The following is a 57,671-nucleotide window of genomic DNA, read 5'->3' as shown; positions in this document are numbered from 1 at the left end:
TTTCTAAAAAAATTTCTATCCCCCTAGCAGTAATGCTTAGGTATATACCAACTATAAAAGAAGATTGGCTATATATAAAAGATTCAATGAGGTTTAGAGGAATTTCTCCATCCTTTTTTGGATTTATAAAAAACCCTTCTTTAACCGTAGAATGCATTTATTCTCCTATGATAATTATGGCAGCAAAAGCAGCAGATGAATTAACTATAGCTTCTATCACAAGAGGAATTGAATCACCAAATAAACGAACTTCAATTATAAGGATTAATTTTGGAATTTTAGATTATTTATCTCTAATAATTGGAGTAGTAATTACTGCATTTACAATATATTTGAGGTATTTTTATGATTAAGTTAAATGAAGTTTGTTTCAAATATAGAAACTCTAAGGATATTAGCCTAGATAATATAAATATAGAAATAAAAAAAGGAGAGTTTATTTTAATATGTGGTTCTTCTGGCTCTGGAAAAACCTCTATTACAAGGCTTATAAATAAGTTGATACCATATTATTATGAAGGAGATTTAAATGGTGATGTAAAAATAAATGATAAATCATTATCTGACTATCAAATGTTTGAACTTTCAAAAAATGTCGGCAGTGTTTTTCAAAATCCTAGAACCCAATTCTTTAATGTGGATACAAATAGTGAAATTGTATTCGGACTAGAAAACCAAGGAGTAGAAACAAAAATTTTAGAAGAGAAATTAGATGAAACCTGCAAGAAATTAGAAATAAATAAACTAAAAAATAGAAATATTTTTCATTTATCTGGAGGAGAGAAACAAAAAATTGCTTTTGCATCAGTTTATGCAACAAATCCAGATATTTATTTACTTGATGAGCCTTCTTCTAATTTGGACATACCGACAATAGATATATTAAAAAAACACTTATCCATGTTGAAAGAGAGTGGTAAAACAGTTATTATATCTGAACACAGAATCTATTATATAATGGATTTAGTTGATAGAATTATTTATATGAAGAATGGGAAAATTGATAAAATTTTTTCCAATAAAGATTTTTTAAGTTTATCTGAAGATGAAATTAAGACTATGGGTTTAAGAACAAGAAACAAACCTAGTTTAAATATAAAAGAAAAATCACCAATTATAGGTAAGTCTTATTTACAGGTAAATAATGTTTCAATTTATAGGAAAGATAAATGCCTTACAGATAGACTTAGTTTTTCTGCAAACAAGGGTGATATTATTGCTGTTTTAGGATCTAACGGCATAGGGAAAACTACTTTTTTAAGAACTCTTTGTGGACTTTATACTGATTATAAGGGTGAGTTTATTTTAAAATCTAAAGAAATTGATGAAAAAGCAAGAAAGCAAATATCTTATATGGTTATGCAAGACGTAAATTATCAATTATTTGCCGATAGTGTCTTTGCTGAATGTAAATTAGGAATAAAGAACGTAAAAGATGATTTAATTAATGAACTGCTAAATGATTTTGACTTATATAATTATAAAAATAGCCACCCTAACACTTTGTCTGGGGGACAAAAGCAAAGACTTGCCATAGTTTGTGGACTATTGTGTAACAAAGAAATTTTTATTTTAGACGAGCCTACAAGTGGGCTTGATTATAAAAATATGATTAAAACTGTAGAATTATTGAAGTCACATTCAAAAGATAAAATTATTTTTATAGCTACCCATGATTTTGAATTTGCAAGTTTAATTTGCAATCGTGTATTGGATTTAGAAAAAAATAAGATATACGTGTGATATACTAGAGAAAATTTTTATAAAAATATCTGAATTAATCAAAAAATATAGAAATAAGGATAAAATAATTTTTATAGTTTCTCATGATATTGAGTTTTTAAATGAAGTAGCAGATGAGATTTTTGAATTGTAAAATAGAGCATGAGAGAAATCTATAGAACTGGATGGTGGTTTGAAAAAATTGACAAATCAAGGTAATTACTATATTATATAAGCAACAGTACCCGACACGCCTCTTAAAGCGGTGTAAGTCGGGTCTTTTAATTTTAAGGAGTAATAACGTGAAAAAATCGCCATTTATACAAAACTTCAAAGAAAACTATTCAAGGAGAATAAATGAGAATAGATAGAATCAATACATATGATGACAATCGCTTCAGTCAAGAAGCACTATATCAGCACGGTTGCTACATTGTAGATGGCGATGTGCCTGTAGAAATTAAAATCATATCACAGACCGAGGCACTTATAAAAGGAGAAGAAGCATATTTTGACGAGGTCATTGAAGAGTTTCGATTTAATGCAGAGCACATCACAAATTTTTATGATGAAAGTGGTAAGCTTATTAAGAAATTCAAAGACTTGGAGGTTTTTAAGCTTGATCTAGATAAAATCCAGCCGATACAGTTCTTTATAGATAGTGATAAATTAGAGGCAGTTAAGAGCTTTGTTAATAGAGAAGAAGACGTGATTATCCCAGTTACAATATGCGAAGACACATACGCGTCCCTAGATGGACACACACGCCTCTACCTTGCATATAGCCTTGGATTCAAGTACGTATACGCCTATCTTAGTGAAACCTTCTGTGGATTTGACTATTTCTTTTATGAAGCAAGAAAAAGAAATATATTTACAGCAAAAGACTTGACCTTGCTCACACATGAATGATTTGAAAAGTTATATAAATTAAGAGGTGAATCTATGATAATAGATAGTTTTGATAATGAAACAGAGCCAGTTTTAAGTCTAAAAGACTTTTACGGAGAAAAGAAAAATATTGCAGAAAAATGTTTGATAATATATTCAAAAAGCATAATAGAATATTTGCTTGATAATTTTGAATGCGAAGAAATTGGAAATATAGGATCTGTAAATGGGTCAAGACCAGTATATAAAAGTAGATTTGAAGGTCAAGAATTTGTATTTTATCTTACTATGATGGGTTCGGCTCTTGCTTCAGGAGATTGTGTAGAAGTTAATTGGATTACAGGTGCAAATAAATTTATTATGTTTGGATCTTGTGGCAGTCTTGATAAAGAAAAAACTTTTGGAAAGTACATTATACCAACAGAGGCTTATAGAGGTGAAGGAGCATCTTATTATTATGCGGCGCCTTCTGATTATATTGCTATTAAAAACCATGATAAGCTTGAAGAATTTTTTATCAAGGAAAAAGCTCCCTACACTAAGGGAAAAGTCTGGACTACAGATGTTATGCTTCGTGAGACACGCGGACTCGTTTCAAAGAGAAAAGCAGAAGGATGTATAGCAGTAGAAATGGAGCTTGCAGGTGTTCAAGCAGCTTGTGATTTTTATGGATTTGAACTTTATAACTTTCTTGAAGCAGGAGATGTATTAGATGAGAGCTGTTATGAGGTCGAAGGACTCCATAATGCCAACCATGATCTTGGAAAATTGTATTTGGCATTAAAATTTTTAAAAGAAATATAAGATAAACAAATCTAGAGGTTAGTATTGAAATAAATGGTTTTTAGGATTTAATAGAAATCTTAAAAGCCGTTTTTTATTTAAAAAAAAGTAATATGAAGTTTGTTGTGGCAGTCGTAATCTATCGTCTACACCAGTTTGTTTTGCATAACATCTTAAATCAAAAGGAGAAAAAGTGGTATAATATAGGTGAGAACAGATATCAATAGGAGGAGGAAATGTTTAAGCGTTTTTTTGAAAATTTTAGAAAACCGAAAGACAATTTTGGCGGTAGATTTATGTTAAAAAGTATGAATAAAGGACATGAAAAATTGGCAAGTTGGGGAAGGTCTTACATAAACATTGAAAACGATTATATTGTCCTAGATTTGGGCTGCGGCGGGGGTCGTAACATAGAATATTTTTTAACTAAAGCAAAAAAAGTTTACGGAATTGACCACTCAGAAACAAGTGTAAAGATGGCTAGTGAGATAAATAAAGAAGCGATTGAGTCTGGAAGATGCGAGATTTCATTGGGAGACGTAAAAAGCCTTCCTTTTGAAGATGAATCCATAGATATCGTCACAGCGTTTGAAACTATTTATTTTTGGAATGATATAGAAGAATGTTTTAAAGAAATTTATCGTGTGCTTAAAAAAGGCGGACAATTTTTAATATGCAATGAAGTATCATCTATGAAAAGAAGAGATGTAAAAAAATTAGCGCATATGATAGAAATGGAAGTATACACACCCGACGACTTAACAAGAATGCTTGGGAAATTGGGATTTAATTTTGAATATCATTTAGATAGAAAACAACAAGTCGTATTTATCGCACGAAAATAGGAAAGACAAAGAAAGGCAAGGATAAAAATGAAATATCACAGTTTTTATTTCTATCAGTTTCAACATCCTATGAAAAAAGTTTTAGTGGAAAAATATGGAAGAAAGTATGCTAAGGATATCCTCAAAAAAAGCAAAAAAATTTATCGAAAACTAGTAGAAGAAGCAGATGATATCGGAGATGATAATCCAATGGCATACAATGAGATGTTCGCTCTTGTATTTGTTGCACCATATTTAGCAAGCGAAAAAGAAATTCCTCCAGAGACTATCCAGGAAATGATGCGTCGCTCTCTGTATTTTGTCAAATGGTTTTTTTCATTAACTAATCTAAATACTAAGAGAGGAAAAGAGGCTAATAAGAAAAATATAGTTAAGTATTATAATTGGTATACAGAAGAAAAAGAAAAACTCTATCCCACATCATTTAAGGTCGATTTTGAGGGAGAACCATATGAGGGCGCTTGTTATTACAGAATTACTCGTTGTCCTATTTGTACATACACTAAAAAGCTTGGGGTACATGAATTAATGCCGCTATTCTGTGAATTGGATGAGGTTATGATAAGTCTTCAACATGGAGTTTTACATAGAGAAGGCACGATAGCAAATGGAGCAGATTGTTGTGATTATTTTATTACAGGTGATAGAGAATGAACCAATGTTATATGAATAAGAAATTGGTAAAGTTTGTGATTAATTTATTATTATTGGAGTAGAATAAAATGAGCTTAACTTATAAAATTGCATCGACAATTGTAAGACTTATCGGAGTCAAAAAAATGTTTTTAAAGAACAAGGAAGAGATGCTTGAGTATGCAAAAGGTGAAAATGCAAAAATAGTATTTGATTTAGAAAAGGCAAAGGCAAGGGCTACGAGAAAGAATTATTATCTTTTTGATAGGGATGTTATGGGTTATAGACTGATTTCATATCAAAAAAATCAAACGCCCGCCGACGGTGCAGTTCTTTATCTATTTGGAGGAGGAATGATAACACAACCGAATAAACTGGATTTTAAATTATCGGAAAGAATAATGGAACAAACCGGAAAAGATGTTTGGTTTTTATTTTATCCTCTTTGTTCAGAAAATGTAAAGATAGATAAGACATATGAAGTATCATTTGAAGCCTATAGGCTGATGACCGAAAGTTACAAGGCAGAAAATATCAGCGTCCTTGGATTTTCATCAGGAGCTTGTCTATCACTAGGGATTTTTTTGCATAACAACGCCATAGGAAGACCACTTTCGATGCCAGGCAAGATTATTTCAGTTTCTCCTGGAGGAATTCCGGATGTAACTGTCGATGAAAACAAAGAAATTTGGGAGAAATTAAATGCACTTAACCACAAGGATGTAATGATTGAACCGACGTACATTAAAACTGCAAGAGAAATTGCAAAAGGAGATGAAGACATACCTGAATATATGTTAGATGGAACTGTAGGAGATTTTACAGACTTTCCGAAAACATATTTTTATTACGGCGAAAATGAATGCCTCTATGCCTTTGCGCAAACCTTTAAAAAAGCAATGGGAAAATACAACGTTCCATACGAAATTATTGTTGGAAAAGGAATGTGCCACTGCTATCCGTTGGCGAGATTTTTTAAAGAAGGAAGAGAAGCACAAGATGAAATTATTGAATTGTTAGGACAATAATTTAGGACATACAATGAAATCACAAGAATTTAAAATGCCTATATTCGGTGTCGGGCCAATATATGTAATAACATGTCTAATACTTACAATCGCTGGGATATGGCTTCATCTCAATGAATACATTTATCAAGGAAAAATGATTAAAGGCAAAATATTTTTTATTATAGCTGGGATATTCATGATTATTTTGGGAATATATTTATGGATACAAGCAGTAATAGTTCAGAAAATAAATAAAAAAGTTACAGAAAAAAAGTTGATAACAACAGGAGTATACAGCATAGTAAGAAATCCTGTTTATTCAGCATTTATATTTATATTCACAGGTCTACTTTTATTTACAGCAAACTATATTTTATTAATACTTCCATTTGTATTTTGGGCTTTTTTAACAGTACTAATGAAAAATACAGAAGAAAAATGGTTAAAAAATGAATTTGGAGAAGAATATGAAATATATTTAAAACAAGTAAATCGAGTAATACCACGGATCAGAAGAAAATAAGATTAATTCTATGCAAGCATCTACAGTTGTAGGTGCTTTTTTATGGATAATTATAGGAAGAGGTAGTAAATACAGAAAAATATAAATCTAGACCGTCAAATACTTGAATGAAAACACGCCGAATACTTGAATGAAAATTGGACAAATACTTGAATGAAAACTGAACAAATACTTGAACGAAAACTTGCCAAATACTTGAATGAAAAATGGACAAATACTTGAATAACTGATAAAATCTACTTAAGTAATAAGTATGGGAGGAAATTATGAAGGAGTATTTACCGAGAATTTCAGACAAATTGTTAGAAGAACGATTAGATGCAAAAGGAGCAGTTTTAATTGAAGGACCTAAATGGTGCGGAAAGACAACAACAGCGAAACAACAGGCTAAAAGTTTTATATCTATGGATCGTCCCGACATGACGAGACAATATCAACAAATGGCAGAGATTTCTCCTAATACTTTGCTTGAAGGAGAAACTCCAAGACTGATTGATGAGTGGCAAATAGCCCCTAATTTATGGAATACTGTGCGTTATGAAGTTGATAATAGAGATGAATTTGGTCAATTTATATTGACGGGTTCAGCAGTACCACATGAATTTGATGATTCTATGCACACAGGTACAGGAAGAATTTCTAGACTTTTGATGAGACCTATGAGTTTATTTGAGTCAAGGGATTCTAGTGGTGAAGTGTCTCTTAAAAATTTATTTGAAGGAGAAAACATCACAGCCGTTGATGAAACGTGTTTTGAAAAAATTGCTTTTCTAATTTGTAGAGGTGGATGGCCAAGATCAATTGGATTAAATGAAAAACCAGCTTTATTCCAAGCTATAGATTATTTTGATGCTGTTGTGTCTACTGATATTAGTAGAGTGGATTCTATAAAAAGAGACAAAGAAAAGGCGAAGAGACTACTTAAATCGTATGCAAGACATGTAGGAACGCAAAGTTCTTTAGAGACTATAAGGCAAGATATGCTAGCAAATCAATCAGATACATTTGATCAGGTAACACTTTATTCTTACCTGGATGCTTTAAGAAAAATATTTGTTATAGAAGATTCTCCGGCGTGGAATCCGAATTTAAGATCAAAAACAGCCATACGAACAACAGATACAAGATATTTTTCAGATCCATCTATTGCGACGGCATCATTAGGTATGGGACCTAATGATTTACTAATTGATTTAAACACCATGGGATTTTTATTTGAAAACTTATGCGTTCGAGACTTAAGAATTTATACAGATTATTTAGATGGAACAGTTTATCATTATAGAGATAAGTCTGGATTAGAATGTGATGCAGTAATTCATTTAAGAAATGGTGCTTATGGACTTGTTGAAATTAAACTCGGTGGGGATAAATTAATTGAAGAAGGCGCTGAGACTTTAAAAGATTTAGCATCCAAAATAGATACAAAAAACATGCCCAAACCATCATTTATGATGGTATTATGCGCGAAATCACCTTTTGCATATAAAAGAAATGATGGTGTTTACGTAGTACCTATTACATCATTAAGACCTTAATAGTTTTGAGAATTTATGGATATATTCTCGGATATAAGAATTTTGAGGAAAATTATATTTTATCCTTATTGACCGCTCAAGTAAAGAGGTGGAGTGATTTCGGTGGCAAGAGTTATTTATTTTAAATTATTTATTACATTTGAAAAGGAGATTAAATATGATTAAACTGATTGATTTAATAAAAACAGATGATATGGAAAGAACTAAAATTAAATTTCATAAAAATGAAGGCGATATAAATAGACAGGCATATGACATGCTTCTTGAGGAGCCAGATACATGGCTTAGGATGAATCAGTGGAGAGAAAATAATCGAAATCATAATCTCGATTCTTGTAAGTACTTGATAGCGATGGCTCAGTATTATCCTTATGGGAAAGATTATTATATATTCGGCGGATTATATAAAGTTTGTGAAGAACATTCCGAAAAATTCTCATGTGAAGGTTATAAATTGGAAAAAGTAGAAGAATATGAAGAATTCGAAAAAAGAGTGATAGTTCGTATAAATGATCCGAAAAAATTATCACTTTCATATTTAAGATGGTACACTAAAGCACAAGAAGCTTTGAATGTAGAGGTTTATGAATTGGCTTCTTCAACAAAAACTCTTAATTTTACAGGTTACCAAAATGTATCGTTATCGCACAAAGATCTTGTTAGAATTATTTCAAATGATGAACCGACATATAAGCAAGCTCTATCAAATGTAAAGGGAGTTTATGTAATAACGGATAAAAATACGGGGAAACTTTATATTGGATCAGCTTCTGGTAACAGCAAAGGTATATGGCAAAGATGGTCATGCTATGCAAATTACTTAGATCCAACAGGAGGTAATAAAAAATTGACTGAGATATTCGACAAGGATGAAAGTTATATCCAAAAAAATTTTAAATATTCAATTTTAGAAATATTTGACACTAAAACAAAAACAGAACAAATATTAGAAAGAGAAAATTATTGGAAAAAAGTATTAGAAACAAAAAGATTCGGATATAATAAAAATTAATCCTATGAGGTGTAAAAATCGAAAGTGAATCACTCGAATATAATTAAGGAATGTAATTGGAGCAAATAGATATTTTACAATGGGAAATGTTCTGGTAGTAGATTTGATTAAAGAAATTGGTGAAAAAATAGTAAAAATAGTAAACGCAAATATTTGTGAAGACAATCTGCGTTGAAAATATTGAGGAGCCATTGATGCAGGAGATTCGATACTTGGATAAGATGGTCGATGAACTAGCTAAGGGTAAGAAGATAGAGAAAATTTTACGATAAAAATTTCTAAATAGAGTGCACTAGGCGGTAGAAATATCTATCGTCTTTTTTATTCTAGTTTCCATTAAATTACTTGTCCACAATAATTATTTGATATAATGATAAAAAGAGAAAAAGCCAATTCTCAAGTTTATGATTATCATATATTAAAAAGAAAAATCACTAATTACTATGTGTTCATTATACAAGGAGGGAGCATGAAAGGTTCAGAATGTAGATTAATAGAGTATATGGAAGGTTCCAAAAAACGTTTCATAATTCCGGTTTATCAGCGTAATTATGACTGGAAGATAGAGAACTGCAAGCAGCTTTATGACGATCTTATTAAAATAATAAAAAATAAAAGAAAAAGTCATTTCTTTGGCAGCTTGGTTTCTGTTTATGAACCATCTGGAAGAAATACGGAGTTTCTTGTAATCGATGGACAACAAAGACTAACAACAGTTTCCTTATTGCTTCTAGCAATGTATAATCTTATCCAGTCTGATGTAGTAAAACCGATAGATAAATACTTGGACAAACAGATTTATGAGGATTTCTTGGTTGATAAGTATCAGCCAGAAGAGACTCGTATTAAGTTAAAGCCTGTAAAGAACGATCAGGAAGCATTTGGAAAGTTATTTAATGATGTCGATGAATATATTAGAGAGTCAAACCTTACAACTAACTACAATTATTTCTATGAAAGAATCCAAAAACAGGAAATAACGATTGATGAATTATTTGATGCAATCTGCAGGTTGGAGATCATTAACATTACACTTAACAATGAGGATAATCCTCAGTTAATATTTGAAAGCTTAAACTCTACAGGTCTTGATTTGAGTGAGGGTGATAAAATCAGAAACTTTATCTTGATGGGGCTTTCTTCAAAAGAACAAGATGAATACTATGATAAATATTGGAACAGGATTGAAGTGTGTACAAAATATGATGTTAGTTCATTTGTAAGGGATTATTTAAGTATCAAGCAGATGAAAATCCCATCACAAAAGAAGATTTATATTAGCTTCAAGGATTATGTATATAGTAAATCGATAGAGGTAGAAGATCTTCTGAAAGATTTGCTGGCATATGCTAAACGATATGAAATTTTACTAAGTGGTGGCACAAAAAATAAGGCTTTGGATGCGTGTATCTATAGGTTAAATAAATTAGAAACAGCGGTTACAAGGCCGTTTTTCCTTGAAGTATTAAGGCTTTGTGATGAAAACAAACTGGATATAACACAAGTAGCAGAAATATTTTTGATTACAGAAAATTATGTATTTAGAAGAACGATATGTGATTTACCGGCAAATGCATTGAGTAAAATATTTTATACACTTCATAGAGAAATCACGAGATATGAAGGAAATGATCAGGAATATGTTGAGAAATTTAAGTATGCACTTTTATCAAAAAAGGAAAGAGCACGTTTTCCTAATGACGATGAATTCTCTGAAAGATTCACTGAGAGACCTGTTTACCAAATGAATAGCAAGAATAAGGTTTATATTATGGAACGTCTGGAAAATTATTCTACCGCAGAAGACAAAGATGTATATGGCCATTGCGATGATGGTACTTATTCCATCGAGCATATTATGCCGCAACATCTGACTCCAGCGTGGATTAAGGCACTTGGTGATGACTATGAAAAAATTCATGAGACATGGCTTCATAGAATTGCAAATCTGACTTTGACTGCTTATAACTCAAAATATAGTAACAGTACATTCGAAGAAAAGAAATCAATGAAGAATGGATTTGAAGACAGTGGCATTCGAATGAATACTTATATCGCAAAGAAAGATAAATGGACTTTGGCTGAACTCGAAGAACGTAGCCAATATTTGATGGGAAGGGCTCTCGAAATTTGGACCGCTCCGACAAGCACATTTAAGCCTATAAAAAAACAGATGGATTCATTTACATTGGACGATGATGCTTCATTAAGCGGTAGATTAATTGCGCGCTTCAGTTATAAAAGTACAGAACAACCAGTTTCAAGTTGGGTAGAAATGTTCCAGAAAGTATTACAAATTCTATATGCAGAAGACAAGAGTATAATCATAAAACTTGCCGTTTCTACAGAGGATAATGTTGCAAGACATTTTACAACGAATGAAGCAGATTTCAAAAAGAGCGTTGAAATTGGAGATGGCATTTTCGTATGGACTAATTCAAGCACACAAAGCAAAATTTCCGTATTGAATAGAGTGTTTGAATTATATGATGCCGATCCAAGTGATTTGGTTTTTTATTTACGTGATGAAAATGAAAGTGTAGAGAAAGAAACGGGAACGCGATATGAATTACGAAGAAAGTACTGGGCATATGCTTTAGAAAAAATAAAAGAAGCTCATGAAGAGGGCAACTCTTTTGCTAACGTAAATCCATCAAAATCAAACTGGATTAGCGGTTTTTTTGGAATTAGCGGTTTTAAAATTAACTGCGTGGCTAACTTTGATTTCGCAATGGTTGAATTGTACTTAGGAAAAGTTAAGAAAGAAGAGAATAAAAAAGCTTTTGATATGCTTATAAGATATAAAGATGATATTGAAAAAGCACTTGGAGTATCCCTCGTTTGGAGTCGCGAAGACGATATGAAGACATCAAAAATTTCATATAAACTAAATAATGTAAGTATAAAAAACGAAACTGATTGGTTGCAGATGGCAAAGTTTCATGCAGAGTGGAGCAAAAAATTCTATGATGTTATAGTGCCATATCTGAGAAATTTTTAGGTAGATATAGTAATTGAGCGGATATTCTCTTTGGAGAAAATTCCATCCGAGATTTCTATGTTTACTTAATAAATAGCAAATAAGATTTTTTGAATTTTATAATATAATAATCCACAGGACGATAGAAATATCGTCTTTTTTATTTTGGTTTTCTGTAAAATGACTTATTAACAACAATTATTGGGTATAAATATATGAGGAGGAATTTATGGATATTTTTTTGGTAGCAACTAGGTTAATATTAGCAGCGATACTGGGAGCTGTGATTGGAATAGAAAGAGAAATCAAGAATAGGGCTGCGGGTTTTAGAACTCATATTATTGTCAGTGTTGGGGCGTGTTTGATTATGCTTATTGGAATTGATGGTATTGGTGAGTTTTCATCTGACACAGCTAGGGACACTGCGAGGATTGCGGGACAAGTTGTGAGTGGAATTGGGTTTTTGGGAGCAGGTACCATTCTTCAAAAAAAGAATGGTGTTTCAGGACTTACTACGGCTGCAACTTTGTGGCTTTCAGGAGCGATTGGGCTTGCTGTGGGAATTGGATATTATGAAGGGGCAATTATTGCAACTGTTATTTGTCTGATAACTTTGGTTTCACTTAAAGGAATCAGTGATTTAATCAACAAGAAAACTACAAAATCGTATATTATGGTTTTCGATACTAGTAATTTCAATCAAAAAAGCTTTTATGAATTTACTCAAGAAGAAGGCGTAGAAGTTAGAAAGATAGACATAATTGATGAGGATATGGATGATAAATCGATGATTGAATCCACGTTATCATTTCATAAGAATTATGATATTGGTAGATTTTTCAAGAAATTGAAATCAGATTTACATCTGAAATCGGTCAAATTGAGTGAAAAAGAGGATTAGATTTTATGAATAGAATTAAAAAGCTTTTGCCATATTTAATGGTTAATATAATCTGTTTTTATTTGTTGACATTGTTAATGAAAGATACGGGCAGTGCAATGTTTATTTTATTATTTGTAATTCCTGTTATAACTTTTGTGAATGCTATAATGTGTGGAAAGAAGAATTCTTTTGACATTCTTTACCCTCTTTTAGTTATGGTGATTTTCGTGCCTTACGTACTTATTTATATGAATGAAAGTGCCACAATTTATATATTTATTTACGGTGTGATTTCGTTGATGGGATGCTTTGTTGGTAGCAGATTGAGATAAGAGTGGAGAAAATTATGAACTGGATTAATAGTTTCGAGATTTTATGTTATTTTATCGTATTTATCTTGGTTGTCGATATTTTGAAAAGCAAAAACTACAGGGAGCTTGGTCTTTTATTTCGGGAGCTTTGGCTGGGTTTTGCTTGGAACTTTTGGCAGTGAGATTTACAGATATTTATCATTATAGCAATGATTTTTTCATAAGTATTGGTTTTTATCCGTATCAGTTTCCCTTTTTCGGAGGTCTGATGTGGGGAGGAATCAGCGTGTGTGCACTTAGAATCGCAAACAAGTTTTCAATCAGCAATATAATGAAGGCTTTGTTGAGTGGTTGGTTGATTGTAAGCATGGATTTGCTTTTGGATGTAGTGGCAATAAGGTTAAACGGAGGTTTCTGGGTGTGGGATGGGCGCCCAATCACTCTTGCTATCAATCATCATATGTTCATGAGCGTAATTTGGGTTAATTTTTTGGGATATATGTTTGAAGTGCCAGCAATTATTTTTATGACTTTGAAACAATGGGACAAATCTTTCGACAAATCAGATTTTAGTATTGCAAAATCACTGTTGATAGGAATTTGCGCAGTATTGTTCGTAGCGCTCGCAAGTGCAATTTCCCTCGTTCTAGATAAAATAACTGATGAATGGTTTTCGTGCATTGCATTTTTGTTGATTTGGATATTTATTTTTATAAAATTGATATCAATTTTAATTAGTCATCACAAATCAATTACGTTCAAGAACAAAAAAGATTGGCCGCTATTTGTTTTCTGGTTTAGCATATATGCTTATTGTATTGCTGCGCTTTTTAAGTTTAATATTATGAGTGCCAATTTTTTATACGCATTTTTTACATTTTTCATTATGATAATGACGTTGGTTTTGAGTTTGATAGATATTGAAAATAATCATTAGGCATCTACATTTGTAGGTGCTTTTATTGTGGCTAAAATTACCATTTGAAACACAAATTGGGTATAAATAATACAACGAAAGTATATAGGAGTTTATTATGAATAAATCGATATTATCTAGAACGATTAAAACTGCTTTGGCTTCACTTTTGGCGATAATTGTGTCGCAGGAACTTTCTCTTGAGTTTGCAGCTGCGGCGGGAATTATTGCGATATTAAATGTGTTTGATACGAGAAAAGCTACGATAGAAGGTGGCTTGAAGAGAACTTTGTCCGCAATAATTGCTCTTTTGATTGGAGGATTTTTATTTGAAAAATTAGGATACAAAACTTGGGTTTTCGGATTGTATTTGCTATTATTTGTGCCTGTGTCTTTTTTGTTAAGGATAGAGCTGGGGTTGGGACCTTCAAGTGTAATTGTGACACATTTGTTGGCCTTCGGAAGAATTGACTCAGCGATTATTTTGAATGAAATGGCACTAGTGTTTATAGGAACTGGATTTGCGATGCTAACCAATTTCTACGCACCTACAAGCCAAGATAGATTAAACAAGTTAATCGATAATATTGACGAAGATATGACGTTCATTTTGAATTTGTTCGGACAATCACTGATAACACATTTAGATGTGAAGTTATACAAAGACAAGATTTCAAAACTTGATGAAGACATCGACAAGGCGATTGAAATTGCGATAATTGAAAATGATAATTTAATTGAAAATAGCAGAGATATACTGGACAATTTGCGTTTGAGAAATAGGGAGATGGATTTATTAGAAGAGATGTATCATGATTTGAAGACGATTCCTGTTGAATATTCAGATGGAAAGTACATTTCAGATATTTTAATTGAAACTTCTGAAAATTTGACAAATGGTGAGGAAATCACGAAGGTGAAAAATAGAATTGATTTTCTGAAAAATCATTTCAATATGATGAAATTGCCAGAAACTCACGAAGAATTTGCTATTCGTTCTGCAATTTTTCAAGTGTTCAGAAGTCTGGATCAATTTGTGGACATAAGTAACTATATTAATAATAAACTTAATAAGGAAAAAGGTAAAAGGTGATTATATGTGTGAAGAAAAGAATGAAGAACTGATTTTCAAGGAAAAGTTAGAGGAAGCTGTGGAGAGTTTTGGCAAGGGTAGCCAAGAGGGAGCGAAGGTGTCAATCAGAAATTGCCAGGATTTTTTTGGGTGTGTGTCGATTAGTCACCAAAAACAAATCGCACAAGCTTTTGAAATTGACGAGAAATACATCAAGACGATTATAAAATTCATTCCATCTATCAAAGAATCCAAGGTTGAATACGAGATTGTATGCTGCTCGGGACCGAGATGTGCGAAGAATGGATCAATGGAAGTGTTGAAGACTGTGAAAAAAGAGCTTGGCATGGATTTTAATGAAACATCTGCTGATGGGAAAATTCGACTAAGAACGCAAAACTGTTTCAAGAAATGCAAAGATGGTCCCAATATTATGATTAATGGCAAATTCTATCACCACATGAATGCGGATAAAACAAAAGAAGTTCTGGGAAAAATCAAATAAATTCTAATTGGAGCTAGTTGATTTCTAGCTCTTTTTTTATGAAATCTGATAGAATATAGTTAAGAAAATCAAGCGAGGTATTTATGAATAAATTATGTTTTATTGGCGCTGGGAATATGGGGTCTGCGATGATTTCTGGTGTTGTGAAATCAAAGTTGATAGATAGAAATAAAATTTTTGTTTCAAATAAATCTGAGAAGAAATTAAACGATTTGAAAGAAGAATTGAAAGTGAACACGACTACTGACAACAAGAAAGCTTGTGAAAATTCTGATGTTGTAATACTTGCAGTGAAGCCACATATTATTCCAACAGTTTTAGAAGAAATCAAAGATGTTATTAATAAGGAAGCTATTGTGATTTCTGTTGCAGCAGGGGTTACTATTTCAGATATTGAAAAAATCACAGGAACTGACAGAAAAATTCTTCGTGTTATGCCGAACACGCCATGTCTTGTCGGTGAAGGAATATCTGCGATTTGTACGAATGAAAATATAAATGATGATGATTTGAAAATCGTGAAGGAAATTTTTAATTCGTTTGGAAAAAGCGAAGTAATCGACGAGAGTTTGATGGACTGTGTGATTGGAGTTAGCGGCTCATCTCCTGCATATGTGTTTATGTTTATGGAAGCGATGGCTGATGCAGCTGTACAAACGGGAATGAAACGAGATATGGCATACAAATTCGTGGCACAATCGGTGCTTGGCGCTTCTAAAATGTTAATGGAAACTCACAAACATCCAGGAGAATTGAAGGACATGGTGTGTTCGCCAGCAGGAACGACTATTAAGGCTGTGGAAGTTTTAGAAAAATACGGGCTTAGAAATGCTGTCATTCAAGCTCAGCTTGCCTGTGTGGAAAAATCACGTGAAATGAGTGAAAAATAATTTACAATGACTTTACAATAATGTAGTGTATGAAATTGTTTGTTATTTTTTAACATTTCATGGTGCAAATTATAGGTCTGTGTGATATAATATATTGTAAATTATTTTAGTGGGGGCAAAATGATGAGCGTTATTGATATTTCAATAAATTTCATAAAAAAGCTTTTTGATTTGAGATTTACAAATCACGATCTAAGCCTTATCAATAAATTGAGAGGCAAATTGATAGCTATTTTTGCGTCCAATAAAAAAGTGTATAATTGTCAAAAAATTTAGGAGAATTCTATCTAGAATTCTCTATTTTTTTATTTTAGGAGGGTATTATGGAAAAATTGTACGAAGGTAAAGCAAAGGAAGTTTATTTAACAGAAAAGGCTGATGAATATATCATCAGATACAAGGATGATGCAACAGCTGGTAACGGTGAAAAGAAAGCTACAATTGCTGGTAAGGGCGAACTAAACTTAGCAATCACTACAATGATTTTTGAAATGCTTGAAAAAAACGGCATCAAAACTCACTACATCGAAACAATAAACAATACTGATATGAGAGTTAAAAAAGTTACTATCATGCCACTTGAAGTTATCGTTAGAAACATCACTGCAGGTTCTTTTGCAAAAAGATACGGCGTGGAAGAAGGAAAAGTTTTAAATCAACCAACTTTCGAATTATCTTACAAAGATGATGATTTGGGAGATCCATTGATGTGTGAAGACCACGCAATTGCTCTTGGAGTTATCACAAAAGAAGAATATGACTATTTAAGAGAAGAAACTTTGAAAATCAACGAATTACTTAAAGAATTTTTCTTAAAAATCAACTTAAAATTAGTTGACTTCAAAATAGAATTCGGTAAAACTGATGACGGACAAATCTTATTAGCTGACGAAATCAGCCCAGATACTTGCAGATTGTGGGATAAAGACACTAACCAAAAATTAGACAAAGATATTTTCAGAAGAGATTTGGGAGATTTGACAGAAGGCTACAAAGAAGTTCTAAATAGAATGAGAGGCTAGGATGTGTGGAGTTATAGGGATATATTCTAAGTCCGAAGTTAATAAGAAATTATTTTTCGGACTTAACTCCTTACAACACAGAGGACAAGAATCCTGTGGTATCACCGTTAGTAACGGTGAAAACCTACATAGAGAAAAAGGCATGGGACTTGTTATCGATGTGTTTAAGGAAGAAAATTTGAATAATTTAGTTGGTAATGTAGGAATTGGACATGTAAGATATTCGACAGCTGGTGGCTCTCACGATTACAATACTCAGCCATTGATGGCTTTTGCAAAGGGGATTGAAATGAGCTTGGCGCACAATGGAAATCTTATCAATCACCAAATTTTAAGAACAAGACTTGAAGAAGACGGCGTTATGTTCCAAACAGCGATTGACAGTGAAGTTATTTTGTATTTGATTGCTAGATATTACAAAGGTGACATCGTTGAAGCTATCAAAAAAACAATGAAACTTATCAAAGGAGCTTACGCAGTTGTGTTGTGCTTGAAAGATAAGCTTGTAGCATTTCGTGATCCTTTGGGAATTAGACCTCTTGTTATGGGGAAAAATGATGAAGATGTTGTGTTTGCATCTGAAAATGCAGCAGTAGAAATCGTCGGAGCAACTGAAATCAGAGATGTTAAACCAGGAGAAATAATTGTCGTAGACAAAGAAGGTGCAAATTCTTCGATGTATACAACAGATGAAGCACCACGCCATTGTTTCTTTGAATATGTGTACTTCGCAAGAGAAGATGCCACTTTAGATGGAACAAACGCATATAATTTTAGAAGAAGATGCGGAGAATACTTGTCACAAGAATCTCCATGTGATGTTGATTTGGTAGTTCCGGTTCCAGATTCAGGTATTCCTTCAGCGATAGGTTACGCGCAAAAAACAGGAATTCCTTACGCACAAGGTTTGGTAAAAAACAGATACATGGGAAGAACTTTCATCAAACCAACTCAAAAAGAAAGAGAAATGGCTGTTAAGTTGAAACTAAATCCACTAAGACATGTATTAAAAGGAAAGAGAGTTGTACTTATAGATGATTCCATTGTAAGAGGAACTACAAGCGCTAATTTGATTCAAAGAATTAGAGAAGCTGGTGCGACAGAAGTTCACATGAGAATCACATCGCCACCTGTAAAATTCCCTTGCTATTACGGAATCGATACTCCTTCCAGAAAGCATTTGATTGCAGCGAACATGGATATCGAAGCTATTCGAGAAAAAATCGGGGCGGATAGCTTAGCATTTATTTCAATGGAAGGAATGATAAAATCGAGCAGCGACAAAATGGACAAATTCTGTAAGGCTTGTTTTGATGGAGATTATCCAGTAGATCCGATAGTTATATAGGTGATTAAATGAATATTGCAGTTTTTATTTCAGGTACTGGTACCAATTTGAAAGCTCTGTTAGATGCAAAAAAAGACAATTATTTCAAAAGCGATATTGTTGTTGTGGTTAGTAACAAAAACGCAGCTGGTCTTGGTTTTGCAAGAGATTTCAACGTGGATACTTTGGTTTCAAAAGATGACGAAGAAATCATCAATTGTTTAAAATCAAAAAACGTAGATTTGATCGTGTTGGCAGGTTTCTTGCCTAAAATTTCAAAGAGAATTATAAATGAGTTTACAATTGTAAATATCCATCCATCATTGCTTCCAAAATACGGTGGTAAGGGATGTTATGGAATCCATGTTCACGAAAAAGTTTTTGCTAATAAGGAAAAAACTAGCGGTGCAACTGTGCATTTCGTGAATGAAAAATTAGACGATGGAGATATTTTGCTTCAAAGGTCTGTGGATATTTCTGATTGTAAATCGGAAGATGAGATAGCAAAGAAAGTTTTGAAAATAGAACATGGCATTTTGAAAGATGCTATAAAAAAATTGGAGGAGAGTTCATGCGCGCATTAATTTCACTTACGGATAAGACTGATGTAGCTAAATTAGCAAAAAATTTACAAGAATTGGGATATGAAATCATATCTACAGGTGGTACTTACAAGGAAATCGAAAAATCTGGAGTAAATGTAATAGACATCTCCAAGGTTACAAATTTCCCTGAAATTTTGCAAGGCAGAGTGAAGACTTTGTCACCATACGTTCACGGTGGAATTTTGTATAAGAGAGATAACGAAGAACACAAGAAAACTGTAGAAGAATTGAATATTCAACCAATCGACATTGTTGTGGTTAATTTGTACGATTTCCAAAATGCATTGAAAACTGGAGACCACGACAACATCGTTGAAAACATCGACATCGGTGGTCCAACTTTGATTAGAAGTGCTGCAAAAAATTACAAGGACGTTTTGGTTGTAACAGATCCATCTGATTATGACGAACTTATCGACAGATTGAAAAACGACAACGTGGATAATTCATACAGAGAAAAACTAGCAATGAAGGCTTTTAGTTTGACAGCTTACTACGATTCTGTGATTTCAAGATATTTCCAAGAACAAGTTGGAGAACGCAGCAAATACAGAACTTTTGGTTTCAAAAAAGAAGAAGAACTTAGATATGGTGAAAACTCACATCAAAGTGCCAATCTTTACATAGACCCATTTGTAAACGGCAAATTGACAGATTGCGAAGTTATTCATGGCAAAGCAATGAGCTTCAACAATTACAACGATTTGAATATTGCAGTGGAATTAGCTGACGAATTGGGCGCAAATTCTTGTGTTGCATTGAAGCACCAATCTCCATGTGGCGTTGCAATTGCAGACAGCGTTTCAGAAGCTTACCACAAGGCCTACTTAGCAGATTCAACTTCGATTTTCGGTGGAATTATCGCCATCAATGGAGTTGTTGATGAAAAATGTGCCGAAGAAATGAGTCAAATTTTCTTGGAAATTATAGCTGCAAAAGATTTCGACGAAAAAGCGCTTGAAATATTGACTAAAAAGAAAAACATCAGACTTGTTAAGATAAAATTCGACAACGATTCAGTAAAAGAAGACATTAAATATTTGAACGGAAAAGTTTTGATTCAAGACAAAGATTTCGGTGTTGACGAATACAACATCGTTACTAATGAAAAACCAAGTGATGAAGACAAGAAGGATTTGGAATTTGCTATGAAAGTGGTTAAATTCACAAAATCAAACGCAATTGTACTTGCAAAAGATTCCCACACTTTGGGAATTGGCGGAGGCCAAACATCTAGAATTTGGGCGTTGGAAAACATAGCCAACAATCACCCGGACGTTGATTTTACTGGATGCGTATTGGCATCAGATGCATTCTTCCCATTTTCTGACTGCGTAGAATTTGCACACGAATTAGGAGTAAAAGCTATTATTCAACCAGGTGGAAGTATCAAAGACCAAGATTCAATTGACAAATGCAATGAGTACGGAATTAGCATGGTGTTCACAAAAAACAGACATTTCAAACATTAAAAATTGGGAGGTTTTATGAAAATTTTAGTTGTAGGTTCAGGTGGCAGAGAGTTCGCGCTTGGACGTAAAATAAAATCTTTTGATGAAAGTAGGAAAATTTTCTTCGCTCCAGGAAATGCTGGAACTGAAGATATCGGAGAAAACGTAGGTATTCAAGCAGATGATTTGCAAGGTCTGCTTGAATTTGCAAAGAAAAATGAAATAGACTTCACAGTTGTTGGCCCTGAAAATCCATTGTGCGACGGAATTTCAGATTTGTTCGAAAAAAATGGTCTTAAAATATTTGGACCTGTAAAAAAAGCCGCTGAATTTGAAAACTCAAAATCATTTACGAAGAAATTCTTGGAAAAATACGACATCAAAACTGCGAAGTATTTGGAGAGCAAAGATTTTGATGAGTCTTATGATTTTGCAAATAAATTGTTGGAAGAAAATGGCAAAGTTGTCGTTAAAAGAGATGGCCTTGCAGCTGGAAAAGGCGTCTACATTGTAGATAATTCTGATGATTTGAAGAAAATCTTAAAAGATGTACTAGAAAAAGACAACATGGTTGTCATCGAACAATTCCTCGACGGATTTGAGATGAGTTTGTTGTGCTTTACAGATTCAAAGACAATTCTTCCGCTTCCAACTGCGAAGGATCATAAGAAAATTTTCGAAAGAGAAACGGGTGCAAACACTGGCGGCATGGGAACTTATGCTCCAAATGTCGAAGCAGAAGTGTTCGTAGATAAAATCAAAAAAAGCGTTTTAGACAAAATTCTCACAGGATTAAAAGAAGAAAACATTGATTTCAGAGGATTGTTGTTCATTGGATTTATGATTACTGATGATGGAATTTACGTTTTGGAATTCAACGCGAGATTTGGAGATCCCGAAACTCAAGTTGTGCTTGAACTTATCGACAACGATTTGTTAGATATAATGATGAAAACAAGTGAAGGAAAGCTATCCGATGTCGATTTGAAAATAAATGACAACAAGGCGCTTTGCGTTGTTCTAAGTGCTGGTGGATATCCAGAAAGTTACGACAAGGGCGATGAGATTACAATTTCTGATATGGACAGTGTTGTTTTCCATGCAGGAACGAAAAGAGTCGACGGCAAAATCGTTACAAACGGTGGCCGTGTTCTAAATATTGTAAATTCTAAAAAGAATTTCGATGATGTTATTAAGGCTTGTTATGAAGATATAGAAAAGGTGGATTTTAAAAACATGTATCACAGAACTGATATTGGTCCTAGAGTAAAAAGAGTTTATGTCAGAAAAAAAGACGAATACGATTATGAATCTAACGAAAAGAAAAAGCAAATTGAAAACTTACTTGGAATTGATTTGGATAAATTCGTAATTTACAAGAGATACGATTTGGAAATTAGTGACGATAATTTGAAAAGAATTGTCGACACAGTTCTTAGCGAAAAATCTGTAGATGATGTGTTCTACGGAGAAGATGCGTTGAAATTACAAGCTGATATGAAAAACGCAATCGCTGTGGAATATTTGCCAGGTCAATTTGACCAAAGAAAACAAGGCGTACTTGACACATTGAGTTTGATTTTGGATGAAGATGTGGATTGTAAGACATCGACAGTTTACGAAATCGAAGGCGCCAGCAAACAAGATTTGGAAAAAATTGAAAAATATTTGGTAAATCCTGTTGACAGCCACAAGGTTAGTTTGCTTGGTATTCCAACAACTTTGAAACAAGAAAATCCTAAGAATTTGGAAAACGAAACATACAATGGTTTCAGAGATATGAAAGATGATGAGCTTCAAAAATTCGTCGACGATCACTCATTGGCGATGAATGACGAAGATTTGAAGTGCATTAGAGATTATTTCAAATCAGAAGATCGTGATCCAAACGAAACAGAAATCAAGATTTTGGATACTTACTGGTCAGACCACTGTAGACACACAACTTTCAACACTTTCTTGGACATTGAATTCGATGCAAAGACAAAACTTGACGAAGCAATTCACAATAGTTTTGAAGAATATTTGAAAGTTAGAGAAGAATTAAAAATAGAAAAACCAATCAATCTTATGAGTTTCGGAACGATTTTGTCCAAATATATGAGAAGCAAAAACGAATTTGACGATTTGGAAATTTCATCTGAAATCAACGCTTGTTCTGTAAAAATCAAAGTTCGCGTGGAAGTTGATGGAGTTGATGAAACTAGAGATTATTTGTTGATGTTCAAAAACGAAACACACAATCACCCAACAGAAATCGAACCATTCGGTGGCGCAAGTACTTGCTTGGGTGGAGCAATCAGAGATCCACTAAGTGGTAGAGCGTTTGTCTACCAAGCTATGAGAATTACAGGAGCGGGCAATCCTCTTACTTCATTGGAAGACACGATGGATGGAAAGCTTCCACAAATAAAAATCACACAAGAAGCTGCGAAGGGATATTCTTCTTACGGAAACCAAATTGGTTTGGCAACTGGATTTGTAGATGAGATTTATCATGACGGATATGTTGCTAAAAGATTGGAATGTGGAGCTGTTATGGCTGCAGCACCAATTGAAAATGTCAAGAGAATTGAACCTGAAAAAGGAGACATCGTAATCTTACTTGGCGGAAGAACTGGACGTGACGGAATTGGTGGAGCGACAGGTTCTTCAAAGAGTCACAAAGTTACAAGTATCAAAACAGAATCTGCACAGGTTCAAAAAGGTAACGCACCTGAAGAAAGAAAAATCCAAAGACTTTTCAGAATTCCTGAACTTGCAAGTTTGATCAAGAAATGTAACGACTTCGGAGCAGGTGGAGTGAGCGTTGCGATTGGTGAGCTTCACGATGGTGTAGATATTTATTTGGACAGAGTTCCATTGAAATACAAAGGCCTTAAACCATTTGAGATCGCAATCAGTGAATCACAAGAAAGAATGGCATGTGTTATAGCTAAGAAAGATTTGGAAGAATTTGTGAAATATGCTGACGCAGAGAACATCGAAACAACTGTTGTTGCAGACATCACAGACACTAACAGAATGAGAATGTTCTACGATGAAGATTTGATTGCAGACATCAGCTACGATTTCATAAACACAAATGGTTCAGACAGAAACGCTGAAGTTGAAGTTGTATCAGAAGATGTTCCAGAAATTTTGACTGAAAAATGTTCTGATGCCGACAAATTCTACGAAAAAATAAAACAACTCAACATAACATCCAAGAGAGATTTGATAGAAATGTTCGACTCCACAATCGGAAGAAACACTGTTATCAATCCAATGGGTGGTAAATTACAATTGAATCCATCACAAGCGATGGTTGCAAAGATTCCAACAATGGATGGAGTTATGAAAACTGTATCTATGATGAGTTACGGATTTGACGCTGATTTGTCGGAACAATCTCAATACTTGGGAGGATACTACGCAGTTGTAGAATCAATCAGTAAACTAATCGCATTGGGTTCTGACAAAAACTTAATCAGATTGACATTCCAAGAATATTACGAAAAAATGCTAGACAAAAAAATCTGGTCCAAACCATTGAAGGCATTACTTGGTGCATTCACTGTTTCCAAACATTTCAAAGCAATGCCAATCGGTGGAAAAGACAGTATGAGTGGAAACTTCGAGGATATCAAGGTTCCACCAACTATGATTTCATTTGCAGTGACACACGAAGATGTGGACAACATAATTACGAATGATTTGAAAGGTAAAGGCAAAATCGGTCTTGTGAGAACACCTTACGAAGAAGACGGAACATTGAATCTTGAAAAATTAGAAGAAAATTTCGATTTTATCACAAAACAAATCAGAAACAAAAATATTATTTCCGCGATTGCATTGGATAAGAAAGGATTGTTGGCAAATATTTTTGAACAATCTGTAGGAAACGCTGGTTTTAATATCAAATTTGATAATTTGTACAATCCAATGTACGGAAGTTTCGTAGTTGAATACATTGATGAAGACGAAAATATCGAACACATCGGTGATTTTGCAGATGAAATTATCGTAAATGATGTTAAATTAGATTCAGAAAAATTACTAGAAGGCTACACTACAGTTTTAAATAAAGTATTCACACCAAAAGAAAAGATCGAGTACAAACCAATAGAAAACAAAAAAATCGAACAACGTAGAATGAAATCCAAGAAACCAACTGACACACCTCACGTTGTAATCTTGGCAGCTCCTGGAACAAACTGTGAATGGGATACATTGAATGCATTCAAAGAAAATGGAGCAGATGGAGAAATTGTTCTATTCAAAAACAGAAACCAAGAAGATATATTGAATTCTATTGATGTTTTGGCTGAAAAAATTAGAAAAGCGCAAATATTTGCCATTCCTGGAGGTTTTTCACTAGGAGATGAGCCAGACGGATCAGCTAAGTTCTTGGCAAATATTCTAAGAAATGAGAAAATAAGTAGTGCGATAGATTATTTGTTGAATGAAAATGACGGATTGGTAATTGGAATTTGCAATGGATTCCAAGCTTTGGTGAAGACTGGACTTCTTCCTTATGGAAAAGTTACATCACCACAAGAAGATGATCCAAACTTGACATTCAACACAAACAGAAGACACATTGCGACATTTGTAGATACATTGTGCTTGACTAATAACAGCCCTTGGACAAATGGAATTGACTTGAACAAGACATACAGAATGCCGATTTCACACGGTGAAGGAAGATTTGTAATCAAAGAAGACAAACTCCAAGAACTTTTGGATAATGAACAAGTTTTCTCTGCTTACAAAATCTCTCCAAACGGATCAGACTACAATATCGAAGGAATTTTATCCAGAGATGGTAAGATTTTGGGAAGAATGTGTCACACTGAAAGAATCGCAGATGATTTGTACAAAAATATTTACGACATCGACAAGCAAAATATTTTTAGAAATGCAGTAGAATACTTCAAGGAGAAATAATGAACAACGATATTTACCAAAGTCCATTAAACACGAGATACGCAAGCCACGAAATGAGCCACAATTTCAGCTCTCAAGTTAAGTTTGAAACTTTCAGAAGATTGTGGTTGGCATTGGCGAAATCTGAAAAAGAATTGGGACTTAATATTACAGACGAACAAATAGAAGAATTGCAAACGCACATTTCAGACATCGACTTTGATAAGGCTGCTGAATACGAAAAAGTTCTTCGTCATGATGTAATGGCTCACGTGAAAACATACGGAGAAGTGTGTCCAAACGCAGCTGGAATTATCCACTTGGGAGCGACAAGCTGCTATGTAACAGACAATACTGACATTATAGTGATGAGAAATGCTCTTGAAATCGTAGAGAAAAAATTAGCGATTTTGATTAAACACTTGTCTGATTTTGCGATTAAATACAAAGATTTGCCAACACTTGGCTACACTCACTACCAACCAGCACAATTAGTGACTGTTGGAAAGCGTGCTACTTTGTGGATTCAAGATTTCCTTATGGATTTGGAAGAAGTTATTTACAGAAAAGAAAATTTAAAATTGAGAGGAGTAAAGGGAACTACTGGAACTCAAGCATCATTTTTAAAACTTTTCGACAATGACCACGACAAAGTAAAAGAATTGGAAAAGAAAATCGTAAAGGAAATGGGATTTGACAGCGCAGTTAGCGTGAGTGGACAAACATACACAAGAAAAATCGACTACCACGTGCTTCAAGTTCTATCATCAATCGCACAATCAGCTCACAAAATGACAAACGACATCAGACTTTTGCAAAACAGAAAAGAATTGGAAGAACCATTTGAAAAAACACAAATCGGTTCATCAGCAATGGCTTACAAGAGAAATCCAATGAGATGCGAAAGAATCTCATCGCTTTCAAAATACGTGATGAGTCTGGTTCAAAACCCACAATTTGTAGCAAGTACTCAATGGCTTGAAAGAACGTTGGATGATTCGGCAAACAAGAGAATGAGCGTTCCAGAAAGCTTCATGGCTGTGGATAGTATTTTGGAAATAGCAATCAACGTTACAGACGGACTTGTTGTTTACGAAAACCAAATCAAAGCACACGTTAATGAAGAATTACCATTTATGGCGACTGAAAACATATTGATGGAAGCTGTAAAACGTGGCGGCGACAGACAAGAACTTCACGAAAAAATCAGAGAATATTCAATGGTTGCAGGTAGAAGAGTAAAAGAAGAAGGACTAGACAACAATTTATTAGAATTATTGGAAAAAGACGAAGCTTTTAATCTTGACAAAGACGATTTGAATTCACTTTTAGATGGCAAACTTTATATTGGAAGATGCCCAGAACAAGTGGTTGAATTTATCGAAGAAGATGTCAAACCAGTTATTTCAAAATACGACACAGAATACTCTGTTGATTTGAAAGTTTAAAAATATTAGAAATGCACATGGCTTAGTAGGCTGTGTGCATTTTTTTAGTTGATTATATTAAATTTATACGATACAATGAATTCAAATATAATTAGTAGGTGAAATATGGAAAAATTTAAGAAAATATTTTTGATAGTTCTTCTAGTTGCGTTAACTGTGGGACTGATGGTGTTTGTTCCTTATGATTCAATCAGAAACTTGGTACAAAAATCTGGCCCATGGGGAGCAGTTGTGTATATTTTATTGTTCACAATACTTCCAATTGGTTTTTTCCCAGTTCCAGCATTAGCGTTAATCGGTGGAGTTAGCTTCGGACTTGTTAAAGGAAGTATTTACACAGTTATAGGAGCATCGATGAACTGCTTGCTTATGTTTGAACTTTCTAGAAAAATCGGACACGATTATGTTGTTAAGATGATTAATGAAAAATTCTCCGAAAAAAATAGGGACAGAATACTAAATGCACCAGATTCAAAACTGTTCACTCTTTTGTTCATTTGCAGATTGATTCCGATTATTCCATACAATCTTATAAATTACGGGTTTGGATTGACGAACATAAGCCTATCCAAATATATGTTTGCATCAGTTCTTGGAATAATTCCTGGGACGCTTGTGTATTTGAATTTGGGGGATAAAGTGCTAAATGTTGGATCCAAGGAATTCTACCAAGCGATTATTTTGGTAGTAGGACTTACAGTGGTGAGCCTAATATTTGCGAAAATAATCGACAAAAAAGACAAGGAAAAACAAAAAGATTTGAAGTAATTTGATGATGAGTGAGTAGTAGCTAAATCTCCTAAAAAAGTAAAGTGAGTAAGTCCTAAAATATATCAAAGTATAACTCACTTCGTCTCGCTTACAAAAATTTGAAAATTCTAATCTCGAAATTCTAAAATTCAAAACTCGCTTGCGCTCAAACAGTTGAATTTTTACGAATTTCTCGATTGAATTTTATAAAATTTTCTCCAGAGGACTCGTTCATTATACTTTGATATAAAAACAAACACACAAAAAACCGCAATGCTTACAGTATGAGCTATTGCGGTTATTTTTATGAATTAAAAATTCTCTTCTAAGTATTTTTTTGTGAATTTTACGAAATCTATAACTGGCTCTGAGAGTAAAGAGTTGGAACGATATACCAGATAGAAGTGACGTACCGATTCGAAATCGTCGATTTTGAAAGAAATCAATTGATTATTTGCAACTTCTTCTTCTACTGAAAGTTTACTCATAATCGATATTCCCATTCCACTTCGAATGCATTGCTTCAAAGTTTCTGTGCTATTTGCTGTTCCAATCAAATTAAGCGAATTCTTGCTGATTCCTAAAGCGTCTATCATTTTCATAGATTCCTTTAATGTTCCAGAACCTTGTTCACGAAAAATTATTGGTTCCTTTAAAATAGAACTTATCTTGACATTGTTTTTCTTCAATGCATTATAATAATCGTTATATGGTGTGACTACTACTAGCTTATCGCTTAGGACTTTTTCAAAGGTAAGTTCTTTATCCATTGTAGTCATGCCTACAATTCCAATATTGATTGAACCATTTATAACTCCGTCAATCGTAGTTAAACTATCTGATTGAATTATATTAACCAAAGTTTTGATGTGAGATTTGTGATATTTTGTTAAAAGAGAAGGCAGAATATATGTTGCAGGAACAGAACTTGCACCGATGTTAAAAGTAGTTAGACTTTTTTTTGAAAAAGAATCCTGCATGCTTTCCATAATCCTTGAAATAGCCTTAGCGTAGTTGTAGAATTCTCTTCCTTCAGGAGTAAGCTCTAACTTTTTAGTTGTTCTTTTTAATAATTCTGCATTAAGTTCATTTTCAATTTGTTTGATATGAGTGCTTATCGTGGGCTGTGTAAGATAAAGTCTTTTAGCAGCCTCAGAAAAACTATCCCATTCCACAACAGTTATGAACGTTTCTAATTGTTTTAAATCCATAATATCTCTCTCTTCGTGGTATTTAATATATATATTTTATCATATACCTTTTATTTTACAAAATACGCAAATACTTTATAGTAATATACCCAATTGTAAATAAATTTAACAAACGATTTACTATTTATAGGGAAAATCTATAAGTAATTCAAAATTACAAAATGTTAATAAATCAATATTTGTAAGATAATTTTTAGAATATAAATGATAAAAATTTGCAAAAAGTTAAAAATACGGCGTTATTTATAGAAAATTTCAATTAATGAATAAATGATATTTATGATAAAATAATTTGTATGTAAAAAGTAAATAATATTAGAAACATTAAATATTTAAGAGGGAAAATATGAAGAAAATTTTAAAAATTTTACAATTGGTAGCTGCAATTATTTTAGCATTAATACCAAAAGTCATCGCAAAACCATGCAAAGTAATGCCAGGCAAAATGCCAATGAAATGTTTCCACATGTCAAATGCGGTATTTGTAGTGGCAGTAAGTATCGTGATTTTATTAGTCATAGCATATATCATTAAAGACGAAAAAATCGAATGGGGAATTAATATCGCAGTTCCAGTTTTAGCTATTGATTCATTCTTATTAGCAAAATTTGTAATAGGTGGTTGTAAACACGCAGGTGCCGCTTGTCAAATGAAGACAATTCCAACAGTGTCAATCTGCTCGATAATCCTTGCAATAATTTCAATAGCTTATCTTGTGGTATTAAAGAAGAGTATCGATGAAAGATAAACTTTACCTTAAAAACTGGATGTCATCAAATCCTGTCAGAACTTTTATAATAGTTTTGATTATGGCGATAGTGTCTGCACTTTTGTTTGTAAGCATGTATTTTTCAATTGGACTTAACAATTCAATTGATAATATGAAACAAAGATTGGGCGCAGATATGATGATTGTTCCAGAAAAAAGCGGAAAAGAGCAAGAAACATTATTCGTATCTGGTAAGCCTTCTGAATTTTACATGCAAAATGATGTGCTTGATAAAGTACAAAAAGTCGAAGGAGTAAAACAAGCAGCTCCACAATTGTACATTGCGACTCTTCAAGAATCTTGTTGTTCATTCCCTGTCCAAGCTATAGGAATTGATTTTGAAAAGGACTTTACAATAAAACCTTGGATGAAACAAGATGTGAAGCAATTGGAAGACGGAGAAATTTTAATCGGAAATAATGTGAGTGTAGTTGATGCAGACACATTGACTTTTTTCGGCAAAAAATACAAAGTAAAATCAAAATTAATGAAAACTGGTCTTGGATTTGATAATGCAATATTCATGAATTTTGATACGGCGAAGAAAATGCTACAAGATTCTGTTAAAGTTCATCCACAAAAATACGTTCCAAATTCTGAAATATCTTCAATTTTAATAAAAAAACAAGATAATGCAGATAGTGAACAATTAACAGTTAATCTTATGAAATCACTTAGAGGGACACACACTATGGTTGTCATGAACAAAAACTTCGTAGACAATCTATCCAAAGAAATGCTTTCTCTTATGAAATATTTGAAAATACTACTAACATTTACATTGATAATGGCAATAATCGTATTAATTTCGATATTTACAGTTGATTTCAAAGACAAAGAAAAACAAATGGCAACACTTAGAATACTTGGTATAACAAAGAGTAAACTAAAATCCATTATCCTAAAATACTCAGTAGTACTATCATTTATTGGGGCAGTAATAGGAATTGGATTATCCATACTCACAGTGAAGCTATTCTCCGGTCAAATCGAGAAATCTTTGGACTTGGCATTTATGAGCGTTAATGCAAAAGAAATACTAATTATTTCGGCGATAACATTATTAGTTGTAGTAGTAATTGCCCTAATCACGCAAATATTCAACGTAATCAAAATATCCAAAGACGAATTAGCACTAACATTGAGAGGTAATTAAATGGAAATATTGAAAATACAAAATTTATCAAAAAGCTACCTTATCAATTCTGATAGAAAAAACGAAGTACTAAAAGATGTAAACCTAACTGTAAATGAAAATGACTATATCGCGATAGTTGGAGCAAGTGGTGCAGGAAAAAGTACACTTCTAAATGTGATTTTAGGTTTTTTAAATTACGATGGAGGAAGCTTACAAGTTTTCTCCAAAGAAGTAAAAGATTTTACAGATGAAGAAATATCTGATCTTCGCTCCAAGAAAATATCATTTGTACCACAAGATTTGATAGTATTTCCAGCACTAACAGTTAAGGAAAACTTGGAAATGAAAGCAGACATTTCAGGCGTGGATAATTTTGATTATGAGAAATTCATCAAAAAATACGACATGGAAGAACTTCTTCAACTAAACAGTGCGAAAAATTTGTCTGGCGGAGAAATTAAAAAATTAATGATTCTAAGGGCGTTAATTAATGAACCAGAGCTATTAATACTAGATGAACCAACAGCTAACTTGGATGAAGAATACGTCGACAAATTCTTAGACTTGCTCGATGAATTGAACAATAAAACAACACTGATATGTGTAACACATGATTCAAGACTCAAAAACAGAGCGAAAAAAGTGTACAAATTATCGGGGAAAAATTTATCCGAATAAAATATAACTGATCTTCAAAAGTCATAAGACTTAGAAGGTCAGTTTTTTTATTGCAATCATTGACAAGTTAATTTACTAAGAATAAAATCTAATTGAGAGAAAAAGGTGAAATAAATGAAAATATTGGAAGCTACACAAAAAGATTCACATGTTTTAGCACAAATGGCTACAAAAATATGTGATAACGAAATGTTGACGAATTAGAAGAATTTAAAGAAATTCTACAGTCAGATGAAGAATCAAACAGGATTATTTGTTTTAAGAAAAATTTATAAATTGGAGAAGACATGGAAATATTTAAAATACTTTTACCATTGATTATAGTAGTGATATTAGTCCTAATCGTCATCAAAAAATCGAAAAAACAATCAGATAAATCCGATGATAATTATATGTCACTTGGAATGGCGTTAGGAATGATGCTAGGCGCGGGTTTCGGAACTGCTTTAGGAAAAGACAACATCGCGACTTTTATATCGATCGGTATGCTTTTGGGTATGGTTATAGGAATGAGCATAACAAAAAAATAAATTTATACGTAGAAGACACCAGTAAGAAGGTGTCTTTTTTTGTGTACACAATAAATATGTGTAAAATATTTGTAAAAATATCAAAAATTAGTATAAATAGCTTATTTTTCACGAATAATCGGGTATAAATATAAATAAATACACGTGCAATTAAAGTGAGTGAAAGGAAAAGCAGTGAGGAAAAAATACAGGGATAAATTTACCAATCCCGAAATCGTAAAACGAATTAAACAAATAGAAAATTCTCCACAAATGCAATCAAAACTACATTCAGTAAAAAATGGAATGAAGAATAACATCATTAATCCATTTGTATTAGTTATAGGTGCCATATTCGGATTTATTGCATTAAGAGCGATGCTAGATATTTATTCGCTTCTTGTAATGGCTGCTATAGTGTATTTTTGGAACAAATATTCAAAACAACGAAGAAATGAACTTGCAAAATCCTATATTGATAATTTCCTATTACCAGTGTTGAATGAAATCTTGCCGGATACAGCAATTGATTATTCTAAGAAAATTGATGTGAAAGTAATGAAAAGGTTGGTTCCTGATTCTGAGTATTATTTTGGAAACTGCCACATAGTATTTGGTGATGATTACAAAACAGAATTTTCTAATATGCAAGCATACACAGAAACTGAAGATAGCGAAGGACACACACGACAAATTATCGATTTTTGTGGACAGATTTTAATGGCAAAATTTGACACTAAAATAAATGGACACATAAGAGTAGTTCCCATAAAAAAAGGTAAAGTACTTGGGTTTAGAAATCATGGAAACTACGGCAAGAAAACAAAAATAGAAAAAGGAATTGAGACGGAATCCATTGAATTTAACAATTCATACGCAATATATTCAACAGATGATTTCTACACAAGACTTATCTTAGATCCTAAAATTATAGAGTTATTGAACGATTGGAAAGAGAAAATGAGAGTGTGCTTATACATGAATGAACAATACATCTCCGTATCATTCGAATCGAATGTGTTTTTATTTGCATTACCACAAACGAAAAAACAAGTTGATGAATTGTCGCTTTCAACAGAATACGAAAAAGTTAGAGAAAAATTATCTGGATTTTACTCTCTAATAGATATAATAGGTGAAAAATTATAAGGAGAAATTATGGACAGATTTTTAAATTCGGAATTCACAGCAATTGGAATAATTGCATTAATCATTTTTATAGTATTAATTTGGTGGGTAAAAACATCGAATAGATTTAACCGATACAAAGTCGTAATAGACGAATCCAAGAAAAACGTGGACATTGCACTAGCCAAAAGATACGACACAATTTGTGAAATGATAAAAGTTGCCAAATCATACGCAAGACATGAAGCCTCAACTTTTTCGGATGTAATAAAACTTCGACAAAATGCAAATATCAAAGAATTCAACGCCACAATACAAAACCAAGACCGTGAAATCAGCAAAATATTTGCACTTGCAGAAGCCTACCCGGATCTTAAATCGTCACAAGAATTCATCAATCTACAAGATGAAATCAGCGACGAAAATGAACAATTAGCCGCTGCAAAAAGAATCGTAAACAACAATATCAGCATAATAAACCAAGAAATCGTGTCATTTCCAAAATCTGTTGTAGCAAAATCTAAAGGATTGAAAGAAATGGAATTTCTTAAAGAACAAAACATAGACAGCAAAAGATCGATAAATGAATTCGACTATGATGTAAAATAATTAGAATAAGTAAAAATAAAGGGGATAACTTCTGGGATTGTAATAATCTTGGAAGTTTTTTGTTGAAAACTGTAAAAAAAATAGAAAAAAAGATTTGAGGGAAAACATTGCAAAAAATATATATAAGGGATACAATATAGTTAACCAAAAGACTTTTGTAAATAGGAAATCACAAAAGTTAATAAAAATGGAGGGAAATTATGAAAAAATTTAGTAAGTTGATCAAAGTAATTCTTGCTTTTGCATTGATTATAGGAGCGTTTTCATTCAACTCATCATTTGCATCAGCGCAAGATGTTGAAATCAATGAAACAAACTTTCCTGATGTTAAGTTCAGGGAATATGTGAAAGAATTTGATGAAAATCGAGACGAAAAATTAAGCCAAGAAGAAATTAAATCGGTAACAAGGATTGATACAAGTGTGAATTCGCCAAAAAACTTTAAAGGTATTGAGTATTTTACTGAGATAAAATCATTTTATACATCTGATAATGCAGAAAATATTGATTTATCTAAAAATACAAAACTTGAGAAAATCTATTGTGTTTTGAATCAGAATTTAAATGAGTTGGATTTAAGTAAAAACACAGAGCTAAAAGAATTAGACTTATCAAACAATGCTCTTACAAAATTAGATTTAAGTAATAATAGTAAACTTGAAGAAGTTAATTTATGGCAAAATAAAATAAAGGAAATTAATCTAAACAATTGTGTGAACTTAAAAAAATTAAACTTAACTTATAATAAGTTAAAGGAATTAGATTTGTCAGATTGCGTAAATCTTAAGAATCTTGATTGTGAAAATAACAATCTAGAAACAATAGATATTAGTAAGAATAAACAATTACAAAGCATAAATGCTAGAAGTAATAAGTTGCAAGCGATAGATACTACTAAAAATAGAGAATTAAGTTCCTTCATAGTTGACTTGCAAACATTTGATTATTATACAGACATTGATCACAAGGTTATTTATTTAGAAAAACTTCCTGGTAATCCTAATCCAAAAAGAATAAAGGAACTAGAAAATGGTAAACTCGTAGGAAATAAAATAGTGTTGGATAAGGGTAAAGAATCTGTAAGATATTCTTACGAAAGCAGACCAGGGGAATTTCAACGTGAATTTGGTGATTTGGCAAGAGTAAGAATAAACGTAAAAACAGGATTTACAGAAGAGGAAGACCAACCATCTGAGAAACCGCAACCAAACGAAGAAAATAGAATTTCAGGTAGAAATAGAATATCTACAGCAATTGAAGTATCCAAAAAATACTATGAAAAAGCCAACACAGTAATAATTGCCAGAAGTGATGAATATCCTGACTCATTAACAGCATCACCATTAGCTAAAAAATTGAATGCGCCTATATTATTGACATCCAAAAATGAATTAGAAGAACCGGTAAAAGCAGAACTTAAAAGATTAAAAGCAACTAATATAATTATCGTAGGTGGAGTAAATTCTATATCAACTAACGTCGAAAAAGAATTAAGACAATATGATAAAGATATAGAAAGAATAGCTGGACACAGTAGATATGAAACATCAGCAGCGATAGCAGAAAGACTTTTAAAACTATCTAAAAAACAAACTGCGATAATAGCAAGTGGCGAAAACTTTGCGGATGCATTAACAGCAGGTGCCTATGCGGCAAAACAAGAGTATCCAATACTACTAGTACAAAAAACAACAGTTGATACACAAATTACAAAAGTTCTAAACAAATATATCAACAAAACAATAATAGCAGGAGGATTAAACTCCGTATCAGAAAAAGTAAAAAAAGATCTACCGAAAAACACAGAAAGAATTGCAGGAAGAAGTAGATACGATACAGCAGCACAAATTGCAAAAAGATTATTCAAGTCAGAAAAAGCATTTGTAGCAAGTGGAGAAGTATTTGCAGATGCGTTAGTAGTATCGCCAGTAGCAGGAAGACTTTCATCACCTATATTATTAGTAAATAGAAGCGAATCACCAAAAACGATTAGAGAGTATGTTAAAGAAACTATAACAGAAATTACTGTAATAGGTGGAAAGAAATTCGTTCCTAGCTCAATAGTAACAGACTTAGAAACAGCAATAAAATAATAACACACAAAATCAGAGCTGATTAAAAAGCTCTGATTTTTTAATGAGTAATTTAAAAAATTCTCCTTTGTCACAGATATTGTATCATATCCGTGACAAAAACTTTATTTCTTCCTATAATCGCAAACTCTAGCAAATCGCAGTGCTTTTGGAACCACTTCAAAATCCAAGTAATCTGTCGTGAAGATTTCTCCGTCGACATTGACCATTAATTCCTTTTCGAATTTGATACTTCCTTTAGTTAATTTTTGAAAATGAATAAGAGGATGTGACAGATGAGCACCTTTTTTGTATTTAAAAATCAAAGGAATTATTTTGTACAATGGCATTGTTTCCGCCAAGCACATTTCCAACACTCCATCGGTCAAATTCGCATATGGTGAAGGATTGAACCCTCCTCCGTAGAAACCACCATTGCAAATGGCACCTAAAAGATAATATCCTTTCAAATTCACATCTCCGTTTTCTCCGTTACTTGTACTAGATTCCAGCTTGTATTTTGGAATTTTAAATATATTTTGAAAAACGGCAAGAGGATATGCATTTGCCCTGAGTTTTGGGTTTTTCTTCAACAAATTATACGCAGAATTTAAAATCACTGTATCAAAACCGAAACTTAGTACGTTCACACAATATCTTCCGTTGACTTTGATTAGATCGATATCGTCGATAACGGGTTTGATTGTGTTTTCGATTTTGAAGTTTGAATAATCGAAATTCTTAGAAAAATCATTCGCTGTTCCCGATGGAATAAGTCCCGCACTGAACTTTGCATTGATTTCTTTCATTTTATTTATTACTTCGTTTAATGTTCCATCTCCTGAACACACATACAAAACGACGTCCGAACAATCGCAATATTTTTGAACGATTTCACAAGCGTGGTTTTTGTGTTCTGTTTTTATTATTGTATATTTCAAATTATTGCTTGAGTAACACTTCACAATTGAGTGCTCTAATTCTGAGAATGAGCCTGCTCCGGCCTTGCTACTCAACAAAAACACGTATTTCATTTAATCACCATTCATATTATAATATAAACATAAATACCTGTACATAGAATTTTACGCAAAGGATGATATCATGAATAAATTTGTTTACAATATAATTTACGTTCTGATAGTCGTGGCATTAATCGCTTTATTCGAAAGAATTTTTAGAAATCGAAAAAACAACCCTACGCTCAATAAAGTCTACAAAATAATTGTGGGAATTTTCTGGATAATCGCTGTACTCGTAACGGTTTTGTTGTACTGGGCAGGTTACGGATACTTCAAAGAAGGAAATCCATCCGTTGCGACAAAACTTTTTGTGTTTGGAATTTTGATGACTGTAAGCGTTGGATACAAGATTTATACTTTGATTGGAAATAAAAATGGAAATAATTAATGAACTTCAGTCCCTACAAGATTTGAAATACCGTGATTTTCAAGCAAAACTAATTCCTAATATCGACAAGTCAACGATAATTGGAGTTAGAATGCCTGATTTGAGAAAATTAGCCAAGAAAATTGACGAAAAACAATCGCAAATTTTCATGGAAGATTTGCCACACACATACTACGAAGAAAATATGCTTCATTCTATTTTGATTTCTAATATGAAAAGTTACGACGATTGTATAGATCACTTGGAGAGATTTCTTCCATTTGTAGATAATTGGGCAGTGTGCGATTGCATTTCGCCAAAAATTTTCACCCAAAATACCGATAAATTAATCGGAAAAATAAAATTGTGGGCACAATCATCTCACCCTTACACCATTAGAGTGGCTATTTGTCTTTTGATGAAATATTTCTTGGATGATGAGTTCAAGGTAGAGTATTTGAAAATAGCGACTGATATCAGAAGCGAAGAATACTATGTAAATATGATGATTGCGTGGTTTTTTGCGACAGCATTGGCAAAACAATGGGACGATGTTGTATTCGTGTTGGAAGATAATTTGCTGGAGAGTTGGAAACACAATAAAACCATTCAAAAAGCGAGGGAAAGTTTCAGAATAACACCAGAACAAAAACAATATCTAAAATCGTTAAAGAAAAGGAGATAAAATGCGAAGAAAAGATCGTGAAATTACAAGTTTTGATGAACAATTGAAGATAATAGATCAGTGTGATGTCGTAAGGCTTGGACTTGTGGATGATGATGGCTATCCATATATTTTGCCGTTGAATTTTGGATATGAAGTGATTGACAATGAATTGGTGTTGTACTTTCATGGCGCGTTGGAAGGCTACAAATACGAACTCATCGACAAAAACAACAAGGCATCTTTCGAGATGGACACAGACCACGATTTGTACTCCAATAGAGAAATAGGATACTGCACGATGAATTATTCGAGCATCATGGGCAAGGGTATCGTAGAATATGTGACAGATCAGCAAGAAAAATTCAAAGCACTAACTGTGATGACGGACAAATATCACATGGAACATTTTGAATTCAATCCGAAGGCAATCCCAAGAACTAGGGTTTTCAAATTAAAAGTAACATCCATGACTGCAAAGCATAAAGAAATGAAAAGATAAACTTATAAAACACAAAGACTATTAATCAAAAATGCTTGACAGTATAACTTTTAAGTTGTATACTGAAAAAGTAGTAAGTAATTAAGGTAGTGAATCAAAGTTTTGTAAAATATTTTATTCTCTTAAATTAATTAGTTATCACAAAAAATAAAAATGTACAGTGGTACGGTTATTCTGCGGAATAACGAGGAGGATATTATGAGTAACGGAACAGTTAAATGGTTTAATTCTACTAAAGGATTCGGATTTATCACAGGAGAAGACAACAAGGACATTTTTGTTCACCAAAGCGCAATCCAACAAGAAGGATTCAGAACATTGGAAGAAGGACAAAAAGTTTCCTACGATGTTGAAGCTTCTGAAAAAGGCGACAGAGCAGTTAACGTAGTTAAATTATAATACAACAAGGTTCAATCAATTTTGGTTGGACCTTTTTTTATTTTGAAAAAATGGGTATAAATGTACTGTAGGAACGTCGAAATAATTTTAAATCAAGAAAGGACACAAAATGGCAAACACAGAACAAAAAATTATGGATTTAATTCCAGAAGAATTGAAGAACAAATTACCAGGATTTTTACAAGGTAGTGCACTATCAGAAATAGTAAACAAAGTAAAAGAACAACACCCTGATCTTTACAAAAAAGTTGAAGAATCAGAAGGTCAAATCCCAGAAGATGTAAAACAAAAATTGACAGAAGTTTTCAATAACTTCATTCAACAAAAGTAATTAATAGGATATTCCAGTACGCGTGAAAATGTGTACTGGTTTTTTGTTTGTCAAAATATTACAATATCTCATAAATGTGATATATTAGTATTAGATTTTAAAAATTACGGGAGGAATAATATGGATTTTGAAGAAGTAATCAAAAATCGATATTCTTGCAAAAAATATAGCGACAAAAAGGTCGAAAAGGAAAAATTGGACAAGATTTTGGAAGCTGGAAGACTAGCTCCGACAGCGAAAAACTTGCAAGAACATCACATTTATGTAATACAATCAGAAAAAAACTTGAAAAAAGTCGACGAAGTGACACCTTGTAGATACGGCGCAAGTACAGTTTTGCTTGTAACATTCGATAAGACAAACGTGTTTACATATCCTGGTGATAGAAGAGATTCCGGAATAGAAGATGCGACAATTGTCGCTACTCATTTGATGCTTGCAGCGAAAAACCAAGGATTGGAAAGTTGTTGGATTAATTTCTTGGATCCAGACATCACACACAAGAAGTTCCGCCTTCCAGCAAAAGAAGAAGTGCTAATGATGCTAGACATAGGCTATCCTGCTGAAGATTCTGAAATCAATCCACTTCACGACAAAAGAAAAGATTTGTCAGAAACAGTAACATTTATTTAAATCGCAAAACGAAAGGAAAACTAATGAACAAAAGAAAAATCGACGTAATGGACTACGCATCAGACATTGTAAAGGAACTTCCAAAAGGAATATTTTTGAACACGAAAGCAAACGGCAAATTCAACAGCATGGCGATTGCATGGGGAACAATAGGCTACAATTGGAACAAGCCAGTGTTTTTTTGCTACGTTAGAGAAGGAAGATTTACCAGAGAATTATTGGATGCAAATCCAGAATTCACAATCAGCGTTCCAATCGGATCCTACGACAAAAAGATCATGAAAGTTTGTGGCAGCCAAAGTGGAAGAGATGTTGATAAAGTAAAAGAAGCGAATCTCACACTCGTTGAGCCCGAAACTATTTCTGTAAATGGAATCAAAGAACTTCCTTTAACTATTGAATGCAAACTTCTTTATCGTCAAGAACAGGATTTGTCCCTACTTCCAGACGATATTTTGAACAGAAGTTACCCACAAGATGTCGATAGCTCCAATCCTGGCTCCAACAAGGATTTTCACGTAACATATTTCGGAGAAATAGTCGACAGTTATATAATTGAAGATTAATCGCAAAACGACTCAGTCACACTGGCTAAGTCGTTTTTAAATTGCTCACTTGATAGAAATAATTTGCCAATTCTTCGGTGCTTTCCACGCCACCTTTTCTAATCCAATGTAAAATAATTCCCGAATTTAACGACAAGAAAACCTCCGTCGAATAATCTTTTGGCAAAAACGGGTGATTGTCAATCGAATGCTTCAACTCCGGAAGTGTTTCAATCAACGCCAACAAAAACTTCCTCAACATATCGTTGATGTAGTTGTAGCTATTCATCGTCAACGCGTAAATAAAATCAAAATCATCCTTTACATAATCGATAACTTTTTTGATGATATCGTATGAATATTTACTGCCAACTTTTTCCGACGTCAAAATCTCCTTCAATTCCTCGAAGATTTCCTCCACCAAATTATCCACCAAATCCATTTTATCATCGTAGTGCAAATAAAAAGTTCCACGATTGATGCTAGCCTCTTTCGTCAATTCGCTCACCGAAATATCGTTCAAACTTTTTTCGTTCAACAAAATCGTCAACGCATTTTTTAATTTGTCCCTGGTATCTGTTTCTCTAATCATAAAATCTCCTTAAATCAACAAACTGTTCACTATTGTTTTGTTACAATTCTACTTTTAATATAAAATAATTTATAAGATAAATCAACACATTGTTCATATAAGAGGTGAAACATGGCATACATTGAAATGAAAAACAGCTACAAACGCTACAAATCAGGACAATCTGAAATAATTGCAAACAACGACATATCATTTGAAATAGAAAAAGGAGAATTGGCGATAATTCTAGGCTCATCAGGAGCAGGCAAATCAACCGTCTTAAATATTCTCGGTGGAATGGATACTAATGATGAAGGAAATGTACTAATAGATGGCAAGGACATCAGTACATTCAACGAAAAAGAACTCACAAATTACAGAAGAAATGACGTGGGATTTGTGTTTCAATTCTATAATCTTGTTCCCAATCTAACTGCCAAAGAAAACGTGGAGCTAGCATCTGAAATCGTAAAAGATGCGCTCGATGCAACAGAAGTCTTACAATCAGTTGGCCTTGGAGAAAGAATCGACAATTTTCCAGCACAATTATCAGGAGGAGAGCAACAACGTGTCGCAATCGCACGTGCAGTTGCGAAAAATCCTAAGCTATTATTGTGTGACGAACCAACTGGAGCTCTCGATTATCATACAGGCAAGCAAGTATTGAAAATCTTGCAAGATATGGTTAGAAAAGAAGGAGCGACTGTTGTTATCGTTACGCACAACCAAGCGTTGGCGCCGATTGCAGACCGAGTTATTCACATGCACGATGCGAAAATTCGTGATGTTGTAATGAATGCAAATCCACAAAACATAGAAACGTTGGAATACTAAAATGAAGAAGAAAACATTAAACAAGACGATTTTCAAATCGTTTATAGAATCTAAGGGACGATTTTTGTCGATAATGTTGTTGATGATGCTAGGATCCATGACACTTGTCGCACTTAAAGTCACAGGCCCCGACATCGACAAATCGGCTAACAAATACTACGAAGATTATAATTTGTCCGATGTCAATGTCATCAGCGATTACGGAATCACGACAAATGATGCGAAGGAGATCGACCAAATCAAAAACATCGCAGACGTTGAGTACGGATATTTTTCAGATGCGACGATCAATGACACTCCAACTTCATTTAGAATTTTTTCAAATACGAAAAACATATCTAAATTTGAGCTAGTAAGTGGCAAATTTCCACAAAAAATTGGAGATATAGCACTCACCGATCAATACAAATCCAAATACAAAATCGGAGATAAAATCAAATTCAAAGAAAAAGACGAAGACAGTAAGATTTTGAAAAAAGAAGAATTCACAGTAACGGGATTCGTCAATTCTACAGAAATTGTCTCCAAGACCGCTTTGGGAAATTCTTCTGCGGGATCTGGAAACTTGGAAGGATACGCAGTAGTAACAGAAGAAAACTTCGACACAGATGTCTACACCATTGCACGTGCACGCTTTCACGATGTACGTGGGCTTAATTATATAGACTCTGAATACACCAGAAAAGTTGACAAACATCAGAAACAACTCGATGAAATACTGAAAGATAACAGCAAACAACGACTCGAAGAAATCAAATCAAAGGCAAATGATAAAATAGCCAAATCCAAGAAGAAAATCGAAGATGCCAAGAAAGAAATCGCAGATGCAGAGAAGAAATTATCCGACGGACAAAAGAAAATCGACGACGAAAAAGCAAAACTAGTATCGGCACAAAAACAAATCGCAGACAAGGAGTCCGTAATCAAGAATTCAAAATACCAAATCGAATCAGCAGAAAGCCGTCTTCAAGCAACCAAGAAACAATTGGACGATGCGAAAGTTCAGATTGACAACGGACAAAAACAATTGGATTCTAAGAAAAAAGAAGTCGAAGCAAATAGAAAGAAGCTATCACAATCAAAAACAACCCTTGATGCGACAAAAGCAAAGCTTGATTCATCAAACGCCCAAATCCAACAAGGAAAAGCAAAGCTACAACAAGCAAAACAAAACCTTGAACAAAAAAAAGCAGAACTCAAAAAGCAGGGAATAAATCCTGAAATTGTTCCAGAAATCCAACAAGCTGAAAGTTCAATCGCAGAACAATCAAAAATGATACAACAATCCGAAGCTCAGTATAACCAAGGATTGGCGAAGTACAATCAGGGATTTGAACAATACAAAGCCGGAATGAAAAAAATTGATGAATTCGACACAGCACAACGAAAACTATCCGAAAAGAAAAAGCTCTATCAAAATTCTGTTGCAAAGTATGAAGCTGGAAGAAATCAGCTTAACGCATCCAAAACAAAATACAAGAATGGAATAGCACAGCTGAATTCATCAAAAAAACAAATCCAAGAAGGACTGAACAAAATTTCCTCGTCACAAAAAGAACTCGACGACAATAAAAAAGAATTTGAAAATGAAAAGAAAAAAGCCGACGACAAAATCCAAGACGCAGAATCCAAAATTCACGACGCACAAATAGAAATTGACGGATTATCGTTGCCGGAATATTCGACATACACGAGAAGGACAATGCCGGGTGGAGACGGAATCAAAATGGTCGAAACGACATCATCGGGAATTACTAAAGTAAGTAACTTGTTCCCAGTAGTCTTGTATCTTGTCGCAGCGCTTGTAACAGTCACGACGATGACCAGATTTGTCCAAGAAGAACGAAACAACGCAGGAATACTGAAGGCATTGGGTTACAATGATACTGATGTCATCAAGAAATTCGTGTTGTACGGGCTAATCTCCGGAGGATTGGGTACGATTTTGGGAACACTACTTGGAACGTACGTACTTCCGTACATTTTGTGCACGTCGCTTTTGGCAAATATGACCATACCACCAGTCAAATATTATTTTTCATTTAAAATACTCGGACTATCAGTGCTATTCGCGATAATTTGCAGCGTGTTGCCAGCAGTTTACATCTCGGTTAAAGAACTACGAGAAACAGCAGCACAGCTCTTGCTTCCAAAACCACCGACAAAAGGCTCCAAGATTTTCATGGAAAGAATCACACCATTGTGGAGTAGAATGACATTCACGCAAAAAGTCACAGCCAGAAATATCTTCAGATACAAGCAAAGAATGTTCATGACGATATTTGGAGTTGCAGGATCTGTCGCACTATTATTTGCAGGACTAGGAATCTCATCATCAATTAAAGGCATCCAAACCAAACAATACGGACAAATCATACAATACGATGCAGTAGTTGCTAAGAAAGATTTTGTAACAGAAAAAGAACAAGCAAAGATTGATCAATTATTAAAATCAGATGATATTCAAGGCTACATTCCAATTCACTTTGAAAATATATCGAAAAATATCCTGGGAATTGAAGACGAACAAACAATAACCATGCTTGTCACACACGCCGACACATTTTCGCCATATATCAATTTGGAACACAAAAACTCCGAAGACGCACTCAAAATAACGAATGACGGAATAGTTATATCGCAGAAGCTGGCCGATTTGATGAAAGTAAATGCAGGCGACACCATAACGCTAAAAGTCGCAAACCAAGATAGAAAATTCAAAATCGCACAAATCACCAAAATGTACGCTGGACATTTTATCTTCATGAGTGATGATTATTTTGCAAAAATTACGAATGATAAACCGACAAACAACAGCTACTTCATTGCCCTCAAAGACAAATCAAAAACAAACGTCGAAAAAATCACAGCGAAATTCATGGCGTCAAACGGAATCAAAGCCGTATCACAAAACACCAACGTCATCATACAAGTTGAAACGATGACCAACTCGCTCACGAAAGTAATGACAGTGCTAACTATAATGTCGCTATTACTTGCAATAGTAATTCTGTATAACTTGACCAACATCAACGTAGCAGAAAGAATCAGAGAATTATCCACGATAAAAGTACTGGGATTTTTCAACAATGAAGTAACCATGTACATCTATCGTGAGACAATCTGCTTGTCAATTATTGGAATAATCGCTGGAATATTTGGCGGGAAAATACTCCACAAAGTAATACTCGAAAAAGTTGCACCAGCAGAAATATTCTTCAACCCAAACATCGAAGTGTGGGTATATATCCTACCAGTGATTTTAGTAATTGTTATACTCTACGCATTGGGAGTAATAGTCAACCACAAATTGAAAAAAGTAGATATGCTTGAAGCATTAAAATCAGTAGATTAGGGAATGTAAAGTAGAAAACCGTGCAAATATGGTTTTCTACTTTTTAATTTACTCTTTTGCTCAACGCTCACATCGTACAGGCACAGGAGAACAAGAAAAGTCGTAGCACATTCGTCTGGCTTACAAAAATTGGAAAATTCTAATCTCAAAATCCTAAAATTTGAAGCACGCTTCGCTTACGCGGTCAAATTTTAGACGGATTTTTTCGATTGAATTTTGCACAATTTTCTCCAGATGACTCATTTAGCTACGATCTTTTTTGTTTATTTCATTGCAATCTTTTTATGTAATCTACTTTTTTCAATTCTATAAAAAAGGGAGAGGGGGTTTCGCAGGACGTATACATCACACAGGGACAGGGAAACACAAAAACTCGTAAAACGCTCATCTGTCTACAAAAATTGATAAATTCATCGCTTATGAAACTAAAATTGTGAACTCGCCTTCGGTTCAGACATCACAATTTTTTTACGTTTCATTTCGATAGAATTTATTCCAATTTTTTCCGAATGATTCACTTATTTACGATGTTTTTAGTTTGTTTCAATGCTAAATTATTTAGCAAGCATTCTCCATCTACTTTTTTCAATTCTATAAAAAAGGGAGAGGGGGTTTCGCAGGACGTATACATCACACATGGACAGGGAAATATAAAAACTCGTAAAACGCTCATCTGTCTACAAAAATTGATAAATTCATCGCTTATGAAACTAAAATTGTGAACTCGCCTTCGGTTCAGACATCACAATTTTTTTACGTTTCATTTCGATAGAATTTATTCCAATTTTTTCCGAATGATTCACTTATTTACGATGTTTTTGGTTTGTTTACTAAAATCAGAGTCACAGGGCGTATACTTTTTTCAAACACTATCAAAACACTAACAACATTTCACCCCACACCCCAAAAGCCCCAATATTGTGGTAAAATAAACTAAAGAAATTATCGGGGGAGAAGGCTATGATTAAAAAAATCGTTAAGGTGGATTACAATGACAAATACGACGATGAGCTCGACAAGCTCAGAGTGTCTGTGTCGATGCTTTTACTTGAACGCGATAATTTGTTGTTTCATGAATGCAAGAATATTGAATCTGAATACGTTCTGAAATTCGGAAAGCTTGAATACAAGGTCTATGAAGCGGAGTGTGAGTATCGCAGGCTGAAAAGAAAGCTGGAATTAATTATAACTTCTCGCAATCACAACGAGCCTATCGATTTTGATACGATTGACGAACAACTTGAGAAAGAATTGGAGGAATTCTACAAGATACTTAACGCTAAGCTTGGAGAAATCGAAGATGCGAAAATTCGCCAAGGGTTACCGCGATTATCCGTTGAGGAAGATAAGGAACTAAAATCGCTTTACAGAAAACTAATTAAAAAACTACACCCAGACATGAATCCAAATGTCACAGAATACGAAAAGGAACTTTTCAATAAGGTTGTAGAATGCTACGAAAATGGAAACTTGCTTGAACTACAAATGATAGAAATATCATTGGAGGACAAATCAATCACAGTCGAAAATTCCCTTGAAGAAAAACAAAGGCTCACCAAATTAGTTGACAGACTCACCTCACAAATTCAAGAAATCAAATCGACTTATCCATATATATTAAAAGAAACATTGGTAAACAAAGAAAAAACCATCGAACGATACAAGGAACTTAACGAAATGTACGACAGGTATTCTTATGAAATACAAATATACACCGAAGAAATCGAAAACTTTCTAAAAGAGGAATAAAATGAGTGACATCATAAAAAAGAACAACGATTATTTGAGAATAAAATACACTGATGGACATGGCTTAGCTGGAATCAAACCGTTCCAACGTGATATTTTGCTGTTCGATACGCATATCGCAGGGACCACACACATCGAAGGAATGGACGAATTAGAAAAGCACATCCACATAGGAGATAGGCTGGAATTTTACAGACAACAGGACAACCCCTACGATGCTAACGCCATCGAAATCAGAAATGATATGAACGTAAAGATTGGATACGTACCAAAAGCTGACAACATTGTATTTTCACGATTAATGGACGCCGGTAAACTACTCTACGGCAAAGTAATATCCAAGGAAATATTGGATAATTGGGTCAAAATCCAAATCGAAATATATTTGCACGAAATATAGGAGAGCGAAATGAACGTGATACTTACAAGCGACATAATGTCTCCTGACAAAAGACAACTTAACAGCCAAAATGGTTTTGTCGACAAAATCCACGAATACGTAGAGGATATTTACTGTCTGTACATTCCATCAGATCCACACACACCACTTTTAACCAACACAATAAGCTCACACCACAAAAGAGCCTTCGAAAAAAGTGGATTCACTGTAAAAGACTGGGAAGTACTATCCATTTACAAAAAATCGATCATACAACAGCTAATATCAAAATCTAACCTCATAATACTGGCGGGAGGTCACGTTCCCACACAGAACAAATTCTTCCACCACATTCATCTTCAAAAATACATCAAAAACTACGACGGACTAGTGATAGGAATCAGCGCAGGAAGCATGAATTCAGCATCAGAAGTATACGCACAACCAGAAAATTTTGGCGAAGTCAAATCCACTTACTACCGTAGATTTCTCAAAGGACTAGGAATTGTGGATATATCTGTACTTCCACACTACAAAGAAATCAAACATCAACGAATAGACAACCAACGAATCATGGAAGATGTCACACTACCAGACAGCTACGGAAAAAAATTCTACGCCATAGAAGATGGAGCATACATCGTAGCCACAGAAAACATAATCTACGGAAATTGCTACGTCATAAAAGACGGCAAAATCAAAAAAGTATGTAACACTGGACAAACCGTAAATCTACGAGGAGTAAATTAATGACAGAATTTTTCAGGTACAACGAAGATGCCTACACCAATATCAACATAACATTACTAAGACTATCATTAGTCCTAGTAATTTTTTTGGCATATAAACTCAAACACAAAACCAAACTACTCAAACCAGCATTATTGTTAGGTTTATGTGGACAAATCATATTACTTGCATGGTACTCAGGAAACCACACACTTCTCATCAAAGAAGGCTTGCCACTATTTCACTGCAGAATATCAGCCATCATGATGGTGGTAGCATACCTCATACAAAACGACAAACTAATGCGCTATTTTGCGTGGATGGGACTAATCGGTAGCATAATCGCATTTACATTCCCAGATCCATCCAAATATCTGTGGCCGCACGTAACCAACCTCACATACATCGCCAACCATTTGCTGCTAGGATTTTGTGGTATGAGCATATTAGCCACACGAAAATCCACCCTCAAACTAAAACACGCACTCATTATAACAAGCATCATGAACATAGCAATCATGACAGTCAACCTAATATTGCACACAAATTACGGATACCTTGTACAATTTCCGCAAACAATACCAGTAAGATTCACACCACATGTCACATTCCTAATAATGACATTAATCATCACATTATTGATCACAATTGCAGAAATAACACACATCAAACTCGTACAAGACGCTCAAATAGAACCACAACTAACAACACAACAGTAATCACATACATTTAGGAGAAACCATGAACACAATCATCAAACCATTCGACAAACTCACAACCGAGGAACTCTTTCACATCTACAAACTAAGAGTCGACGTATTCGTAGTAGAACAACAATGTCCTTATCACGAAATAGATGACATCGATCTGATAAGTCACCACATCTATCTGCAAAACGACAACTCACTTATCTTGGCTTACTGTAGATTGTACAAACAAAATGATACCTTCCACATCGGAAGAGTAATTGCTCTGCAAAAACACCAAGGATACGGAACACAAATAATGAAAACAGCAATAAAATTTGCAACAGAAAAACTTCACACAGATTCCATACTCATAGAAGCACAAACCTACGCCCAAAAATTTTACGAAAAATTAGGATTCGTTCAAACCTCAGAACCATTCGAAGAAGATGGAATCCCACACATACGAATGAAATACATGATAAGTTAAATGGAACACGTCACAAAATAAATTTCTGGTGTTTTTTTGCAATTAAAATTTTCTAGAGGATTCTAATGTAAGTTAACAAAGTCTCATTATAATATTTTTAATCTTTTTATGTTAATAAATCCTCAATAGGATAAAAATTCATGTTGTTAAAAATAAACGCTATAATTTCATGAAAACATTGACACATTTTAACTAAATAAATCTATTTATTGAAGTAAATTGATTTTTTTAATTTGTTTTTTATTTTACAGCGGCGAATTTAGTTGAAAATCTTTATCAATTTGTTTTTGATTTACTAATTATTAATAAATCAAACAATTATTTAATATCCTTAATTAAATTTCTGGAGTTTTAAAATTTTTCCCTAGATATATGATTAATCTAGATTTTGATAATTATTGAATAGGAAAGCATAACAATACATAGTTTAGCATAATAAAAATAAAAGATTATATGTTATCATGATTACACTCCTTAGCAGAAATTGACGATAAAATAAGAAAAATTAATGAAACATTTACCTATTTCAATTCCTATAAATAATGTTGCAATTTTTGTTCATTGTGATAAAATATCCATACAAAGAATTAATTTTTTATTTAATGTTAGAAAACTTTTGGACAGATTAATCATTTTGTACATTAGTTTACAAGCCGATTTCCGGGCATTTCATTATTAAAAAAATAAAATTCTTAGTTCACAATTGTTGAGGTTTGATTTTTTGAAGTGAATTTAAAAGGGGGGATATTACAAAAAATGTAATAATTTATATTGGAAAATTTTAATTTTATTTCAAAACTAACCAACAACAGGGAAATTATAACAAGAAAGGAAAACGTAATGAATAACAAAAAGATTTTTGAAAAAATCATTACCGAAAAAAGAGCCAAAAGCTCTAATGAAAGACCGAAATACGGTCTTAGAAACCTAACAGTAGGTGTAGTTTCATGTCTTCTAGGTTACATGATGTTCTTCACACCTAACGTTGTTGCAGCTCAAAAAGTTGACCAACCACAAGCTGTAGAAGCTACAGTTGAATCGACTGAAGTTGCAAAAACTGAAAACGTTGAAGAAAAATCAGAAGAAGCTGTTAAATCAAAAGGAACTGAACAACCAGAAGAAGCTGCTGAATCAAAAGAAGCTAAACAACCAGTTTATCATGTACAAGCTTATTCTTCAAATGCAAAAGAAACAAATACACAAGACACAATAGTCAAAACAACTGCTAAAAAAACATCTGAAACAGCAACAGAAGAAAAAAATACTGAATTCAAATTAACAGAAGAACAAAAGAAACAACTTGTTGATGCTGGATTTGATGAAGAACAAATTCAAAAGATTGAACAAGACATTAAATTAGAATTAGAAAAAGATCCTAAGTATGATGTAGAAAAACACATCAAAGATGCTATAGAAAAATTAAATCAACCTGAATTAGCAAAAGCACCAGAAGAACCAAAAACTGGAGTTAGAGATGCTGCACCACCAGAAGATACATCTACAAGTGCAAATGCAAAAAATGCAGTACACGGCTTTGTAGGGGTCCTAGTTGGCGGCGACATAAACGCTGACTTAAAGGCAGAAACAGGTCAAAGATTTAAACCGATAGAAGGGGTAAAAGTTTACTTCCAATGGTATGAAAAAAAAGGAAACAGAACATCACCTACCTACTATGCAGTTTCAGGTGCTGATGGACAGTTCCATATAAATGTGAAACCCTACATCGGCCGAGATGGAAAATTAGTTAAATTCGATGCCGATACAACAGTATCAGCAGGAAATGAATCCTACAAAATGTGGGTAGATGCATCTACTATTCCAGATGGCTACCAACTTCAATACTCTACAGGAGAAGGGGTAGAATTTACAGACAGAGAAGTTGCCGGTGGTAAGTACAGTACTATTAGAAACCAACTTTATGACTACAGAGTCCTTCTAATGGAAAAACAAGATGAAAAAAAGATGCACAAGGAAGCAACTCCAACAACTCCACAAATTTCTAAAACTGGTCAAGGAGCTGTATGGGGAAAAGTTTCTTGGGACTATGAATCTGCAGGCGGTATTCAATGGGGGATAGTATCAACTCCTACATCTCCAGCTGATGGAGTAACAGTTACTGCATCCTACCTATCTGATTATGCATTGAAACAAATTTACAGTGCTGATACAGCTAAAATGCTAGGGCTTTCCAAACCAAGTGATATTCGTGGATCGGGTTGGACATTTAAACTTGAAACCCAACTACAAGAATGGATTGCAGAGCAAGTAGCTAAAGAGAAGGATAAATGGATCGCAGAAACAGTAAGTGCAGTTACAAACGCTGAAGGCGACTACAAGATCCAATTTAAGGGAACTTGGGGTCCTCATAGAAATACTTCTGCAGTAGCTGAATACGAAAGAGTAGCAGGTAAGTACTATGGAGGCGATGCCCATAAGTGGACAGAAGTAGAAGCAAATCGTCTTGGTACTGTTGCAGAAAATGCTAAAGATGGATCATTCTTAACAGGTGCACTTGACTGGAATGAAAAACACGTCAACTCTGACTGGTTATTTATTTCTACTAAGGATACAGATGATGTGGTAAAGAGAACTCCATGGAACTACAACTGGTACACAGGTTCTGACAATGGTTGGGGTATCCACGGTGGTTGGGCTCAATCAGCCTTTGGAGTATCAACAGTACAAGCTGCAAACTCTACAAGAGCTGACTTTAACTTCGCACCAGCAGAAATCAAGTTTAATATTACTAACTTTGATACTCAGAAAAATACTGCAACACCAGGAGATGTAGCGGTAACAAATACAGCAGGCCTTCCTTACAAGAATACAAATGATAGATTCAGAATTGTATGGTATGATCAAGATGGTAAAAAAGTAAAAGAAGAACCTGTACAAAATCCTACATCAACAGGTGCATTAGCAGAAGCAACTTATGATACAACAGGTGTTACTGAAACAAAAACATTTATAGCAAAACTACACTATGTTAAACCAGGTGGAGGTCTAGGACCAGTTTTAGCCCAAGATGCATTTACTGTTAAGGTAGGTAGGATTGTAGTGTCTGCCTATGATGATGTAAACATTGCAAACCCTGCAGCTAATGATGAGTCTATGAAGGGTGCAACTTACAAGGCAGAAGGTCTTCCAGAAGGACTTACAATAGATAAAAACACAGGTACAGTATCAGGAAAGGCAAAAGTCCCTGGAAAGTATAATGTAACTGTTACAACCTCTATTCTTGATGAAGATTCTGGAGAAATAATGGAAGGAACATCTAACTACACATCCCTTGTTACAGATTCACCACTAGAACATGGAGAAGTTGGTGTTGAATACAAGGGAACTGTAAAGCCTGCAGAAATTGAAGGTTATGTATTCAAAAATGTTTCAGCCAAATTTATAGAAGGTAAAGCTATTGATGGTTTAACTATAACAGACGATCAAATTACAGGTACACCTACAAAAGAAGTTGCTGCAACTGAAGACGCTCCAAATGTAGAAGTAACCTATGATATCTACAAATTAAACTCTAAGGGCGAACAAGTCCTTATAAAAAAAGGTCACAAGGATTTAGTACCTTTAGAAATTACCAAGGCAGAATCTCAAGCACCAAAATATGAACCAGCATATACTGATGCGGAAGGAACACCAGGAACTGAATTAACAACAGAAGCTCCTAAGTTCCTAGACCAAAAGAGCACAGAAGCAACAAAACCGGAAGCAAATCCACAACCAACAGGTGTGAAATATGATTTAGGCGATGGAGTTCCACAAGGTGCGACTATTGATGCAAAAACAGGTGCGGTAACTTACACACCAACTGCAAGAGATGCCAACACGACTGTAAATATTCCAGTTAAGGTAACATATTCTGACGGAACTATTGATGAAACTCTTGCTAAAATCAAGGTTGGATAAGCACAAGCTGATTCTTACCAACCAGAATATACTGAAGCTAATGGAACACCAGGAACAGAAGCAACAGTAAATGCTCCAAACTTCAAAGATGTAGGTGGCCAAGGAACAACAAAACCAGAAGGTGTTGAATTTACTCTAGGTAAAGATGCTCCAACAGGTGCAACAGTTGATAAAACAACTGGTGAAGTTAAATACAAACCATCAATAGATGATGCAGGTACTATAGTAAATATTCCTGTAGTTGCAACTTATAAGGACGGCTCAACAGACGAAGTGAAAGCCCCTATTAAGGTTGCAGAAGCAGACAACTTAAACTACGAACCGGACTATAAGTCAGTCGTGGCCCAAGTTAAATACCCTGCAACAGTGAAAGCTCCAAAATTCCTAGACAAGGAAAATAAGGAGGCTAACCCACAACCAACAGGCATGACCTTTGCCATAGAAAAAGGCTTTACAACCAAAGGCACTCTAACAATCGACGATAAAACAGGTGCAATCACCTATACAGCAGTAGATGCTGATAAGGATACTGTAATTGAAGTACCAGTAATAGTAACTTACGCAGATGGATCAAAAGAAAGTGTAAAGGCAATAATCGACGTTCCATCCGATGCAGACTTCTATGATCCGCAAGCTAAGCCATTAACAACCGAACAAGGAACAGTTCCAAAGGCTGAAGACGGAGTTGAGATTACTAATAATCCTCCAGAAGGAACAACCTATACTTGGGAAGCAGTACCAAAGGTAAATACACCTGGTGAGACAACTGGAACAGTTAAGGTAACTTATCCAGACGGAACTGAAGACTTTGTCGAAGTCCCTGTAACTGTAACAGCAAGTGCTTCTAAGAAAACAACTGTTGACGATACAAACAAAAAACCAGTAGACCCAACAGGTCAAAAACAAGGTACTGGAATTATTGTTACAAATCCTGACGAAAAAACAACAATTTCTGCCAAAGATGCAAATGGTAAAGATGTAACACCAGTAATTAATAAAGTAACCGGCGAAATCGAAGTTACTCCTGGAACAGACGCAACTGGTCCAATTACAGTAACTGTAACAGATAGTGATCTACCGGAAGGTAAGAAAGATATCAAAGTACCAGTAGCAGAAAAAAGTGCACAACCTGGAGTTACAGCACCTACAGCCGGAGACCAAACAATCTCAGGAACAGGCGTTCCTGGATCAAAGATTACCCTAGCTATTGAAGGCGGAGCAGATTCAGAAGATACACTGATTGCTAAAGATGTAGTAGTAGGACAAGACGAAAAATGGACAGCAGAAGTACCAGCTGGTGTAAACCTAAATGCATATGACATAATTCTTGCAACACAAACTGAACAAGGTAAATCTGTATCAGATCAAACACGTGTAATAGTAAAAAAGGCTATGACAGACGCTGAAAAGAACGATCCAGAAGCAGTTGCTAATCCAATAGAAACTGAAGTAGGAAAAGTTCCAGAAGCGAGAAACGGTATCGCAAATATTGGAGAACTAGATAATGTAGAAGAAGTTGTATGGCTAACTAATCCAGATGTAAGCAAGGTAGCTGACAATGTAAAAGGTACAGCTGTAGTAGTTTACAAAGATGGATCTACAGACAAAGTAGAAGTTCCAGTAACAGTAGTTGACAGCAGAAAAGACAACGAAAAGAATCCAGCAGTTGATCCAGCTAAAACAGAAGTTAAAGACAAAAAAGCTTTAACAGACGAAGAAAAAGCAAAAGTCGAAGAAGCAGTTAAGAAAGCAAACCCAGAAGCAAAAACAGTAACAGTAGGCGATGATGGTAAAGCAACATTAACTTACGAAGACGGTTCAACAAATGAAATTCCTGGAGAAAAAATAGTAACAGAAACACCAAAACAATGTCTAACACCAGAAGGACTAAAAGAAGAATTCAAACCAGTAATTGAAGAAATGTTTGATGGGGTTAAAGGTAAAGATGGTGTTTACGAAGGTAAGCTTGATTCTGAAAACGAAGAAGTTGTTGTAACAATTAAAGACCCAAGTAAAAAAGCTGTAGAGCTTAAAGGAACAGGACTAGCAACAGGGCTAGAAAAACTATTCAAAGAAAACAATCTAGTTAAGATTAAAGTTGGAAGTCAACTTGAAAGAGATCTAAAACAATTAGCAGCAGCTCAACCAAGTACTGGAATGACATTGCAACAATTATTTGCAACAATTTTTGGTACAGACGTATTAAACGAAGTACAAAAAACTGGGGATAAAACAGGAACACTTGCTGATTTCATAGGAAAAGAAGTAAAAATAGTATTATCAGTTCAACAAGAAGGATGTACAGAATTTACTAACGTTGTTTATACAATTAAGGGTATAGATGGAAGTATAACTCCAGCAGAAGAATACCAAGCAATCTTCAATGGTAATGGTGGAAATCCAACAACTCAAAAAGTAACTGTAAAAGACGGTGAAGTAGTAAGTGGAGTAACAGAGCCAACAAGAGAAGGATACAAATTTGTAAAATGGGTTAAGTTAGGAACAAATGAAGAAATTGACTTAAGTAAACCATTCAGCAAAGATATCTTAGGCGGAGAAAAGAGCGTAATCTTCACAGCTGTATGGGAAAAAGTTGAAGAAGAAACTCCAGCAGAAGAATACCAAGCAATCTTCAATGGTAATGGTGGAAATCCAACAACTCAAAAAGTAACTGTAAAAGACGGTGAAGTAGTAAGTGGAGTAACAGAACCAACAAGAGAAGGATACAAATTTGTAAAATGGGTTAAGTTAGGAACAAATGAAGAAATTGACTTAAGTAAACCATTCAGCAAAGATATCTTAGGCGGAGAAAAGAGCGTAATCTTCACAGCTGTATGGGAAAAAGTTGAAGAAGAAACTCCAGCAGAAGAATACCAAGCAATCTTCAATGGTAATGGTGGAAATCCAACAACTCAAAAAGTAACTGTAAAAGACGGTGAAGTAGTAAGTGGAGTAACAGAACCAACTAGAGAAGGATACAAATTTGTAAAATGGGTTAAGTTAGGAACAAATGAAGAAATTGACCTAAGCGAACCATTCAACAAAGATATCTTAGGCGAAGAAAAGAGTGTAATCTTCACAGCTGTATGGGAAAAAGTTGTTTCAGAAAATGGTGGCTCAGCGATATTCTATCCAAAAGAAACTCATCCAATATTTAAGGTGGTTGGAGATGAGTTAACTGAAGAAGAAATTCAAAATGCTATAGTTGTACTTGGACTTGATAAATCTAAATACACTGTTACAATTAATGAAGATCAAGTTGTACCAACAACTGATAAGCCTGGCGACTATATAATCGATGTAACAATCAATTTTGAAGATGGAACTACAGATAACGCACAAGTTATAGTTATCGTAACTGGAGAAGTTGACACAACAGCACCAAAAATTGATGCAGGAAACATTACAGCTGTAGAAGGTCAACCTATACCACCAGTAATGGTAGATGTTGACGATGTTAATGCTGAAGTTACTGTGGAAGGCTTACCAGAAGGATTGAAATACAACCCAGAAACTAAACAAATCGAAGGTACTGTACCAAAAGCAGAAGATTGGGGCGATAAAGAAGGAAAAACTATCACAGCAACAATCAAAGCAGTTGATGAAGCTGGAAATGAATCTACAAAAGAAATCACAGTTAAAATCTTAAGAGATACTGACGGAGACGGAACTCCAGATGTTACTGACACTGATGATGATAATGATGGTGTAGATGACAAGACTGAAGAAGAAAAAGGTACAGATCCTAAAGATAAGGATTCAAAACCAAGTACAACAGCTGAAAGCACAGATCCAACTATTCCTGAAAAAACAGGCGTAAAAGATCCAGAAAAATTAACTGACAGAGAAAAAGAAGAAGTTAAGAATAAGATCGAAGAAGCTAATAAGGATAAGTTCCCAGAAGGAACAATAGTTGACGTTGATGATAAGGGTAATGCAACAATCACATACCCAGATGGATCAAAGGATACTATCCCAGCAGAAGACCTTGTATTCGAATATAAACATGGAGATCCAGAAATTGATGATAAACCAGAACTTCCAATCTCTGATATAATCGAACCAACAGTTCCAGGAAAGACTGATGTAGGCGACAAAGATAATCTAACTAATGAAGAAAAAGAAGAAATCAAGGATAAGATCGAAGAAGCCAACAAAGACAACTTCCCAGATGGAACAATAGTTGACGTTGATGATAAGGGTAATGTAACAATCACATATCCAGATGAATCAACAGACATTATCCCAGCTGATAAAGTCGTAGAACAAAAAGAAGAAGTAGACAAAGCAGAACTTCAAAAAGAAGTAGACAAAGCAGATACAACAAAAGAATCTGACAAGTACAAGAATGCAGACCA

51 protein-coding genes (1 of these 51 running past the window's edge) are annotated in these 57,671 nt (G+C 34.0%); 47 read left to right on the top strand and 4 right to left on the bottom strand.

From position 1 onward, the window contains the following. From GKG00_RS06930 to GKG00_RS06810, 24 genes are all read left to right on the top strand, one after another. Positions 1-353, top strand: the final stretch of a protein-coding gene (locus tag GKG00_RS06930) for an energy-coupling factor transporter transmembrane component T (protein ID WP_154254872.1). Its footprint begins 364 nt before the window's first position; the window shows 353 of its 717 coding nt (coding positions 365-717); its start codon lies beyond the left edge, outside the window; it ends in the stop codon at positions 351-353. Further along, positions 346-1,743 (top strand): ABC transporter ATP-binding protein, encoded by a 1,398-nt coding sequence (locus GKG00_RS06925; RefSeq protein ID WP_094206768.1) that lies wholly within the window; start codon positions 346-348, stop codon positions 1,741-1,743. The genes GKG00_RS06930 and GKG00_RS06925 overlap by 8 nt, the downstream gene beginning before the upstream one ends. Positions 1,744-2,079: 336 nt before the next feature. Further along, positions 2,080-2,634 carry a hypothetical protein gene (locus GKG00_RS06920; protein ID WP_154254871.1) on the top strand — a complete coding sequence of 185 codons (555 nt, stop codon included), beginning with the start codon at positions 2,080-2,082 and terminating at the stop codon, positions 2,632-2,634. A gap of 33 nt (positions 2,635-2,667) precedes the next feature. Continuing rightward, a complete protein-coding gene (locus tag GKG00_RS06915; RefSeq protein ID WP_154254870.1) occupies positions 2,668-3,417 on the top strand; it encodes a nucleoside phosphorylase in 750 nt (249 codons plus the stop codon). A 215-nt stretch (positions 3,418-3,632) separates the two neighbouring features. Then, positions 3,633-4,241 (top strand): class I SAM-dependent methyltransferase, encoded by a 609-nt coding sequence (locus GKG00_RS06910; protein WP_154254869.1) that lies wholly within the window; start codon positions 3,633-3,635, stop codon positions 4,239-4,241. Between the two features lie 27 nt (positions 4,242-4,268). Then, positions 4,269-4,895, top strand: coding sequence for an L-2-amino-thiazoline-4-carboxylic acid hydrolase (locus GKG00_RS06905; protein ID WP_154254868.1), 627 nt, complete (start codon positions 4,269-4,271; stop codon positions 4,893-4,895). Positions 4,896-4,963: 68 nt separating this feature from the next. Beyond that, entirely contained in the window at positions 4,964-5,902 is a 939-nt protein-coding gene (locus tag GKG00_RS06900) for an alpha/beta hydrolase (protein WP_154254867.1), read from the top strand. Positions 5,903-5,915: 13 nt separating this feature from the next. Next, positions 5,916-6,407: an isoprenylcysteine carboxylmethyltransferase family protein gene (locus GKG00_RS06895; RefSeq protein ID WP_154254866.1), complete on the top strand. Its 492-nt coding sequence runs from the start codon at positions 5,916-5,918 to the stop codon at positions 6,405-6,407. Positions 6,408-6,673: 266 nt separating this feature from the next. Next, entirely contained in the window at positions 6,674-7,945 is a 1,272-nt protein-coding gene (locus tag GKG00_RS06890) for a DUF4143 domain-containing protein (protein WP_154254865.1), read from the top strand. A gap of 157 nt (positions 7,946-8,102) precedes the next feature. Then, positions 8,103-8,957: a GIY-YIG nuclease family protein gene (locus GKG00_RS06885; RefSeq protein WP_154254864.1), complete on the top strand. Its 855-nt coding sequence runs from the start codon at positions 8,103-8,105 to the stop codon at positions 8,955-8,957. A gap of 469 nt (positions 8,958-9,426) precedes the next feature. Beyond that, positions 9,427-11,958 (top strand): DUF4268 domain-containing protein, encoded by a 2,532-nt coding sequence (locus GKG00_RS06875; protein ID WP_154254863.1) that lies wholly within the window; start codon positions 9,427-9,429, stop codon positions 11,956-11,958. Positions 11,959-12,166: 208 nt separating this feature from the next. After that, positions 12,167-12,838, top strand: coding sequence for an MgtC/SapB family protein (locus tag GKG00_RS06870; RefSeq protein ID WP_154254862.1), 672 nt, complete (start codon positions 12,167-12,169; stop codon positions 12,836-12,838). Between the two features lie 5 nt (positions 12,839-12,843). Next, positions 12,844-13,152, top strand: coding sequence for a hypothetical protein (locus tag GKG00_RS06865; RefSeq protein ID WP_094206781.1), 309 nt, complete (start codon positions 12,844-12,846; stop codon positions 13,150-13,152). A gap of 43 nt (positions 13,153-13,195) precedes the next feature. Beyond that, a complete protein-coding gene (locus GKG00_RS06860; RefSeq protein ID WP_241673667.1) occupies positions 13,196-14,068 on the top strand; it encodes a DUF422 domain-containing protein in 873 nt (290 codons plus the stop codon). A 97-nt stretch (positions 14,069-14,165) separates the two neighbouring features. Beyond that, the gene (locus tag GKG00_RS06855) at positions 14,166-15,140 is read left to right on the top strand and encodes an aromatic acid exporter family protein (protein WP_154254861.1); all 975 of its coding nucleotides are present in this window, start codon (positions 14,166-14,168) and stop codon (positions 15,138-15,140) included. A 4-nt stretch (positions 15,141-15,144) separates the two neighbouring features. Beyond that, positions 15,145-15,624: an NAD(P)H-dependent oxidoreductase subunit E gene (locus tag GKG00_RS06850; RefSeq protein WP_154254860.1), complete on the top strand. Its 480-nt coding sequence runs from the start codon at positions 15,145-15,147 to the stop codon at positions 15,622-15,624. A gap of 83 nt (positions 15,625-15,707) precedes the next feature. After that, a complete protein-coding gene (gene proC / locus GKG00_RS06845; RefSeq protein WP_154254859.1) occupies positions 15,708-16,514 on the top strand; it encodes a pyrroline-5-carboxylate reductase in 807 nt (268 codons plus the stop codon). Between the two features lie 323 nt (positions 16,515-16,837). Then, the gene (gene purC, locus GKG00_RS06840; protein ID WP_154254858.1) at positions 16,838-17,536 is read left to right on the top strand and encodes a phosphoribosylaminoimidazolesuccinocarboxamide synthase; all 699 of its coding nucleotides are present in this window, start codon (positions 16,838-16,840) and stop codon (positions 17,534-17,536) included. A 1-nt stretch (position 17,537) separates the two neighbouring features. Next, entirely contained in the window at positions 17,538-18,884 is a 1,347-nt protein-coding gene (purF, locus tag GKG00_RS06835) for an amidophosphoribosyltransferase (RefSeq protein WP_154254857.1), read from the top strand. A gap of 8 nt (positions 18,885-18,892) precedes the next feature. Beyond that, entirely contained in the window at positions 18,893-19,447 is a 555-nt protein-coding gene (locus tag GKG00_RS06830; RefSeq protein ID WP_094207676.1) for a phosphoribosylglycinamide formyltransferase, read from the top strand. Then, positions 19,435-20,940 carry a bifunctional phosphoribosylaminoimidazolecarboxamide formyltransferase/IMP cyclohydrolase gene (gene purH, locus GKG00_RS06825; protein ID WP_154254856.1) on the top strand — a complete coding sequence of 502 codons (1,506 nt, stop codon included), beginning with the start codon at positions 19,435-19,437 and terminating at the stop codon, positions 20,938-20,940. Before GKG00_RS06830 ends, purH begins: the two co-directional genes overlap by 13 nt. A 15-nt stretch (positions 20,941-20,955) precedes the next feature. Further along, complete coding sequence (locus GKG00_RS06820; protein ID WP_154254855.1) at positions 20,956-25,848, top strand: phosphoribosylformylglycinamidine synthase; 4,893 nt, start codon at positions 20,956-20,958, stop codon at positions 25,846-25,848. Continuing rightward, positions 25,848-27,275 (top strand): adenylosuccinate lyase, encoded by a 1,428-nt coding sequence (gene purB, locus GKG00_RS06815; RefSeq protein WP_154254854.1) that lies wholly within the window; start codon positions 25,848-25,850, stop codon positions 27,273-27,275. Before GKG00_RS06820 ends, purB begins: the two co-directional genes overlap by 1 nt. A gap of 105 nt (positions 27,276-27,380) precedes the next feature. Then, entirely contained in the window at positions 27,381-28,043 is a 663-nt protein-coding gene (locus GKG00_RS06810) for a TVP38/TMEM64 family protein (protein WP_094206203.1), read from the top strand. Between the two features lie 293 nt (positions 28,044-28,336). Here the strand turns inward: GKG00_RS06810 and GKG00_RS06805 are convergent, their stop codons facing one another. Further along, on the bottom strand, positions 28,337-29,236 hold the full coding sequence (locus GKG00_RS06805; RefSeq protein WP_094204309.1) for a selenium metabolism-associated LysR family transcriptional regulator: 900 nt from the start codon (positions 29,234-29,236) through the stop codon (positions 28,337-28,339). Between the two features lie 346 nt (positions 29,237-29,582). Here GKG00_RS06805 and GKG00_RS06800 point away from each other — a divergent pair, with 346 nt between their 5' ends. From GKG00_RS06800 to GKG00_RS06770, 7 genes are all read left to right on the top strand, one after another. Further along, positions 29,583-29,984 (top strand): DUF4418 family protein, encoded by a 402-nt coding sequence (locus tag GKG00_RS06800; protein ID WP_154254853.1) that lies wholly within the window; start codon positions 29,583-29,585, stop codon positions 29,982-29,984. Then, entirely contained in the window at positions 29,974-31,161 is a 1,188-nt protein-coding gene (locus tag GKG00_RS06795; protein ID WP_154254852.1) for an FtsX-like permease family protein, read from the top strand. The genes GKG00_RS06800 and GKG00_RS06795 overlap by 11 nt, the downstream gene beginning before the upstream one ends. Then, positions 31,162-31,821, top strand: coding sequence for an ABC transporter ATP-binding protein (locus tag GKG00_RS06790; protein ID WP_154254851.1), 660 nt, complete (start codon positions 31,162-31,164; stop codon positions 31,819-31,821). A gap of 287 nt (positions 31,822-32,108) precedes the next feature. Further along, a complete protein-coding gene (locus tag GKG00_RS06785; RefSeq protein ID WP_154254850.1) occupies positions 32,109-32,351 on the top strand; it encodes a DUF2700 domain-containing protein in 243 nt (80 codons plus the stop codon). Between the two features lie 174 nt (positions 32,352-32,525). After that, on the top strand, positions 32,526-33,479 hold the full coding sequence (locus tag GKG00_RS09095; protein WP_346962835.1) for a DUF3137 domain-containing protein: 954 nt from the start codon (positions 32,526-32,528) through the stop codon (positions 33,477-33,479). Between the two features lie 9 nt (positions 33,480-33,488). Continuing rightward, positions 33,489-34,067: a LemA family protein gene (locus GKG00_RS06775; protein WP_154254849.1), complete on the top strand. Its 579-nt coding sequence runs from the start codon at positions 33,489-33,491 to the stop codon at positions 34,065-34,067. A gap of 200 nt (positions 34,068-34,267) precedes the next feature. Then, the gene (locus GKG00_RS06770; RefSeq protein ID WP_154254848.1) at positions 34,268-36,160 is read left to right on the top strand and encodes a cell wall-binding repeat-containing protein; all 1,893 of its coding nucleotides are present in this window, start codon (positions 34,268-34,270) and stop codon (positions 36,158-36,160) included. 104 nt (positions 36,161-36,264) lie between these two features. On the opposite strand, the gene GKG00_RS06765 is transcribed toward GKG00_RS06770, so the two are convergent. Beyond that, positions 36,265-37,173 (bottom strand): YegS/Rv2252/BmrU family lipid kinase, encoded by a 909-nt coding sequence (locus GKG00_RS06765; RefSeq protein WP_154254847.1) that lies wholly within the window; start codon positions 37,171-37,173, stop codon positions 36,265-36,267. A 70-nt stretch (positions 37,174-37,243) separates the two neighbouring features. On the opposite strand from GKG00_RS06765, the gene GKG00_RS06760 reads away from it, so the two are divergent. The 7 genes from GKG00_RS06760 to GKG00_RS06730 all read left to right on the top strand — a co-directional run bounded on the left by GKG00_RS06760 (position 37,244) and on the right by GKG00_RS06730 (position 40,623). Next, on the top strand, positions 37,244-37,549 hold the full coding sequence (locus GKG00_RS06760) for a hypothetical protein (protein WP_154254846.1): 306 nt from the start codon (positions 37,244-37,246) through the stop codon (positions 37,547-37,549). Next, positions 37,536-38,213, top strand: a complete 678-nt coding sequence (locus GKG00_RS06755; protein ID WP_154254845.1) for a DNA alkylation repair protein — start codon at positions 37,536-37,538, stop codon at positions 38,211-38,213. The genes GKG00_RS06760 and GKG00_RS06755 overlap by 14 nt, the downstream gene beginning before the upstream one ends. 1 nt (position 38,214) lies before the next feature. Then, on the top strand, positions 38,215-38,694 hold the full coding sequence (locus GKG00_RS06750; RefSeq protein ID WP_154254844.1) for a pyridoxamine 5'-phosphate oxidase family protein: 480 nt from the start codon (positions 38,215-38,217) through the stop codon (positions 38,692-38,694). 198 nt (positions 38,695-38,892) lie between these two features. Further along, positions 38,893-39,093, top strand: coding sequence for a cold-shock protein (locus GKG00_RS06745; RefSeq protein ID WP_035108999.1), 201 nt, complete (start codon positions 38,893-38,895; stop codon positions 39,091-39,093). A 109-nt stretch (positions 39,094-39,202) separates the two neighbouring features. Beyond that, a complete protein-coding gene (locus tag GKG00_RS06740) occupies positions 39,203-39,424 on the top strand; it encodes a hypothetical protein (protein ID WP_154254843.1) in 222 nt (73 codons plus the stop codon). Between the two features lie 120 nt (positions 39,425-39,544). After that, entirely contained in the window at positions 39,545-40,057 is a 513-nt protein-coding gene (locus GKG00_RS06735; RefSeq protein WP_154254842.1) for a nitroreductase family protein, read from the top strand. Positions 40,058-40,080: 23 nt separating this feature from the next. Beyond that, complete coding sequence (locus GKG00_RS06730; protein ID WP_154254841.1) at positions 40,081-40,623, top strand: flavin reductase; 543 nt, start codon at positions 40,081-40,083, stop codon at positions 40,621-40,623. Positions 40,624-40,648: 25 nt separating this feature from the next. On the opposite strand, the gene GKG00_RS06725 is transcribed toward GKG00_RS06730, so the two are convergent. After that, on the bottom strand, positions 40,649-41,194 hold the full coding sequence (locus tag GKG00_RS06725) for a TetR/AcrR family transcriptional regulator (RefSeq protein ID WP_094207659.1): 546 nt from the start codon (positions 41,192-41,194) through the stop codon (positions 40,649-40,651). Between the two features lie 111 nt (positions 41,195-41,305). Between GKG00_RS06725 and GKG00_RS06720 the strand changes: the two genes are divergently transcribed. The 8 genes from GKG00_RS06720 (at position 41,306) to GKG00_RS06685 (ending at position 53,313) form a co-directional block, all read left to right on the top strand. Next, positions 41,306-42,007 (top strand): ABC transporter ATP-binding protein, encoded by a 702-nt coding sequence (locus tag GKG00_RS06720; protein WP_094207658.1) that lies wholly within the window; start codon positions 41,306-41,308, stop codon positions 42,005-42,007. 1 nt (position 42,008) lies between these two features. Continuing rightward, a complete protein-coding gene (locus GKG00_RS06715) occupies positions 42,009-45,362 on the top strand; it encodes an ABC transporter permease (RefSeq protein ID WP_154254840.1) in 3,354 nt (1,117 codons plus the stop codon). 960 nt (positions 45,363-46,322) lie between these two features. Beyond that, a complete protein-coding gene (locus tag GKG00_RS06710; RefSeq protein ID WP_154254839.1) occupies positions 46,323-47,111 on the top strand; it encodes a DnaJ domain-containing protein in 789 nt (262 codons plus the stop codon). Position 47,112: 1 nt separating this feature from the next. Beyond that, a complete protein-coding gene (locus GKG00_RS06705; RefSeq protein ID WP_154254838.1) occupies positions 47,113-47,511 on the top strand; it encodes an HIRAN domain-containing protein in 399 nt (132 codons plus the stop codon). A 9-nt stretch (positions 47,512-47,520) separates the two neighbouring features. Beyond that, on the top strand, positions 47,521-48,240 hold the full coding sequence (locus GKG00_RS06700; RefSeq protein ID WP_154254837.1) for a Type 1 glutamine amidotransferase-like domain-containing protein: 720 nt from the start codon (positions 47,521-47,523) through the stop codon (positions 48,238-48,240). Next, a complete protein-coding gene (locus tag GKG00_RS06695; RefSeq protein WP_154254836.1) occupies positions 48,240-48,938 on the top strand; it encodes a YwaF family protein in 699 nt (232 codons plus the stop codon). The genes GKG00_RS06700 and GKG00_RS06695 overlap by 1 nt, the downstream gene beginning before the upstream one ends. Before the next feature lie 22 nt (positions 48,939-48,960). Then, positions 48,961-49,395, top strand: a complete 435-nt coding sequence (locus tag GKG00_RS06690; protein WP_154254835.1) for a GNAT family N-acetyltransferase — start codon at positions 48,961-48,963, stop codon at positions 49,393-49,395. An 840-nt stretch (positions 49,396-50,235) separates the two neighbouring features. Beyond that, positions 50,236-53,313, top strand: a complete 3,078-nt coding sequence (locus GKG00_RS06685) for a Rib/alpha-like domain-containing protein (protein WP_154254834.1) — start codon at positions 50,236-50,238, stop codon at positions 53,311-53,313. 14 nt (positions 53,314-53,327) lie between these two features. Here GKG00_RS06685 and GKG00_RS08990 read toward each other — a convergent pair whose 3' ends face one another. Continuing rightward, on the bottom strand, positions 53,328-53,510 hold the full coding sequence (locus GKG00_RS08990) for a hypothetical protein (protein ID WP_154254833.1): 183 nt from the start codon (positions 53,508-53,510) through the stop codon (positions 53,328-53,330). A 76-nt stretch (positions 53,511-53,586) separates the two neighbouring features. Between GKG00_RS08990 and GKG00_RS06675 the strand changes: the two genes are divergently transcribed. Beyond that, positions 53,587-57,671: Rib/alpha-like domain-containing protein (locus GKG00_RS06675; RefSeq protein ID WP_172976496.1), on the top strand; the 4,085-nt coding region annotated here is incomplete at its 3' end.

Origin of the sequence: Finegoldia sp. BIOML-A1 (genome assembly GCF_009678325.1) — a bacterium.
Classification (GTDB): Bacteria; Bacillota; Clostridia; order Tissierellales; family Peptoniphilaceae; genus Finegoldia; species Finegoldia magna.
This window is presented reverse-complemented; position numbering and strand designations above follow the sequence as displayed.

What these genes read in the sequence shown, in the direction of transcription:
- GKG00_RS06895 (WP_154254866.1), top strand. Translation starts at nt 5,916, where the DNA reads ATGAAATCACAAGAATTTAAAATGCCTATATTCGGTGTCGGGCCAATA.
- GKG00_RS06885 (WP_154254864.1), top strand. Translation starts at nt 8,103, where the DNA reads ATGATTAAACTGATTGATTTAATAAAAACAGATGATATGGAAAGAACT.
- purB (WP_154254854.1), top strand. Translation starts at nt 25,848, where the DNA reads ATGAACAACGATATTTACCAAAGTCCATTAAACACGAGATACGCAAGC.
- GKG00_RS06890 (WP_154254865.1), top strand. Translation starts at nt 6,674, where the DNA reads ATGAAGGAGTATTTACCGAGAATTTCAGACAAATTGTTAGAAGAACGA.
- GKG00_RS06850 (WP_154254860.1), top strand. Translation starts at nt 15,145, where the DNA reads ATGTGTGAAGAAAAGAATGAAGAACTGATTTTCAAGGAAAAGTTAGAG.
- GKG00_RS06745 (WP_035108999.1), top strand. Translation starts at nt 38,893, where the DNA reads ATGAGTAACGGAACAGTTAAATGGTTTAATTCTACTAAAGGATTCGGA.
- GKG00_RS06755 (WP_154254845.1), top strand. Translation starts at nt 37,536, where the DNA reads ATGGAAATAATTAATGAACTTCAGTCCCTACAAGATTTGAAATACCGT.
- GKG00_RS06765 (WP_154254847.1), bottom strand. Translation starts at nt 37,173, where the DNA reads ATGAAATACGTGTTTTTGTTGAGTAGCAAGGCCGGAGCAGGCTCATTC.
- GKG00_RS06705 (WP_154254838.1), top strand. Translation starts at nt 47,113, where the DNA reads ATGAGTGACATCATAAAAAAGAACAACGATTATTTGAGAATAAAATAC.
- GKG00_RS06860 (WP_241673667.1), top strand. Translation starts at nt 13,196, where the DNA reads ATGTTATTTTATCGTATTTATCTTGGTTGTCGATATTTTGAAAAGCAA.
- GKG00_RS06790 (WP_154254851.1), top strand. Translation starts at nt 31,162, where the DNA reads ATGGAAATATTGAAAATACAAAATTTATCAAAAAGCTACCTTATCAAT.
- GKG00_RS06820 (WP_154254855.1), top strand. Translation starts at nt 20,956, where the DNA reads ATGAAAATTTTAGTTGTAGGTTCAGGTGGCAGAGAGTTCGCGCTTGGA.
- GKG00_RS06710 (WP_154254839.1), top strand. Translation starts at nt 46,323, where the DNA reads ATGATTAAAAAAATCGTTAAGGTGGATTACAATGACAAATACGACGAT.
- GKG00_RS06910 (WP_154254869.1), top strand. Translation starts at nt 3,633, where the DNA reads ATGTTTAAGCGTTTTTTTGAAAATTTTAGAAAACCGAAAGACAATTTT.
- GKG00_RS06900 (WP_154254867.1), top strand. Translation starts at nt 4,964, where the DNA reads ATGAGCTTAACTTATAAAATTGCATCGACAATTGTAAGACTTATCGGA.
- GKG00_RS06750 (WP_154254844.1), top strand. Translation starts at nt 38,215, where the DNA reads ATGCGAAGAAAAGATCGTGAAATTACAAGTTTTGATGAACAATTGAAG.
- GKG00_RS06830 (WP_094207676.1), top strand. Translation starts at nt 18,893, where the DNA reads ATGAATATTGCAGTTTTTATTTCAGGTACTGGTACCAATTTGAAAGCT.
- purH (WP_154254856.1), top strand. Translation starts at nt 19,435, where the DNA reads ATGCGCGCATTAATTTCACTTACGGATAAGACTGATGTAGCTAAATTA.
- GKG00_RS06810 (WP_094206203.1), top strand. Translation starts at nt 27,381, where the DNA reads ATGGAAAAATTTAAGAAAATATTTTTGATAGTTCTTCTAGTTGCGTTA.
- GKG00_RS06785 (WP_154254850.1), top strand. Translation starts at nt 32,109, where the DNA reads ATGGAAATATTTAAAATACTTTTACCATTGATTATAGTAGTGATATTA.
- GKG00_RS06805 (WP_094204309.1), bottom strand. Translation starts at nt 29,236, where the DNA reads ATGGATTTAAAACAATTAGAAACGTTCATAACTGTTGTGGAATGGGAT.
- GKG00_RS06740 (WP_154254843.1), top strand. Translation starts at nt 39,203, where the DNA reads ATGGCAAACACAGAACAAAAAATTATGGATTTAATTCCAGAAGAATTG.
- GKG00_RS06870 (WP_154254862.1), top strand. Translation starts at nt 12,167, where the DNA reads ATGGATATTTTTTTGGTAGCAACTAGGTTAATATTAGCAGCGATACTG.
- GKG00_RS06905 (WP_154254868.1), top strand. Translation starts at nt 4,269, where the DNA reads ATGAAATATCACAGTTTTTATTTCTATCAGTTTCAACATCCTATGAAA.
- GKG00_RS06730 (WP_154254841.1), top strand. Translation starts at nt 40,081, where the DNA reads ATGAACAAAAGAAAAATCGACGTAATGGACTACGCATCAGACATTGTA.
- GKG00_RS06690 (WP_154254835.1), top strand. Translation starts at nt 48,961, where the DNA reads ATGAACACAATCATCAAACCATTCGACAAACTCACAACCGAGGAACTC.
- GKG00_RS06915 (WP_154254870.1), top strand. Translation starts at nt 2,668, where the DNA reads ATGATAATAGATAGTTTTGATAATGAAACAGAGCCAGTTTTAAGTCTA.
- GKG00_RS06700 (WP_154254837.1), top strand. Translation starts at nt 47,521, where the DNA reads ATGAACGTGATACTTACAAGCGACATAATGTCTCCTGACAAAAGACAA.
- GKG00_RS06795 (WP_154254852.1), top strand. Translation starts at nt 29,974, where the DNA reads ATGAAAGATAAACTTTACCTTAAAAACTGGATGTCATCAAATCCTGTC.
- GKG00_RS06775 (WP_154254849.1), top strand. Translation starts at nt 33,489, where the DNA reads ATGGACAGATTTTTAAATTCGGAATTCACAGCAATTGGAATAATTGCA.
- GKG00_RS06685 (WP_154254834.1), top strand. Translation starts at nt 50,236, where the DNA reads ATGAATAACAAAAAGATTTTTGAAAAAATCATTACCGAAAAAAGAGCC.
- GKG00_RS06725 (WP_094207659.1), bottom strand. Translation starts at nt 41,194, where the DNA reads ATGATTAGAGAAACAGATACCAGGGACAAATTAAAAAATGCGTTGACG.
- GKG00_RS06720 (WP_094207658.1), top strand. Translation starts at nt 41,306, where the DNA reads ATGGCATACATTGAAATGAAAAACAGCTACAAACGCTACAAATCAGGA.
- proC (WP_154254859.1), top strand. Translation starts at nt 15,708, where the DNA reads ATGAATAAATTATGTTTTATTGGCGCTGGGAATATGGGGTCTGCGATG.
- GKG00_RS06735 (WP_154254842.1), top strand. Translation starts at nt 39,545, where the DNA reads ATGGATTTTGAAGAAGTAATCAAAAATCGATATTCTTGCAAAAAATAT.
- purF (WP_154254857.1), top strand. Translation starts at nt 17,538, where the DNA reads ATGTGTGGAGTTATAGGGATATATTCTAAGTCCGAAGTTAATAAGAAA.
- GKG00_RS06920 (WP_154254871.1), top strand. Translation starts at nt 2,080, where the DNA reads ATGAGAATAGATAGAATCAATACATATGATGACAATCGCTTCAGTCAA.
- GKG00_RS06925 (WP_094206768.1), top strand. Translation starts at nt 346, where the DNA reads ATGATTAAGTTAAATGAAGTTTGTTTCAAATATAGAAACTCTAAGGAT.
- GKG00_RS06715 (WP_154254840.1), top strand. Translation starts at nt 42,009, where the DNA reads ATGAAGAAGAAAACATTAAACAAGACGATTTTCAAATCGTTTATAGAA.
- GKG00_RS06770 (WP_154254848.1), top strand. Translation starts at nt 34,268, where the DNA reads ATGAAAAAATTTAGTAAGTTGATCAAAGTAATTCTTGCTTTTGCATTG.
- GKG00_RS06695 (WP_154254836.1), top strand. Translation starts at nt 48,240, where the DNA reads ATGACAGAATTTTTCAGGTACAACGAAGATGCCTACACCAATATCAAC.
- GKG00_RS06865 (WP_094206781.1), top strand. Translation starts at nt 12,844, where the DNA reads ATGAATAGAATTAAAAAGCTTTTGCCATATTTAATGGTTAATATAATC.
- GKG00_RS06855 (WP_154254861.1), top strand. Translation starts at nt 14,166, where the DNA reads ATGAATAAATCGATATTATCTAGAACGATTAAAACTGCTTTGGCTTCA.
- GKG00_RS06875 (WP_154254863.1), top strand. Translation starts at nt 9,427, where the DNA reads ATGAAAGGTTCAGAATGTAGATTAATAGAGTATATGGAAGGTTCCAAA.
- GKG00_RS06800 (WP_154254853.1), top strand. Translation starts at nt 29,583, where the DNA reads ATGAAGAAAATTTTAAAAATTTTACAATTGGTAGCTGCAATTATTTTA.
- GKG00_RS06760 (WP_154254846.1), top strand. Translation starts at nt 37,244, where the DNA reads ATGAATAAATTTGTTTACAATATAATTTACGTTCTGATAGTCGTGGCA.
- purC (WP_154254858.1), top strand. Translation starts at nt 16,838, where the DNA reads ATGGAAAAATTGTACGAAGGTAAAGCAAAGGAAGTTTATTTAACAGAA.